Genomic DNA, 56665 nt, shown 5'->3' with positions numbered 1-56665 from the left:
GACGCTGAAGCCGTCACCGGTGTTGCCGGGGCAGCGACGTCCGCCTGCCCGTCGCCTCCCTTGCCGGTGCATGCGGTCAGGGCGAGAGCGGTCAGGGCGAGAGAGGTCAGGGAAAGGGCACTGGTTCGGCGGCGAGAAGTGAGCACGGCAAGGTCCCATCGGATCAGATGCAGTCGGGATACATGAGCTCTACGCTCTGGGCCGCCTCTGGGTTGCACTTCGATGCCGTGAATGCGGCGGCGGCCTCAGTCGGTCTCCCGCAAGGACTCCACCCGGCCCTCGCTGTTGTAGTCGATCGCGAACATCCACCGCGGCCCGGCAGCCAGCCGGCTCACCAACTGGTCCAGCTGCATATCCGCAGGGGACCCGCCGGAGAGTTGCCGGGCTTCCACCAGCGTCCCCTGCGGCAGGGTCAGCGTGTGCACCACACCCGTGGGCACCGTGGTCCCCCGGACGGTACGGAGCTGCTCGACGGTGACCCGCACCATGTCGCCCTCCGCCACCGCGCCGTACACGTAGCCCAGTTCACTGGCGTACTCCTCGCCCGGTGCGGGCGACGGCGGCACGAAGCCTGAAACGGTCGGCGCCGGCGCGATCGCGGCCGGCTCCGACACCCGGCCGACTCGGACCAGCGACAGACCGCCCACCACCACAGCGACGGCCAGCAGCGCCCCGCCGAACGCCACGGCTGCCCGTCGGCGGCGCATGCGCTGCTCACCACGGGCCCGCACCCGGTGCGCGGCAAGCGGCATCACCTGCTGCCGGCCCGACTCTGCGAGTCCGGCCAGGTTCCGCTCCAGTTCTGTCCTGTCAACCATGCCTCACCTCCGGCAGCCGGGTCGTCCGCACATCGAGGTCCGTATCGGCCAGCAGACGTGCCAGCGCGGCCCGTCCGCGGTGCAGGTGCGCCTTGACCGTGCCGACGGGGCAACCGGTCTCAGCAGCCACCTGCTCCACCGTCAGGTCACACAGATGATGCAACACCACCGCCCGCCGCTGCGCCTCGGGGATCCGCCGCAGTGCCTGGACCAGCAGCACGTGGTGCGGTTCCGGCGGCGGTACGGCGGCGGGCGGACCCTGCCGCCGGGCGAAGGCCAGCGCGGTGCGCGCCCGCCGCCACCGACTGACCGCCAGCCGCCAGGCCACCGTGCGCACCCACGCTTCGGGGGCACCGTTCAGGTCCAACTCGGACCAGCGTTCCCAGGCCCGGGCGAATGCCTCCTGCACCACGTCCTGAGACTCAGCCAGGTCACCTGTCATCGCGTACAACTGGCCGACGAGCCGGCCGACGCTCGCGGTGTAGAAGGCGTCAAAATCACGCTCGTCCACACCGCGCCCCGGCACATTCTGTGGTGGTGGTCGCATACCCCTACTCACGCTGAACGGTGGCCGCGCGGCTCCAGTGGAGTCTCCCCCGTGATCCTGGACGACGGCCAGACGGTGGACGTCACCGCGTCACTCTGGTTGGGGGCGTCCCACAGGAGGCCGACTCGGTGAGGTGGAAGGTATATCCAAGTCAGTCTTAGTGGAGTACGCGCGGGTTTCCGTCGGACGATCGACGACCACAAAGCCGCATCTCAGCAGGTAGACCACCACATTCTCCCGCCTCAACCTCCGATGTGAGATCTCCGCAGTAACTCTCGTGCGTCCCGTGCCGGAGTCGGCCGTGCCGGTGAACCCGGCTTCGGTGTCGGTCGAGACCGGACTCGCGGACGTCGTCACGCTCCAGCGGCGCCGCCAAGCCCGCATGTCCGCGGACGACGAGGAGAGCTTCTTCCTCGACACGCTCTCGGAGTACCAGTGGGCGCGCGACGCGGCTGGCCTGGCGCCGACGACGCTCGACGGGCTGATCAAGCCGGTGATCGAAGTCTGTGAGTACTACGGTACGGTCCCCTGGCAGCTGACACCCCGGGAGGTCGACAAGTACTTCGCGGGCCCCGGCAAGCGGGCACAGTCGACACTGCGCGGAAAGATCAACAAGATCGACGCGTACTTCGTCTTCCTCGAGCAACGGTACGCGGGTGAGATCATGCGCCGCTTCGGAGCCACCGTCGAGTCTCCGATCGACCCGTTCAACCGGCCGCGCCACCGAGGGGACTTCGGGCTACGCATCCCGCCGTCCCGGACTGCGATGAAGGACTTCTTCGCCCGCTGGCGCGAGGAGTTGCCGAACGCACGGAAGTACGCGGTCGCCTGCCGCGACTACGTGATGACGAAGATCGCCTACCTGTCGGGAGTGCGGGCGGCAGAACTGTGCGGAGTCTGCCTCGGCGACATCCACTGGGAGCACGGCCGGTGGGGCCGGTTCGTCGTCCTCGGTAAGGGCGCCCACGGCTCCGGCCCTCGCCCGCGGGAGGCGTACCTCTTCCAGGAGGGCCGTGCCCTGCTGTGGTGGTACATCGAGGAGATCCGGGGCGAGTTCGGGGACGACGCCGAGCATCCGCGGGCGCCGCTGTGGCCCTCAGAGCGCAAGCCGAAGGAGATCGCCGACCTGAACGTTCCGATCGCGCCGGCGATCGTGCGCTCCACGTTCCGAAAGGCGTTGCACACTGCGGCCTCGCACTCCCTCACGGGTCCGGTCACCGATCTGTTTCCGCACCTGCTACGGCACGCCTGCGCGACCCACAACTACGAGCGTTGGATGACACTTTGGGAGATCCAGAAGGTTCTCGGGCGCGACTGGGCGACGACGACTCTTCGGTACATGGCGACCGCTCACGCTGACCCAGAGCTCGCGAATCTGGCGGCCAGCTCCCGGGCGGCCCAGCGACTGGTGGTGGACAAGGGGAACCTTCGGTGAAGTGGAATCCGCGGATGGTGGCCGCCCAGCGGGACCTGTGGCGGCCGACCGAGGTGCTGGCAGCCTTTCAGCAGGCCGGGTTCAACCCGTCGCTGAGCAAGGTGGCGGCGCTGTGGAGCGGTACGCCGGTGACGGTGCGCCTCGATGACCTGGACAAGATGTGCGCCGCACTGAATTGCTCGGTCGCCGACCGGCAAGGGCGGGCCGTTCGAGGCGTTCCCGGTCGGCGACGGCCAGGCGCCCGACTACGACGAGCGACGGCCCGCTCTGCACACGAGCCGCGGACAGGAAGCGCTGTTCACCAGCCGGCGCGACTGGGCCCCGGTGTTGGCCCGGCTGCGGAGTATGCCTTCGGGCGAGCCGCCGCTGACCGAGACTGCCCAGTGCCTTCTTGAGGAGTTCACCCGCCATCGACCGGGGCAGCGGACGGACTACCGGAAGAACACCCGCACGCTCACGATCCTCCTGTACTGGCTCGGCGCCGAGACGGCCGTGTTCGAACGCGACGTGCACGACCTCGCCCGGATCGACGTGAACCTCGCTGCCAAGCCCGTCTGCCAGTTCCTGCGCGCCCGGGGTCTGCTGGTGGAGGACCCCGACCTGCGTCGGGACGCGAATCTGGCGTGGATCGAGTCGACCCTCACCGCCCTGCCGGAGACGGTCGCGAGTGAGGTGGGCACCTGGGTGAAAGTCATGCGCGAGCAGGGCCGCCGCGAAGGCGAGCCCCGCGGGTACGACGGCATCCGCCGCTACCTCACCACGCTCCAGCCCACCCTCACCGCGTGGACCACGACGGCCGACGTGAAATCACTGAGGCAGATCACGAAGGACCACGTCGAGAACGCCGTGGACGGCTTGTCCGGCTACGCCCGCCGAGGGCTGGCCACAGCCCTGCGAAGCCTGTTCCGCGCGCTCAAACGCGAACGAGTAATCTTTCGCAACCCCGCCCGGGACCTCCCGGTCGGTGACCCCAAGGGGATCCCGAAGTCCCGGTCCCCCCGACCTCCTGATGGGGCTACTCGACTATGCGTCGACGCCGCTCGGCCGCCTCGTGGTCGCCTTGGCCTCTATCCACGCACTGCCCGGACACGAGATCCGAACCCTGCACACGACGGACCTCAACCTCTCCCGTGGCACCCTCGAAGTACGACGCGGCCTGCTGCGGCACACCCTCTACATGGAGGAGCTCACCCGCCAACTCGCCGCCGACTGGACGGCCTAACGCCACCTGCGGTGGCCCGCCTCGGCCAACCCCCACCTGCTGGTCAGCCAGAAGACCGCTGTCGATCCGGACCACCCGGCCGTCAATATCGGCACGCTACGCGCGGCCCTCCCTAAGGGCCTGACCCTCGGCGGCCTGCGCCAGGACCGGATCCTCAACGAGGCATTCGAGAGCGCTGACCCCCTCAAGCTGATGCGGCTGTTCGGCATCACCGAGCAGACCGCCATGCGCTATGTCGGCGCCGCCCACCCGGAGCGAACAGCCAAGCTACCTCGGTAGGCGTCACATGGAACGGCGGCCCGGCCCCGCGCGTGTGTGCGCGGGGCCGGTTTCTGGCGTCAGTACACGTCACCTTGCCTGCTGGTTGGTCACTTCGCCTGGGCGAGCCAGACCGCGTCGGGACCGGCCGGGAATCGCAGCTGGCCGGTCGTGTCGTGCACGGCTCGCCACACCGCCTCGGCGACATCGGTCTCCTCGGTGAACAGGTCCTGGCCTGTGAAGGAGTCCATGGCCTTCTTCGCCCACGGTGCGTAGGGCGCCGGGACCAGCTCGTCCAGTGAGGCGCCGTTCGTCGCCCTGGTGGCGAAGTTCGTCGTCAGGCAGGCGCCCGGCTCGACCGTCTTCGCCTGCACACCGAACGGCGCGAGTTCGAGCGCGAGGGACGAGGTGAACCCCTCGATGGCCATCTTGCTCGCCTTGTAGACGGCTGAGAGCGGCATGTGGCCCAGCACCACGCTGGAGGTCACGTTGACCACCACGCCGGAGCCGCGCTCGCGGAACTGGGGCAGCACCGCCTGCGTGGTCGCCATCACACCGAAGGTGTTGGTCTCGAACACTTCCCGTACCTGGGCCATGGGGGTGCCCTCGAACACACTGATCGAGGGGACGCCCGCATTGTTGACCAGGACGTCGATGGGCCCCGCCGCCTCGAGCGCGGCCGTGATGCTCGCGGGCTTGGTCACGTCGAGTTCGACGACGCGAAGCCGGTCCGACTCGGGCAGGACGCCCGCACGGGGGGTGCGCATCGTGGCGATGACGTTCCACCCCTGCGCGTGGAAGTGGAGGGCGGTCGCCCGGCCGTATCCGGACGACGTACCCGTGATCAGAACTGTCTTCATGCTGTGCCCCTCGGCGATGTGATGGGATCCGCGGAGCACAGGCACTTTCCTGCTCCGCAGAAGAACTGGCAACCCCATTGAATCGCTCTGACCTGCGGAAATAGCAGAACTATCCTCGCACACCCTTGCATAATCCTCCTCCGCAGTTGCATCCCCGCTCAGGGCAGGACACCGGCGGGGGCGCGCACGGCATCGCGCAGGCGGGCGGCGTCCCGGCTGGGCGGCGCGCCGAACTGGCGGCGGTACTCCCGGCTGAACTGGGAGGGGTTGTCGTAGCCGACGCGATGGCCGACTCCGGTGACATCGCCCGGGTGGGTGGCGAGCAGTAGCCGGGCTTCCTGGAGCCGGATCTGCTTCTGGAACTGGATGGGGCTCATCGCGGTCACGGCCTGGAAGTTGCGGTAGAAGGCGGAGGCGCTCATGCCGGACATCCGGGCCACGTCCTCGACTCGGAAGGGCTGCGCGTAGTTCTCGCGGATCCAGCGCACGGCCCGGGAGACATGACTGAGGCTGCTGTCGGCGAGGCCGAGCTGGCGGACCGTCGCCCCCTGCTCACTGGTGATCAGGCGCCACAGGATCTCGCGTTTGACCAGCGGGGCCAGTACGACCCGGTCGCGGGGCTCGTCGAGCAGCCGCAGCAGCCGGACCACCGCGTCGAGCAGCGCAGGCGGGGCGTCACTGACGGCGATTGCCGAGGGCGTGCCCCCGCCGGCGTGGGGGGCGTCTCCGGGGCCGGCCTGGAGGAGCAACTCGGCGACGGCGGACGGTTCCAGCGTGAGCCCGAAGCCGAGCGCCGGCTGTTCGGGCTCGGCCTGGGTGAACTGTCCGGTGACGGGCAGGTCGACGGATGCGACCAGGTACTGCCCGGGACCGTACTCGTAGACCCGGTCGCCGAGAGCGAGTCGTTTGGCGCCCTGAGCGATGACCGCCAGCACCATGCCGGACATGGACGGGGCCGGGGGGTCCGGGCGGTCGACCTTCGAGACGAGGACGCCGTCGATGGCGGTGGTCCAGTCGGGCCCGGCGTGCCGGGCCAGCAGGATGCGGAGCTCTTCGAGGTGCATGCGTCCATTGCAGCACCGCCTCGGGCCATAGCTCCCGCACTCGCGAGGATCATGCAAGTGCGGGCGAGCATCGTTCTAACGTTTCCGCAGGTCAGGTGGATTGAATGGAATCACCGCACTCCACCACTGACCGAGAGAGCAACCATGATCGCCAACTATGGCTTCAGCGCCACCCTGACCGCCAGGCCCGGCCTGGGCGACCGGCTTGTCGACCTGCTGCTGACCGGCCTGAACCAGGGCAGCCCCGGCGCGAGCGAACACTGCGTCGTCTACCTGGTCTCCCGCTCCGCGTCCGATCCCGACATCGTCCACGTCACCGAGGGATGGACCAGCGAGGACGACCATCACCGGATCTTCGCCGGTGCGGCCGCCCAATCCATCGTGGCGCAGATCGACCCGCTGCTGGCCAAGGAGCCCGAGTACACCGACTACGTCCCGGTCCGCGGCAAGGCCGCCTTCTAAAGCCCCGATCAATCCCCCCGGCCTGCCGCCGCGGCGCCCGCCGAGGCGCCACCCTCATCGCCCGACGGTCCGGCACCACCCACGAAAGGCAACAACCATGACCACGGCACGACCCGCCCTGGACCCCGAACTGCGTGAGCTCCTAGCCGACATGCCCCTCATGTCCCGGCTCAACCCGGAAGTCCTCGCGCAACTGCGCCAACTCCCCTCGCCACCCATCGAACCCCTCCTCGAACACCGACAGGTCGACCGGCGCGAGCTCACCGTGCCCGCCAAAGACGGTGCCCCGATCCCTCTGTCGGTCCTCAGCCCCGCGAGCCCCGCGAACTCCGATCGCACCACCGCCGCACCCTGCATCTACTGGATCCACGGCGGCGGGATGGTCATGGGCGACCGCTTCTCCCAGATCGACATCCCGCTGGAGTGGCTCGACCAGTTCGGCGCGGTCGTAGTCTCCGTTGACTACCGGCTCGCGCCGGAGGCCACCGGCACCGTCCTGGTCGACGACTGCTACCGGGGATTGCTCTGGGTCGCTGAACACGCCGCCGAACTGGGCATCGACCCCGCACGGATCATCGTCGCAGGCACCAGCGCGGGAGGTGGCCTCGCCGCCGGCGTCACCCTGCTGGCCCGCGACCTCGGCAACCCGGCGATCGCCGCGCAGATGCTGATCTGCCCCATGCTCGACCACCGGAACACCACCACCTCCAGCCGCCAGTACTCCGGCGTGCCCGGCGTCTGGACCGGTGAGATGAACGCGTTCGGATGGGCCTCGGTCCTCGGCGACCTCACCGACGCCGAGGTGTGCCCATACGTCTCGCCGGCGTTGGCCGAGGACCTCTCGGGCCTGCCGACCACCTACATCGACACCGGCTCCGCCGAGGTCTTCCGCGATGAGGACACCGACTACGCCACCCGCATCTGGGCGGCGGGCGGCCAGGCCGAACTCCACGTCTGGGCGGGCGGCTTCCACGGCTTCGACGCCCTGTACCCGCAGGCACACATCTCGACCACAGCCCGCCGAACCCGCACGGACTGGCTCGCCCGACTGCTCGAACTGCGCCGCATAGCGCCGCTGACTCCAGCCGATGGTGATCGACCATAGCTTTCACGGATACGCGGTCAGACCCATATGCAAGAATCGCCATCAACATGCAGAACCCGCGCGTCAGGGCTCCCAAATCGGATGACCGGCGCGCGGGTTCTCGCTCGCTCCCCTCCAGGAATCTGCGAACGTGCGCGCTTCGGGTGGTGCCGAGGAGAAGCTCTGCCAGCTCGATCTGGGCCACGGGCAGCATACGGCCCGGGATCCTGGCATCCCTACTACGCGTGGTGATCGATGAACCAACGAAGGTGGACTGCGCACGGCCCTCAACCAAGATCGAGAACGTGGACTGGACCATGCGTCTTCGCTGGCACGCTAGTTGGCGCAATCGCTGTGGGGTGCAACGAAACGCGATGAGACGCGGTGGGGTGCGCCTCGGACCACGGCCCCTGCTTCGTTCTCGGCGAGAACGTCGCAACGGCCGGCCCGCGGAGCGTCGCACGACGCGACGCGGGCCGACCGATGATCGGTGAAACCGCAGGTCAGCCCACCTTGCGGAACAGCCCCTCCTGCACCACGGACACGATCAGTTGCCCCTCGAGGTTGTAGATGCGGCCCCGGGCAAGGCCCCGGCCGCCCACCGCGATCGGCGACTCCTGGTCGTACAGGAACCACTCATCCGCACGGAACGGCCGGTGGAACCACATGGCGTGGTCCAGCGACGCCATGTCGAAGCCGCGCGGCCCCCACAGCGGCTCGACCGGGATGCGCACCGCGTCGAGCAGGGTCATGTCGCTGGCGTAGGTCAGCGCGCAGGTGTGCACGAGCGGGTCGTCACCGAGAGGTCCCACCGCGCGCATCCACACGGCGCTGCGCGGCTCGGCCTCCTTGACGTCCCCGGCGCTCCAGCGCAGCCGGTCCACGTACCGGATGTCGAACGGCTGCCGCCGTGCCATGCGCTCCAACTGCTCCGGCAGTGCGCCCAGATGCTCCCGGATCTCGTCCGCGACCGTCGGCAGGGACTCCGGATCCGGGATCTCGCGCCCCGGCGGCATCTGGTGCTCGAAGCTCCCTTGTTCAGGCTTGTGGAAGGAGGCGGTCAGATTGAAGATCGTCCGGCCCTGCTGTACGGCGGTGACCCGGCGGGTGGTGAAGGACCGCCCGTCCCGTACCCGCTCCACCTGGTACACGATCGGCACACCCGGCCGGCCCGGGCGCAGGAAGTACGCGTGCAGCGAGTGGACCGGCCGCTCCCCGTCCGTCGTGCGTCCGGCGGCGACCAGCGCCTGGCCGGCCACCTGCCCGCCGAAGACCCTCTGGAGGGACTCCTGCGGACTGCGACCACGGAAGATGTTGACTTCTATCTGCTCCAGGTCGAGCAGGTCGACGAGCCTTTCGGCCGGGTTCGTCATGGGCGGGAGACTCCTGGGTTCGGAACGGGTCGACGTCGGCTCACAGCTGACCGACGTCGGTCACACGGACGACCGCGCGGCCCTCGGCGTCGGACGCGGCGAGATCGACTTCGGCGCTGATGCCCCAGTCGTGGTCGCCGGCGGGGTCGTCGAAGATCTGCCGCACCCGCCACAGCCCGTTCTGCGGCTCCTCCTTGATCACCAGCAGCTTGGGGCCGCGGGCGTCGGGACCGGTTCCGAGGTCGTCGTACTCGTCCCAGTACTTGTCCATCGCCTCGCCCCACGCCTCGGCGTCCCACCCGGACTCGCCGTCCATCTCGCCCAGCTCCCCGACCTGGTCGAGGGCGGCGAGCTCGGCACGGCGGAACATGGCGTTGCGGACCAGGACGCGGAACGCGCGCGCGTTGGAGGTGACCGGCTTGACCTGGTCGGCCTTCTCCTGGGCCTCCTCCGCGGTCATCTCCTCCGGGTTGGCCAGCTGCTCCCACTCGTCCAGGAGACTGGAGTCGACCTGGCGCACCATCTCGCCGAGCCAGGCGATCAGGTCCTGGAGGTCCTCGGACTTCAGGTCGTCGGGGACGGTGTGCTCCAGGGCCTTGAACGCGCTGGCCAGGTAGCGCAGCACAATGCCCTCGGTGCGGGCCAGCTCGTAGAACGACACCAACTCCGTGAAGGACATGGCCCGTTCGTACATGTCACGGATCACGGACTTCGGCGACAGCGGGTGGTCGCCCACCCACGGGTGGCTCTTGCGGTACGTGTTGTACGCGTGGAAGAGCAGCTCCTCCAGCGGCTTGGGGTAGGTGACCTCCTGGAGGCGCTCCATGCGCTCCTCGTACTCGACACCGTCCGCCTTCATCGCGGCCACGGCCTCGCCACGCGCCTTGTTCTGCTGGGCGGCGAGGATCTGCCGTGGATCGTCCAGCGTGGACTCCACGACGGACACCATGTCCAGCGCGTAGGACGGCGACTCGGGGTCCAGCAGCTCGAACGCGGCCAGCGCGAAGGTGGACAGCGGCTGGTTGAGCGCGAAGTCCTGCTGGAGGTCGACGGTCAGCCGGACGATACGGCCCTCGGCGTCCGGCCGGTCCAGCTTCTCCACGATGCCGCCGTCCAGCAGCGAGCGGTAGATGGCGATCGCCCGTCGGATGTGCCTCAGCTGCTGCTTGCGCGGCTCGTGGTTGTCCTCCAGCAGGCGCCGCATCGCCTCGAAGGCGTTGCCGGGCCGTGCGATCACCGACAGCAGCATCGTGTGCGTCACGCGGAAGCGGGAGGTCAACGGCTCGGGTTCGGAGGTGATGAGTTTGTCGAAGGTGCTGTCCGTCCAGCCGACGAAGCCCTCGGGTGCCTTCTTGCGGACGACCTTGCGGCGCTTCTTCGGGTCGTCGCCCGCCTTGGCGAGGGCCTTCTCGTTCTCGATGACGTGCTCGGGGGCCTGTGCGCAGACGAAGCCCTCGGTGTCGTAGCCCGCGCGGCCGGCCCGGCCTGCGATCTGGTGGAACTCACGGGCGCGCAGCGTGCGTACCCGGCTGCCGTCGTACTTGGTCAGCGCGGTGAACAACACCGTGCGGATCGGTACATTGACGCCCACGCCGAGCGTGTCCGTGCCGCAGATCACCTTCAGCAGACCGGCCTGCGCCAGCTTCTCCACCAGACGCCGGTACTTGGGCAGCATGCCGGCGTGGTGGACGCCGATGCCGTGCCGGACGTAGCGGGACAGGTTGCGGCCGAACTTGGTGGTGAAGCGGAAGTTGCCGATCAGCTCGGCGATCTGATCCTTCTCCTCGCGCGAGCACATGTTGATGCTCATCAACGCCTGCGCCCGCTCCACGGCCTGCGCCTGGGTGAAGTGGACGATGTACACCGGCGCCTGGCGCGTCTGCAGCAGGTCGGTGAGCGTCTCGGTCAGCGGTGTGCGCTGGTACTCGTAGGACAGGGGAACCGGGCGGGTCGCCGAGCGGACCACGGCGGTGGGGCGGCCGGTGCGGCGGGTGAGGTCCTTCTCGAAGAAGGAGACGTCGCCGAGCGTGGCCGACATGAGGACGAACTGCGCCTGCGGCAGTTCCAGCAGCGGAATCTGCCAGGCCCAGCCCCGGTCGGGCTCGGCGTAGAAGTGGAACTCGTCCATGACGACCTGGCCGACGTCGGCGTCCTTGCCGTCGCGCAACGCGATCGACGCGAGGACCTCCGCCGTGCAGCAGATGACGGGCGCGTCGGCGTTCACGGAGGCGTCGCCGGTGAGCATGCCGACGTTCTCGGTGCCGAACAGCTTGCACAGCTCGAAGAACTTCTCCGACACCAGCGCTTTGATCGGTGCCGTGTAGAAGGTGACCTCGTCCCTGGCCAGCGCGGCGAAGTGGGCGCCGGCGGCGATCATGCTCTTGCCGGACCCGGTGGGCGTCGACACGATCACGTTGGCTCCGGAGACCGCCTCGATCAGCGCCTCCTCCTGGTGGGGGTAGAGCGTGAGACCGCGCTCCTGCGCCCAGGATTCGAAGGCCTCGTACAGGGCGTCGGGGTCGGCGGTCGGCGGGAGCTGATCGATGAGGGTCACGCCCCCATCTTGCCTGGCACTCCGGCCGAGACGGGAATCGGATGCCCGACCGAAGATCATGACCGCTACGCTGTGTCGCCGGCAGTACATCAACACACCGGGTCAACTGGACAGCGGCGCAAGAGGAATGGGGCGGGCACGGCCATGATGGGACCAGCACACTCACTGTCGGGAGCGGCAGCCTGGCTCGGCCTTGGAGCGGCGGTCGCGGCGGCCGGGCACCCGATGCCCTGGCCGGTCCTGCTGGTCGGTGCGCTGATCTGCGCGGGGGCCGCGCTCGCCCCGGACCTGGACCACAAGGCCGCCACCATCTCGCGGGCCTTCGGACCCGTCTCGCACGCGTTGTGCGAGATCGTCGACAAGCTGTCCTACACCGTCTACAAGGCGACGCGGATGAAGGGAGACCCGCGCCGTTCCGGCGGGCACCGGACGCTGACGCACACCTGGCTGTGGGCGGTGCTGATCGGGACGGGGACCTCCGTGCTGGCGATCACCGGGGGCCGCTGGGCGGTGCTGGGCATTCTCTTCGTGCACATGGTGCTGGCCATCGAGGGACTGCTGTGGCGGGCGGCCCGCGGCTCGAGCAGCGCGGTCCTGGTCTGGCTGCTGGCCGCGACCAGTGCCTGGATTCTGGCGGACATCCTCGACCAGCCCGGCAACGGGTCGGACTGGCTGTTCACCGCTTCCGGCCAGGAGTACCTGTGGCTGGGCCTGCCGATCGTGCTGGGAGCGCTGATGCACGACCTCGGGGACGCGCTGACCGTCTCCGGGTGCCCCGTCCTGTGGCCGATACCGATCGGCCGCAAGCGCTGGTACCCCATCGGGCCGCCGAAGGCGATGCGGTTCCGAGCCGGCGACTGGGTCGAGCTCAAGGTGCTGATGCCGGCGTTCATGGTGCTCGGCGGGCTGGGCTGCGTGGTCGCGCTGAACGTCATCTGAGGGACGCGCTCAACGCGGACGAGGCGCGGCAGCGCGCGGTGGCCCCGCCGGAGCCCAGGTCGCGTCCGTCCCGCTCGTCCGGCCCGGCTCCCCGCCGGGGAGGCCGTCCTGCCTCCCCGGCGGGTAGTCAGGCGGCTCCGTCGCCTTCGGGTACCTGACCGCCGCCGTAGCGCCGCTCGAACCGCGCGATCCGGCCCTCCGAGTCCACCGTGCGGGCCTTGCCGGTGTAGAAGGGGTGGCTCTCCGAGGAGATCTCCACGTCCACGACCGGGTAGGTCGCGCCGTCGTCCCACTCGATGGTCTGCTCACTGCTCGCGGTGGACCGGGTGAGGAAGGCGTAGCCGGCGGCGCGGTCCCGGAAGACGACGGGGTGGTAGTCGGGGTGCTTGTCCTGCTGCATGAATGCTCCTCGTGCGGCGGGGGAGAGGGTGACGGCACGCGGGCGGCCGGGTCAGCCCTGAGAGGTTTCCTCGTCCACGACGTGCATCGCGGCCTCCTCGGCGGAGGCGGCCGCGCCGTCGATGCCCACGTCGGTGGCGACCAGGGCGCTCTCGTCGTCCTCGTGCGCTCCCTCGTCGGGGGCGACGAGACGGCCGGAGCGGGCGGCGCCGACCTCGTTGTCCAGGAGTTCCCCGTCGGTGTCCTCGCAGTCGCCCATGTCGTCGCCGTCCCAGGCGGCCGGTTCGGGCATTTCCTCGGAGAGGCGCTGGTCCAGGGTTTCGCCCCGGTGGCGCTCCTCGGCGGTCACGCCGGTGTGCTCCACGGCCCACGGCCGCTCCGGCGGCGACCAGCCACGGTCCAGGGGGTCGTCGACACCGTCGTACATCAGCGTGTCCTCCGGGTCGAGCACTCCCGTGTCCTCCCTGACCTCGGAGTCGTCGGGCTGGTAGACGTCGTCTCCCCATCCGTCGGCGCTGTCCACGGGTACCTCCAGGTGGTGGGGACGGGGCCCGTTCTCTCCGCGGCCGATGTGCGTCCGCCGGTGCGCGCGGGGCACAACCGGCACCCGACACGAACGGTTCCCGGGCGCTCCCCGAGCCGTTTCCGCTTTCCAGCCTTCCACCGCAGTTCGCCACCGCGCAACGGCACCGGCCGCGCCGCCCGGCCGATGCCCCGTCCACCGCCGCTCCCGTCCCACGCCCGCCCCGGCCGCGGGGCCTGGTACCGCACCGGTCGCCGGGGCTCAGCAGGCCCCGGCGACGGCACTCGTCACCACTCCGCTCACTGCATCCGCATCGGCATCGGCATCCGCATCCGCAGACGACGCGGACCGTGCGCCGCACGCCGTGCGGTGGTGCAGCTCGTGGCTCGTGGCGGGCGAGAGCCGGAGGGCCCCAGGGCGTACGGCCTTCGAGCGGTCACCCGTGCCAGGAGCGCCACAGCGCCGCGTAGGCGCCGTTCGCCGAGACGAGTTCGTCGTGGCTGCCCAGCTCGCTGATGCGGCCGTTCTCGACCACGGCGATGATGTCGGCGTCGTGAGCGGTGCGCAGGCGGTGGGCGATGGCGACCACCGTGCGGCCATCGAGGACACGGGCCAGGGACCGCTCCAGGTGCCGGGCCGCACGCGGGTCGAGCAACGAGGTCGCCTCGTCCAGGACCAGCGTGTGCGGATCGGCCAGGACCAGCCGGGCGAGGGCGATCTGCTGGGCCTGTGCCGGGGTGAGGGCAAGACCGCCGGAGCCGACCTCGGTGTCCAGACCGTCGTCGAGGGCACGGGCCCAGCCGTCCGCGTCGACCGCGCCCAGCGCCGCCCACAGCTCGGCGTCGACGGCATCGGTGCGGGCGAGCAGCAGGTTGTCGCGCAGGGAACCCACGAAGACGTGGTGCTCCTGGTTGACGAGGGCGACATGGGAGCGGACGCGTTCGGCGGGCATCCGGGAGAGTTCGGCGCCGCCGAGCGCGATCCGGCCGTCCCGGGGCGCGTAAATCCCGGCGAGCAGGCGGCCCAGCGTGGACTTCCCGGCGCCGGACGGGCCGACCAGGGCCAGCCGCGTGCCCGGGGCGACCTTCAGGGAGACCTCGCGCAGCACGTCGACGCCCTCGCGGTAGCCGAAGTGCACCCGGTCCGCGTCCACGTCCCGGCCGGCGGGGGCCAGGGAGTCGTCCCCGGCGTCCGGCTCGATGTCGCGCACCCCGACCAGCCGGGCCAGCGACACCTGCGCCACCTGCAGCTCGTCGTACCAGCGCAGGATCAGCCCCACCGGGTCGACCAGCATCTGCGCGATGAGGGCGCCCGTCGTCAGCTGGCCGACCCCGATCCAGCCCCGCAGGACGAACACGCCACCGATCATGAGCACCGAGGCGAGCACGGTGACGTGGGTGACGTTGATGACCGGGAAGAGCACCGACCGCAGCCAGAGTGTGTAGCGTTCCCACGCGGTCCACTGGGTGATCCGCAGTTCAGACAGCGCGACGCGGCGCTCGCCGAGGCGGTGCGCCTCCACGGTGCGCCCGGCGTCGACGGTCTCGGTGAGCGCGGCGGCCACGGCGGCGTAGCCCGCGGCCTCCGAGCGGTAGGCGGACGGCGCCCGCCGGAAGTACCAGCGGCAGCCGACCACCAGCAGCGGCACGGCCAGCAGCACGGCCGCGCCGAGCGGTGGCGCGGTCACGATCAGACCGCCCAACAGCAGCGCCACCCATACGACACCGATCGCCAGTTGCGGCACGGCCTCGCGCATCGCGTTGGCGAGCCGGTCGATGTCGGTGGTGATGCGGGAGAGCAGGTCGCCGGTGCCCGCGCGTTCCAGCACGCCCGGTGGCAGGCCCACCGACCGGACGAGGAAGTCCTCGCGCAGGTCGGCGAGCATCCGCTCGCCGAGCATCGCCCCGCGCAGCCGCACTTCCCGTACGAATGCCGCCTGGACGAGCAGTGCGAGGACGAACAGCGCGGCGATCAGGGGCAGATGCAGCTCGCGGGTACGGTCCGACACCCGTTCCACCAGGCCGCCGAGCAGCCAGGGACCGGCCATGGAGGCCACCACGGCGACGGTGTTGGCGGTGATGAGCAGGACGAAGTCGCGCCGGTGCCGGCGGAGCAGTTCGGTCACATAGGACCGTACGGTCGAGGCGGAGCCGACGGGCAGGGTGTCGGCTGTCGTCGGGGCCGCAGGGTCGTAGGCAGGGGGCGCCACGCCGATCACGCCGTCTCCTCCATCTCTTCCATCTGGTCCATCTCTTCCAGGCCCTTGTCAGTGGCGTCCCGCGGTGCGGCCTCGTCGTCGTGCGGCGCGTCGTCCGACGCGCGTTCCGGTGCGGCCCGCAGTCTGCCGCCGCTGTCGAGGCGGCCGTGCGCGGCGCGTTCCTCGTCGGTCTCCCGGGTCACCACCGCGCGGTACCGGGGCTCGGTGTGCAGCAGATCCCGGTGCACACCGACCGCGGCGACCGTTCCCTCGTGGACGAGCACGACGCGATCGGCGCGGTCCAGGAGGAGGGGCGAGGAGGTGAACACCACCGTGGTGCGTCCGGCGCGCAGTTCACGCAGGTCCTGGGCGATCCGGGCCTCGGTGTGGGAGTCGACGGCGGAGGTCGGTTCGTCCAGGACGAGCACCTCCGGGTCGGTGATCAGAGACCGGGCCAGAGCCAGACGCTGGCGCTGGCCGCCGGAGAGGGACCGGCCGCGCTCGGTGATCCGGACGTCCATCGGGTCCTCGGCGGCCGGCGAGGACTGCGCGAGCGCGTCCAGCACGTCGTCGCACTGGGCGGCGCTGAGTGCTTCCCGGGCGGTGACCTTGCCCGAGGCGGGTACGTCGAGCAGCGCGCGCAGCGATCCTGACAGCAGTACCGGGTCCTTGTCCTGGACCAGTACGGCGGTGCGCGCGGAGCCGAGCGGCAACTCGTCCAGCGGTATGCCCCCGAGCCGCGCCGAGGTGTCCGGCTCGGTGGGGTGGCCGCCGAGCCGTTCCGCCAGCCGACCCGCCGCGTCCGGGTCACCGCAGACCACGGCGGTGAGCTGTCCGGCCGGTGCCCGAAGTCCGGTCGCCGGGTCGTGCAGATCACCTGACGGCACGAAGGGTGCCCGTGTCCCGGTTCCGTCGGTGGGCCGTTCCAGGGACAGCACCCGGGCGGCCCGGGTGGCCGAGGGCCGGGAGAAGGAGTACGCCATGGCGATCTCGACGAAGTGGTGGAGCGGATAGGTGAGGACCATGACGGAGCTGTAGACGGTGACGAGTTCGCCCACGCTGATCCGGCCCGCGCGGGCCAGATGGACGCCGTAGCAGACGACCCCGATCAGCAGCAGGCCCGGCAGCAGGACCTGGATGGCGGCGATCAGGGACCACATGCGGGCGCTGCGGACGGCGGCGTGCCGCACCTCCTGGGAGGCACGCCGGTAGCGGTCGAGGAACAGCTCCTCCCCGCCGATGCCGCGCAGCACCCGCAGCCCGGCGACGGTGTCCGAGGCCAGTTCGGTGGCGCGGCCCGCCTTCTCCCGCTGGACATCGGCGCGCCGGGTCGCGCGGGGCAGCAGCGGCAGCACCGCGAGAGCCAGGGCGGGCAGCCCCACGGCGACGACCAGGCCCAGCGCGGGCTGGTAGACGACCAGGGCGACACAGACCAGCACGATGGTGAGGGCGGCCGCGGTGAACCGGGACACGGCCTCCACGAACCAGCCGATCTTCTCGACGTCCGCTGTAGAGACGGCCACCACCTCGCCGGCGGCCACCCGCCGGGTCAGCGCGGAGCCCAGACCGGCGGCCTTGCGGGCGAGCAGTTGCTGGAGGCGGGCGGCGGCGGTGATCCAGTTGGTGACCGCCGCACGGTGCAGACAGGTGTCGCCGAGCGCGTTGCCGGCGCATGCCACCGCCAGCAGTCCGCCGGCGAGGGCCAGCCCGGCACCCGAACGGTCGACGACCGCCTGGACGGCGAGGCCGACGCAGAACGGCAGGGAGGAGACGGAGGCGAAGTGCAGCAGTCCCCACGCCAGTGCCTTCAACTGCCCGCCCAGCTGGTTCCGTCCCAGCCACCACAGGAGTCGGGGACCCGAGCGGGCGTCAGGAACCCCTGGATCGGGATACGGAAGGTCTTGGATCTGCATGACGTCCCAGTGGCTCGTGTCAGTGGCGGAACGCTGCCCCCGGGGCGGCGGGCGAGCCGTGACAGCCTGGCGTCGCGAAGCGGTCGAGAGCAAGCGGTTTTCCGTACGGGGGTTCGGGATTGGCCGTTTTGCCGCCGACTCCTCGGATGCCCGGGCCTGCCGTGCTTCCGCCTTCGCGCCAGGGGCCTCTGACCAGGGGCGAGGAGCGGAATGCCCTATCAGAAAGGAGATAAGGCTGTTTGGACCAATCTCGACTAGATCACGTCGTGTCTCCTGGTCAAGATGAGGACATGCAGACTCGCGGTGCAAGGCGTGCGATGGTCGCTGCGGCGACCTGTGGTTTCTTTCTGACGGCGGTGGCCGCGTGCGGCGGAACGCCCAACGAGGCCCACCATTACGGCGACATACCCAGACCGGGCGGACCGACAGGGACCGCCCGGCCCAGCCCGCCCGTGGTGCAGTCCCGGGTTCCGGGGATCGGGGACCGCATGTGGGAGCGGATACCCGTCGGCACACGGCAGATCGTGGCGGTCTTCGGCGACGACAAGACCTCCCCCGACTCCACGCTCGTGCTCTACGAGAAGCACGGCACCAAGTGGGAGCCGCAGGAGAGTTGGCCGGCCCACAACGGCAAGCGCGGCTGGGTGATCGAGCACCGGGAGAACGACGAGCGCAGCCCGGTCGGAGTGTTCACCCTCTCCGACGCCGGCGGTGTCCTCGAGGACCCGGGCACCCGGCTTCCGTACACGCAGGACGAGGATGCCTTCATCTCCCCCTTCTACTGGGAGGAAGCGCACTGGCATGACTTCGACTACGTCATAGCCATCGACTACAACCGTCTGCGTGGCACCCGCCCGGACGATCCCACCCGTCCGCTGGGCCAGAGCAAGGGTGGCGGCATATGGCTGCACCTGGACCACGGTGACGGCACGCTGGGCTGCGTGAGTGTTCCGGAGTCCGCGATGGAGTACCTGCTCCGCAGGCTCGATCCGAAGGACAAGCCCGTCATCGTCATGGGGGACAAGGCCAACCTGCGGCTGTAGCCGCCGCGTCGGCCGGGCGGCCGGCGAAAGACGGCGTGTGTTCCAGCCCGCGCCGTGCCCATCGTTCCGTGACCGGCGCCGACGTGCCGAAGGTACGGTTCAGCAGCCGCGTCCCTGGGCGGGCACCGTGCCCACCAGCGTATCCAGCAGTCCACCGAGCGTCTCGCGCTGCTCGCCCGTCAGGGGTGCCAGGATCTCCTCCGCGGCGGCCCGGCGGGCGCGGCGCAGCTCCCGCAGGGCCGTGCGCCCGTCGTCGGTGAGCTCGATGCGGATGACCCGGCGATTGGCCGGATCGGGGACCCGGCGCACCTTGCCGTTCGCTTCGAGGCCGTCCACGAGTGTGGTGACCGCGCGGGGTACGACCTCCAGGGACTCGGCGAGATCCGCCATGCGGGGCGGCTCGCCGAAGTGCGCCAGGGTGCGCAGCAGCCGCGACTGGGCCGGCGTGATGCCCAGGGCGCGCTGTTCGAGGTGCCGCTTCTGGATGCGGTGCACCCGGCGGGTGAGCCGCAGCAGTTGCTCGGCGAGAAGACCGTCGGCGTCGGGGGAGGTCATGCGGGGAACAATACCAGGACCTCGTTCATTGTGAGTATAGGTAACAGTGAGCTAGGATCGGGTGTCCACCGTCGGCCGCACCAGCGGTCCGGCACCCACTCACCCCCGTAGGAGCCCATGCATCCCGACCATCAACCCCTCTGGACCCCACCCGCCGACGCCGGGGAGCAGCCGCGGCAGGTCCGCAGGATCCTGCGCCTCTTCCGCCCCTACCGGGGCCGTCTGGCGATCGTGGGCCTGCTCGTGGGAGCGGCGTCGCTGGTTTCCGTCGCCACGCCGTTCCTGCTGAAGGAGATCCTCGACGTCGCGATCCCGCAGGGCCGCACCGGGCTGCTGAGCCTGCTCGCGCTCGGCATGATCCTCAGCGCCGTCCTCACCAGCGTCTTCGGCGTGCTGCAGACGCTGATCTCCACGACCGTCGGCCAGCGCGTCATGCATGATCTGCGCACCGCCGTCTACGGACGGCTCCAGCGCATGTCCCTGGCCTTCTTCACCCGGACCCGCACCGGCGAGGTGCAGTCCCGCATCGCCAACGACATCGGCGGCATGCAGGCCACCGTCACCTCCACCGCCACCTCACTCGTCTCCAACGTCACCAGCGTGGTCGCCACGATCGTCGCGATGGTCGCCCTCGACTGGCGGCTCACGGTCGTCTCACTGCTGCTGCTCCCGGTGTTCGTGTGGATCAGCCGCCGCGTCGGCAACGAGCGCAAGAAGATCACCACCCAGCGGCAGAAGCAGATGGCCGCGATCGCCGCCACGGTCACCGAGTCCCTCTCCGTCAGCGGCATCCTGCTCGGCCGCACGATGGGCCGCTCGGCCTCGCTGACCGATTCCTTCGCCGCGGAGTCGGAAGGCCTGGTCGACCTCGAAGTGCGGTCGAACATGGCCGGGCGCTGGCGCATGGCCGTCATCACGATCGTCATGGCCGCCCTGCCCGCCGTCATCTACTGGACCGCGGGCGTCGCCCTCCAGTTCGGCGGACCGCAGGTGTCCATCGGCACGATCGTCGCCTTCGTCTCGCTCCAGCAGGGCCTGTTCCGGCCGACCGTCAGCCTGCTGTCCACCGGTGTGCAGATACAGACCTCGCTCGCGCTGTTCCAGCGCATCTTCGAGTACCTGGACCTGCCCATCGACATCACCGAGCGCGAGCGGCCGGTCCACCTCCACCAGGTGAAGGGCGAGGTCCGCTTCGAGGACGTCGACTTCCGCTACGACGGCAAGAGCGGCCCGATCCTGGAGGGCATCGACGTCACCGTGCCCGCGGGCAGCAGCCTCGCGATCGTCGGCCCGACCGGCGCGGGCAAGTCCACGCTCGGCTACCTGGTGCCGAGGCTGTACGACGTCACGGGCGGCCGCGTCACCATCGACGGGGTCGACGTGCGCGACCTCGACTTCGACACCCTCGCCCGCGCGGTCGGGGTCGTCTCCCAGGAGACGTACCTCTTCCACGCCTCGGTCGCCGAGAACCTGCGCTTCGCCAAGCCGGACGCCACCGACGAGGAACTGTGCGCGGCGGCGCGGGCGGCGCAGATCCACGACCACATAGCGGCCCTGCCCGACGGCTACGACACGGTCGTCGGCGAGCGCGGCCACCGCTTCTCCGGCGGCGAGAAGCAGCGGCTGGCCATCGCCCGGACCATCCTGCGCGACCCGCCGGTGCTCATCCTCGACGAGGCCACCAGCGCCCTGGACACCCGTACGGAGGCCGCCGTGCAGGAGGCCATCGACGCCCTGTCCGCCAACCGGACGACCCTGACCATCGCGCACCGCCTGTCCACCGTCCGCGGCGCCGACCAGATAGTCGTCCTCGACTCCGGGCGGCCCGCCGAACGCGGGACGCACCAGGAGCTGCTGGAGCTCGACGGACGCTACGCGGCCCTGGTCCGCCGGGACGCGCAACTGGAACCGGCCACGCAACTGGAGCCGACAAGCTGACGATATGCAGGGTTTACGGTCTTTTGAGGGTTACCGTGCCCGCATGCAGAGGAACACTCCGTCACGGAGAACGACCCGACTGACACGCCGGGGCCGTCTGGTCCTGGTCCTGACCGGGGCCGCCCTGGCCGGCACCGCCGTGGCGGTGCCGCTGCTGACGCTCCACCACGACGACACTCCTGCACGACCGCGCACGCTGGTGATCCCCGAGGGCTGGCGGTCCGGCCAGGTCTTCGCCGCCATCGACAAGGCCCTCGGCCTGGCCCCCGGCACCACGAAGCAGTCGATCCCCGGCGCCCACCTGGACCTGCCCAGCTCGGCCGAAGGCAACCCGGAGGGCTATCTCTTCCCGGCGACGTATCCCCTCGACGAGAAGAGCACCCCGCAGTCCCTGCTGTCCTACATGGTCGACACAGCGAACAAGCGGTTCAACGCGGCCCCGGTCGCCGCCGGGCCTCAGCGCAACTCCATGAACCTGTACCAGGCGATCACCATCGCGAGCATCGTGCAGGCCGAGGCCGCCTCGAAGGCCGACATGAACAAGGTGGCCCGCGTCGTCTTCAACCGGCTGGAGCGCGGCATGCCGCTGCAGATGGACTCCACCCTCAACTACGCGCTCAACCGCAGCACGGTCCGGATGACCACCGAGGACACCCGGCTGGACAGCCCCTACAACTCCTACCAGCGCATGGGGCTGCCGCCGACGCCCATCGACAATCCGGGCGAGGAGGCCATGCGCGCCGTGGCCAACCCCGCCCAGGGCGACTGGCTGTACTTCGTCACCGTCAAGCCGGGCGACACGCGCTTCACCGCCGACTACGCCGAGCACCAGCGCAATGTGGCGGAGTTCAACGCCCGGCTGAGGAGCAGCGCTCCGCAGTCCGTGAAGTGAGCCGTGCCCGGCCGCGGCGGACGCCGGTCACGCGACAGCGGCTCGCACTGGTCACGCCGCGGCGGCCGGTTCCTCCTCCAGCAGGCGCCTGATGTCCCGGACGGCGGCGCGGCCGGCCCGGTTGGCGCCGATCGTGCTGGCCGATGGTCCGTAGCCGACCAGGTGGATCCGGGGATCGGCGACCGCCCGGGTGCCGTCCACCCGGATGCCGCCGCCCGGTTCGCGCAGCCCGAGCGGCGTCAGGTGGCGCAGCGAGGCCCGGAACCCGGTCGCCCAGAGGATGACGTCGGCCGTGACCCGCTGTCCGTCCGCCCACCCCACCCCGTCGGGGGTGATCCGGTCGAACATCGGCCGGCGGTCCAGGACGCCGTCTCTCAGTCCCTGCCGAACGGCGTCGTTCAGCGGGAGTCCCGTCACCGAGACGACACTCCTGGGCGGCAGCCCCTGCCGCACCCGTTCCTCGACCAGGGCCACCGCCGCACGCCCCGCGTCCTCGTCGAACGGGCCGTCACGGAAGACCGGCGGACGACGGGTCACCCAGGTGGTGGCGGCCGCGTACGGGGCGATCTCCAGCAGGTGCTGCGTGCCGGAGGCACCGCCGCCCACCACGACCACGCGCTGCCCGGTGAACTCCTCGGGACCGGCGTACTGCGCGGTGTGCAACTGCCGCCCGCGGAAGCTCTCCTGACCCGGGTACCGCGGCCAGAACGGCCGGTCCCAGGTGCCGGTCGCGTTGATCAGCGCCCGGGTCGCCCATGGGCCGTCGGAGGTCTCGACGAGCAGCCGCCCGCCGGAGCCCTCCCTGACCGCGGTGACCTCCACCGGCCGCCGCACCCGCAGGTCGAAGGCGCGTTCGTAGTCGGCGAAGTAGGCGGCGACGACCTTCGACGACGGCCGCGCGGGATCGGCGCCGGTCAGCTCCATCCCCGGCAGCGCGTGCATGCCGTGCACCTTGCCGTACGTCAGCGACGGCCACCGGAACTGCCAGGCACCGCCTGGACCGGCGGGGCGGTCGAGCACGACGAAGTCGCGGTCCGGCTCGAAGCCGGTGCGCCGCAGGTGATAGGCGCTGGACAGACCCGCCTGACCGGCGCCCACGACGACCACGTCGACCTCACGAAGGGTGTTCACGTCCCTCCCAACCGCGCCGGGTGCGCCGATCTTCCCCGGGGATCCAGGAGGATGGGGGACATGTCACCTGCCTTCACCACACGAGTGCTGAACGTGGCCTCCGGCTCCCGGGAGACGGTCGTCGACCTGACCCGCGACTGCGAGGCATTCCTCCAGGAGACCGCGGCCGGCCGGGACGGCCTGCTGAACCTGTTCGTGCCGCACGCCACCGCCGGCATCGCGATCATCGAGACCGGCGCGGGCAGCGACGACGACCTCCTCGCCGCCCTGCACACCCTGCTGCCCGCCGACGACCGCTGGCAGCACCGCCACGGCAGCCCCGGCCACGGCCGCGACCACGTCCTGCCGGCCATCGTGCCGCCCCACGCGACGGTCCCGGTCCTCGGCGGCCGACTCGAACTGGGCACATGGCAGTCGGTCTGCCTGGTGGATACGAACCGGGATAACCCGAACAGGAAGGTCCGCCTGTCGTTTCTCGGGTAGCGGTCACTACGGGGCTGGGAGTGTAGGCGGGATCCGGCCGCACCAAGTGATGGTCCTGCCCGCGTCTCTCGCGCGTGGGCTGGGCGTCCGTCGGCATACGACGGGACGCGGCCCACTCTCTTGCGTGGATCAGAACGGCGAAAATCAGCCAGGTACTTGGTCCCTGCCGGCGCGGGCGGCGTCTGGGGGAGAATGGCCGGTGATGACCGTCACCGCTTCCCCCGCCTCGGCCGTTCCGGATCCCGAGTCGGCGGGCTTCGGCCCCTTCGCTCACCTTTCCGTTCCGAACACCCCGCTCTACCGCCAGGTGATGCGGGTGTTCCTGACGGCCAAGGAACGGTTCGCGGTCCATCTGCGTCCTGAGGACGTGCACGCCGCGCTGCCTGAGGACATCCGCCCCGCAGAGTTGGAGACCGTCGTCGGCGCACTCGACAAGCTCGTCGGCTGGCGCAATCTGCGGGCGGACCCGGACACCGCCCGCGTGACGGCGGTCGAGGACTTCTACCGGAAGCGGTTCATCTACCAGCTCACGCGGGAGGGTGAGGCCGCGGAGGAGGCCCTGTCCGCCTACGACGAGGCGCTCGGGCGCCGCGGAGCGCTCCAGGCCGTCGCGCTGCACGACATCGTCACCCAGTTGCGTGCCCTCCTCGTCCTGGCGGCCGAGGAAGAGCCCGATCCCGCCAAGGCGCACCTGGCGCTGGACGCCCTGGCCAGCCGCTTCGCGGCGCTCGCCGACAACGCCCGGGCCTTCATGGGCTCGCTCCAGCGGACCATCGACCTGCACGACATCGAGGAGGAGGTCTTCCTCGCGTACAAGGACCGACTCATCCAATACCTGGAGCGGTTCATCCAGGACCTGATCACGCTGGGCGGGCGCATCGCCCGGCTGATCCTGGAGCTGGAGGAGGACGGAAGGGCGGAGCCCCTGCTGCGGGCCGCCGCCGGTCGGGAGGCCGCCGACGCCTCGCCGGAAGAGGCCGAGTACGCCGAGAACGAAGCCTTCGAGCGGTGGGCCGCGCGCTGGGCCGGGCTCGGCGCGTGGTTCATCAGCAGGGACGGGCGTGAGTCGCAGGCCCGGCTCCTGCGCGGCCGGGCACTCGGTGCGATTCCGCAGCTCCTGGCCGTTGTACGGGCGTTGAACGAGCGCCGGTCGGGGCGTTCGGACCGGTCCGCGGACTTCCGTACCCTGGCCCGCTGGTTCGCCGAGGCACCGGACGACGACGCCCGGCACCGGCTGTGGCGGGCCGCCTTCGGCCTCTATCCGGCCCGGCACCTCACCGTCGATGCCGACACCCTCCACGCCCGTGCGGCGCGGCCCGTCCCGGCTACCACCTCGTGGGCCGAGGCCGAGCCACTGCGCATCAGCCCTCAACTGCGTCGCACCGGCAGCTACGAGCGGCGCGGCAAGCCCCGCAAGGTGGAGGACCGGGAGGAGCGGCGGCGCGCGCTCGCCGAGATGGCCGCCAAGCAGGCCGCCGAGACCGCCGCCGCCCGCGCCCGGCTCGTCACCGACGGCGTCACGCGCCTGTCCGACCTCGGCGAACTGGACCCGGCATCCTTCGGTCAGTTTCTCCAGCTGCTCGGAGACGCGTTGGCCACGTGGCGGCCCGGCATGCGGCACACCGTGGCCACCAGCAACGACGGCTCCATGGAGATCAGACTCACCGCGGTCACCGACGCCACCACCGCTGAGGTCCGTACGTCCGGCGGAGTCTTCCGGGGCCCGGACCACTTCATCGAGATCGTCGACCTGACGGACGGAGACGCCGGCTGATGACCACACCGCTCGCCGAGGTCCTGGACGGCCAGCACGCCGCCGACCTGCGCAGGGCGGCACGTGCCCTGCTGGGGCAGCCGCTGCTGCTCGCGCGGGGCCGGCATGCCGACGAGTTCCGCCTTGTCCGCCGGCACGCCTCCGAACTGAGGGAGTGGTTCGACCGCAACACGGGCTGGGCCCTTCAGGTGGACGCCGAGGCCGCCCGGCTGCGCAAGGTCCCCGGGGTCCTCACCGACCCCACCCACCCCGCGCGGGACGCGACCCGTGGCGCCACGCCCTTCACCCGCCGCCGCTACGTGCTGCTCTGCCTCGCCCTGGCCGCCCTCGAACGCGGTGAGACGCAGATCGCGCTGGGACGCCTCGCCGACCAGATCGTCCTCGACGCCGCCGACCCCCGGCTCACCGAGGCGGGGATCTCCTTCGCCATGGAGCGCCGCGACGAGCGTCTCGACCTCGCCGCCGTCGTACGGCTTCTGCTCGCCCTCGGTGTGCTGCGGCGTGTCGCGGGCGAGGAGGAGGCGTACGTCAGCGGGGCGGGCGACGCGTTGTACGACGTGGAACGCCGGATCCTGGCCGGCCTCCTCGCCACCCGGCGGGGCCCCTCCACCGTGCGGGCGGACAACCTCGACGACCGGCTCGCCGAACTCGTCGAGGAAACCGCCCTGGACAGCGACGAGCTGCGCTTCCGCGCGATGCGGCGCGCACTGACCCGGCGTCTGCTCGACGACCCGGTGGTGTACTACGACGAGTTGACCGACGCCGAACTGAGCTACCTCACGCGGCAGCGCGGCTTCCTCACCGCCCGGATCAGCCAGCTGACCGGACTCGTCGCCGAGGTGCGTGCCGAGGGGATCGCCATGGTCGACCCGGACGATGACCTGACCGACGTCCGCATGCCCGAACAGGGCACGCACGGCCACGTCACCCTTCTGCTCGCCGCGCACCTCGCAGCCGCCGAGGGCCCGGTCACCCTCGACGCACTGGCCCTTCGTGTCCGCGAACTCGCCGCCGAGCACGGTGGTTTCTGGTCGAAGTCCGCACGGGAGCCGGGCATGGAGACCGAGCTCGTCGAACAGGCCGTCTCCCGGCTCACGGCCCTGGGCCTGGCCTCCCGTACGTCCCAGGGGATCGTGGCCCGCCCCGCCCTCGCCCGGTACGCGGTCGGCGAGACCGTCATACGCGAGCCCGGCTCCGCTCAACCCTCGCAGCGAAAGGCCGCCCCGTGACCCGCCTCCCCGCCCCCCGGCGCTCCCGCTGGCAGCCCCTGCGTGTCGGACTCGTCGACCTGTTCCACTACGACGTCGAGGAGTTCCACTTCCGGGACGGGCGGCTGCTGCTCCGGGGCAACAACGGCACCGGCAAGTCCAAGGTGCTCGCTCTGACGCTGCCGTTCCTGCTCGACGGCGACCTCAGCCCGCGCCGCGTCGAACCCGACGGCGACCCGGGCAAGCGGATGGAGTGGAACCTCCTGCTCGGCGACGAACACCCGCATTCCGAGCGGCTCGGCTACACCTGGATCGAGTTCGGCCGCTGCGACGACACGACCGGCGAGCAGCACTTCCGCACGCTGCTGTGCGGGCTCAAGGCCGTCCGCGGCCGGGGCATCGCCCGCCACTGGTACGCCGTCACCCGCCAGCGCGTCGACCACGGCTCCCCCGTGCGAGCCGAGACGCCCCTCCGGCTGCTCGACGCCACCGGAACGGCCCTGTCCCGGGACCGCCTCGCCGAGGCCGTCGCCGGGCACGGAATGGTGTATGACCAGGCCAAGACGTATCGCAGGGCCGTCGACGAGACACTCTTCGGACTCGGTGAGCAGCGTTACGCGGCCCTGGTCGATCTGCTCATCCAGCTCCGCCAGCCCCAGCTGTCCAAGCGCCCCAACGAGGCGGCTCTCTCCCGGGCCCTCACGGAGGCGCTCCCGCCGATGGACCAGGCCGTCATCGCCGATGTCGCCGAGGCGTTCCGCTCCCTGGACGAGGAGAAGGAGGAACTCGTCGCCGCGTCCGCGGCCGAACGGGCCGCCTCCGCTTTCCTGGAGCACTACCGGCGCTACGCCCGGATCGCCACCCGCCGTCGGGCCCGCGTTCCGCGGGGCGAACACTCCCGCTACGAGCGCGTGCAACGGGACCTCTCCGACGCGCAGGAGCGGCGGAGCCGCGCCGAGGAGACGCGGACGGCGGCCGAGGAGCAGATCACCTCCCTGGCAAAGACCGCGGAACGTCTGCGCGCCCAGGAGAAGGCCCTGCGAGAGGCGCCCGAGATGCGTGATGCCCGGGAGCTGGAACACGCCGCGATGGAGGCGGCCCGTACGGCCCAGACGGCCCACCAGGTCCGAGGCGACCGCCGGCAGGCCCAGGAACTCCACACCAAGGCGCTCGGACGGCTCGGCACCGCCCAGAACAGACTGAACGCCGCCCGGCTGCAGGCCGAGAGCGCCTCCGCCCTGGCGCGGGAGCACGCCGCCGCCGCGCAGGTCACCCTGCTGCCGGACGACGACCGGCCCGAGTCTGAATCGCGGCGCGCGGCTGAGGACGCCATGGGCCGCGCTCAGCGGGCTCTGGGCCACGTCGAGGGTCTGGCCGAGACCGCCGAGCGGGCCGCCGACGCGTACCGCCGGACGGTGGGCCGCCTCGACGAGGCCGAGAACGATCTCGCCCAGGCCGCCGAGACACACGGAGAGGCGGAGGAGGCCGCCGCCCGCGCCGGACAGGCCCTCCTGGACGACGTGCGTGAACGCGCCGCCACCTGGAGCGAGTTGGCCTACGCCGACGAGCCCGGCCTCCTCGACGAACTCCAGAATTGGACCCATCGCCTCGAAGGCCCGTACCCGGCGCGCGCCCACGCCACCCGGGCGCACGCGGTCCGTTCGGCGGCTCTCGCCGACCAGGCCGCCGAGGCCACCCGGAGGTCCTCGGAGCTGGCCGAGCGCACCGAGGAGGTCCGGCGCGAGCTCGCCGAGCTGGAGAACGGCGGCAGCCGCGGACCGCGAACCCCGCACACCCGCACCCCCGGACTGCGCGAACACCTGCCCGGCGCCCCCCTCTGGCGGCTGGTCGACTTCCGCGACGAACTGTCCGAACTCGATCGGGCGGGCCTCGAAGCGGCACTCGAAGCCTCTGGTCTGCTCGACGCCTGGGTGCTGCCCGACGGCTCCGCTCTCGCCGTGGACGGGCATGGGGTCCTGCTGTCCCCCTTGGTCGGACCGGTGAGCGGTCCCTCGCTGGCCCAAGTGCTGCGCCCGGCCGTGGACCCCGGCGACCGGCAGGCCATGGCTGTGGGCGACGAGACGATGACCAGGCTTCTCGCCGCCATCGGCCTCGGCGACGGGGCAGGAGCCGGCACGTGGGCGGCGCACGACGGGCGCTTCCGCGTCGGCGCGCTCATCGGCCGGTGGTCCAAGCCCGCCGCCGTCTACATCGGTGAGGGCGCGCGCGAGGCGGCACGCAGGGCTCGAATCGCCGAGCTCGGAAGCGAACTCATCGTTCTCCGCGAGGAGTCGGAAGCCGTCATGGTCCGTGCTGAGGCGATCACCGTCCGCCGCCACACGCTCGACGCCGAACTCGCCGACGTCCCCGACGAGTCGCCGCTGGCGCGGGCCCACGCGCTCGTGAGCGCCGCCGCCGAGACCGTGCGCAAAGCCCGCACGCGGTGCGCGGAGCGCGCCGCCGGCGTCACCGAGGCCGCGGCGCGCGCCGAGCGGGCAGCCGCCGAACTCGCTGAGACCGCAGCCGACCTGGGACTGCCCGCGGACCGGCCCGGCCTCGCCTCCGTACGCCGCGCCCTCGGGTCCCTCGCAACCGCTCTGGCCGCGTTGTGGCCGGCCCTGCGCGCACGCGGCGAGGCCGCACGCCAGGTGGACGACGAGCGCGCCGAAGCGGCCCAAGCCGAGCAGCGGGCCGGCGACCTGGCCCGGCGCGCGGAGGAAGCCGAGCGCGAGGCGACCGCAGCGGACGCCCGCCACGCCACCTTGCGCTCCACCGTCGGCGCCGCCGTCGCCGAGCTCGAACGGCGACTCGCCGAGACCACCGAGGGACAGCGTGCCTGTGAGGCACAGCAGAACACCGCCCGGCGTCGCCATGCCGAGGCGGACCGGGAGGCGGGCCGGGCCGAGGGACGGATCGAACAGATGGAGAAGGACCTTGCGGAAGCCGCCGAGGCGCGCGCGGACGCCGTCGCGGCGCTCCAGCGCTTCACGACCACCGGTCTCATCACCGTGGCCCTGCCCGACCTCCAGGTTCCCGCCACGGACGACGGCCGCTGGGCGGCCAGCCCCGCCATCGCGCTCGCCCGCGCCATCGAGGCAGGCCTGTCGTCGGTCGACGACACGGAAGCCGCCTGGGAGCGCGTCCAGCGCAGGCTCAGCGAGGAACTCAAGACCCTGCAGGACACCCTGTCCCGGCACGGACACAGCGCGTCCGCCCGCATGGTCGAGGACGGCATGGTCGTCGACATCGTCTACCAGGGCCGCGAGCGCGCCGTGCCCGAACTCGCCGATGCGCTCAGCGCTGAGGTCGGCGAACTCACCCGCATCCTGTCCGCCCACGAAAGGGAGATCCTCGAAACCCACCTGATCACCGAAGTCGCCGGCACCCTCCAGGAACTCATCGGCGCGGCCGAGCGGCAGGTGCGGGACATGAACACCGAGTTGGAGGACCGCCCCACCTCCACCGGCATGAGACTCCGTCTGATGTGGCGGGCCTCCCGCAAGGCCCCGCCCGGACTCGCCCAGGCCCGCGAACGGCTGCGTCAGTCCGCCGACGCCTGGACGCCGGAGGACCGCGCGGCGGTGGGCGAGTTCCTCCAGGCGCAGATCGCCCGTCAGCAGACCGACGACACCTCCGGCAGCTGGCTGGAACACCTCACAGCCGCCCTCGACTACCGGACCTGGCACGAATTCGGCGTTGAACGCCACCAGCACGGGCGCTGGGTCCCGGCCACAGGCCCCGCCTCCGGCGGCGAACGCGTTCTCGCCGTGTCCGTACCACTGTTCGCCGCCGCCTCCTCGCACTACGCGAGCGCCGGCAGTCCGTACGCACCCCGCCTGGTCACCCTCGACGAGGCGTTCGCGGGAGTGGACGACGACTCGCGCGCCAAGTGCCTGGGACTACTGAGCGCCTTCGACCTCGACGTGGTCATGACCAGCGAACGCGAATGGGCCTGCTACCCGCAGGTCCCCGGCATCGCCATTGCCCAGCTGTCGCGCACCGACGAGGTGGCGGCGGTGCTCGTGACCCGCTGGGAATGGGACGGCACGAGGCGGCACCGCCGCGAGGACCCCGTGCGGCATCCGGCACCGGAGGCGGTCGGCCGGCCGGAGCGGGAGCCACAGTGGAGCTGACGCACGACGGGGACGGAGCGCTGGGCGCCGTACCGGAGCGGGGCGCCGGCGCCACGGTCGACGTGCCCCGACTGCGCCGCCTCCTGGGCGCGCCGCAACTCGAGTGGCTAGTCGACCGGGTACGCGGTCGGCTCGCGGCGGACCAACCTCTCACCGGCCCCGTCTCCCTGGCCCGTCCCACACCCGCCCAGAGGACCGCCGCCGAGCGGCTGCTCGCCCGAGCCCCCGGCAGTGGCCGCTCCCTCACCGTACGGCTGGAGGCGGTCGACGCCGTGCTGCGCCGATCGGGCATCAGCCCCGACGGCCTCGCCGCCGCCGTCACGGCGCTCACCGGCCCCGTCACCCCGCTCGCCCAGGCCAGGGCGAAGGAGGACGCTGCTTGGGAACGGGCGTATGCACCCCTCGAGGCGCTCGTCCGGGACCGGCCCGAGCTCGCCGCCTGGGCCGCGAGGGTGCGGGCCGACGGCCTCGCCCGGCGCCTGGGCCGCACCCCCGACGCAGTGCACACCCTGCTCACAGGAGTTTGCGCCGCACTTCGCGCACTTCCGGCCGACCCCGTCGTCTCGCTGGCTGCTTTCGCCGCCCAGGTCCTCGGCTCGGCCCACGCTTTGGACGACGGCACCCCGCAGGCCACTCTCACGCTGTCCGGGATCCGCGCCCTGACCGGGTTCGCCGACGGCAGCGGCGCCGAATGGCGGCGTGACGCGTGGGCGTCGGCGGGGCTGTTGAAGGACGCACTGTCCTCGACGGTCCTTACGTTGAACCTGCGAGGAACCTCCGCCCTCGATTGGATGGCCGACGAGGGCGAACCAGCCGTCCTGACGCTCCGCCAACTCACCCGACGGCCACCCTTCGTCACCTCCCGCGCGGTGTGGGTCTGCGAGAACCCGGCCGTCCTCGCTGCGGCGGCGGACGCCCTTGGGCCTGCCTGCCCGCCCCTGGTCTGTCTCCAAGGCCAGCCATCGGCCGCGGCGCTCGCCCTGCTGCGCCACCTGCACGGGAAAGGAGCGGCCCTGCGCTATCACGGCGACTTCGACTGGGGCGGGCTCCAGATCGCCAGCGCCCTGCTGCGACGCGTCCCGTGGCGTCCCTGGCGGTACACCGCCGCCGATTATCGCGCGGCCCTCGCCGGAAGCGCCTCGGAGTTCCCGCCCAGCCCCCTCACGGGCCCCCCGACCTGGACGCCCTGGGACCCCGGCCTTGCCGCGGCCCTCGCCGAAGCCGGCGTCCGGGTCGAGGAGGAGCGAGAACTGGACCTCCTGCTGTCCGACCTGAGGGGACGGCCCTGAAACCGGGTGTCCGGGATGGCACGTAGGCTGGGGTTGTCCTAACGGAGGTTGGTGGACACGGCCGTCGCGGCGGCCTCGGCGGGATCCGGCTGCTCCCACTCCCTCTCGTCCCGGCTGCACACACCCGGCTACGGCAGCTTGCCGACCAGGCCGGGTCCGTGCGCCGGCTGCCGACCCGTACCTTCGTGATCGGATCACGCAGGTCATCAGTCGATGCCCCCCAGGGCGCGATGTGCACCACGCTTTAATTCGAGGGTGATCCACTCGGCGATGAGGCACACTCAGGCGGCCGATGAGTTCTGGTGCGCCCGCCGGTCTGTATCGGTGCGACTACCGACCATCCAGTCCGGCGACCCTCGGCTACGGGGCGACTGCGACCAGGAACCCCAGTGAGGTGCTGTCATGTCAGCTGCGATTCCGGAACGACCAACCGCTGCGGAGGCGGGCGGCGGCACACCTATTGTGGTGCGGCTGCTGGTACTGGCCACGTTCGTGGTGATCCTCAACGAGACCATCATGATCAACGCGATCCCGCGGCTGATGGATTCATTGCACATCACCGAGCAGTCGGCGCAATGGTTGTCCACCGCGTTCATGCTCACCATGGCTGCGGTGATTCCAGTCACGGGATGGTTCTTGCAGCGGGTCACTACCCGGAGGGCGTACGCGCTTGCGATGGGCACCTTCCTCGTGGGTACCGTCGTGTCGGCCGTCGCCCCGGCCTTCGCGGTGCTGCTGGCGGGCCGCGTCGTTCAGGCCGCAGGCACGGCCGTGATGATGCCGCTGTTGATGACCACGTTGATGACCGTGGTGCCTGCGCAGAACCGCGGCAAGGTGATGGGCAACGTCACCCTGGCGATGTCGGTGGCCCCCGCGCTCGGGCCCGCCGTGTCCGGGGTCATCCTGCAGGCCGGCTCCTGGCGGCTGCTGTTCGTGGTCGTGCTGCCGATCGCGGCCGGGGTGACCCTGTTCGGGCTGCGCAAGCTGGAGAACGTCGGTGAGCAGCAGGCGAGTTCCATCGACTGGTTCAGCGTCTGCGTCGCGGCGCTCGGCTTCGGCGGGCTGGTGTACGGCCTGAGCCTGGTCGGTGAGAGCGACCGCAGGACGCTCGGCATCGGCATCGCCGCCGCCGGTATCGCGGCCATCGCGGTTTTCGCGCTCCGTCAGCTCAGGCTGCAGCGCGACGGTACGCCGCTGATGGACCTGCGCACTCTCCGGTACGGCACCTTCACCCTGTCCCTGGCCCTGATGGCCATCGGCTTCCTGACGATGCTCGGCTCGATGATTCTGCTGCCGCTGTATCTTCAGAACGTGCGCGGCCTCAGCCCGCTCGAAACCGGCCTGCTGGTCATGCCAGGTGGTCTGGCCATGGGCCTGCTGGGACCGGCCGTCGGAAAGGCGTTCGACCGGTTCGGCAGCCGGACGCTGGTGCTGCCCGGCTCGATCGGCATCGCGCTCGCCCTCGCCGGGTATGCGCAGATTGCGATGACGACGCCGTACTGGCAGATTCTGGGGCTGCACGTGCTGCTGATGGTGGGCCTGGCGGCGACGTTCACCCCGGTCTTCGCCCTCGGCATGGGCGCGCTGCCCTCGCACTTGTACTCCCACGGCAGCTCGATTCTGGGAACGCTGCAGCAGGTCGCCGCGGCGTTCGGCACCGCGCTGATGGTGACCGTGATGTCGTCGCGCACCAGCAGCCAGATCGCCGATGGTGTCGCCGCCGTGCCCGCCCAGGTGAGCGGTATGAAACTGGGCTTCGGCGTCGCGGCAGCCCTCGCCGTGGTGACGATCGCGATCGCGGCGAAACTGCCGCAGCGGGTCGCGGGCACCGACACCCCCGCCGATGCCCTCGCCCATGCCGACGCGGGCCCGCCCGCGGACGGGAATCCCGACCTCGATGAGCGGGGCACCGTCAAGGCGTAGAGGTCCTGACTCACCCCCTCCGACTGCGCACCGATCGCGCTGCCGCCCGGCGACAACGTCCGGGCGGGAGCGCGGTCGTATTCAGCGCCGGCTCATGACCGCGAACCGGCCAGGACGTTCACGCAAGGCCAGGCAGCGATGCCCACCCGCCTGGGGCGAGCTGCTTGTTCTTCTCGACCTTGGGGATCGCGAGGGAGCTGCCGCCGTTCTCCGCGCTGTCGATGCCGCCCTTCTTCCACTGCGGCAGTGCGCGACGCGCCGGTCGCCTGCGGCGGACTTGACGCCCGAGGTGCAGCTCGCGGGCATACAGGCGCCCATAGTGAGCGTGTCGATGCTGCCGGGATTGGGATGTGGCCAGTCCTTGATGGCGTTGACAACGAGCCCGCCCCACGAGGTCCTTGTTCGACCTTCATGGCTACGCCTCAGCGCAGCTCGCCAGGTATCGAGACGGTTGCCCTAACGGAGGTTGGCGGACACCAACAAGGACAATCCGAACCGGCAGGTGCGACTGAGCTTCCTGGGCTGATGCGTGTGACGGAACAGTGGCGTCGAATCCCGGCCGCACCGAATGTCGCTTGGCCCGTGCCTTAACAGCCGCCTACCTGGCGCGAAGGGTATCTCTGCAGGTCAGGAGGCTGGTCGCGGTTGGCCTCGGGGGGCGTCGCGGGGGCTCTGGGAGAAGATGTAACCGCGGCCGTGGCCGTCCTCATCCTGGGCGCAAGCGGGGGCCCGTAGGACCTTGTCGAGTCGTTCGTTACGCGAGTCAGAGGATGTCACCGTGCGATCGTCAGTCTTCACGTGCAGTGCGGTGGCGAGAGAAATCCGAGTCTGGTGTCACAACCGCACTGGAATCGATCATCTAGAGAACCTTGAGCAGGCGTTCCGCCAAGACGGATGCCGAGGGCAGGGTTCTGTCCGGTGAACAGGTTGCGATCCACCACCGTGTAGGGCTTCCACATCTCGCCCTTGGTGAAGTCGACGCCCATTTCGACGAGTTCGTTCTCGACCGTCCACCTGGCCCTCTTGGGGAGTCCTACTGCTTCCTCTTCGTCGTTCGTGAATGCGGTGACCTGGTAGCCGGTGAACGGTGACTTGCCGTGAATCCTGGTCGACAGCATCGCTCGGCTGCAGTTGGCAGTGGTCAACGGCCTGGGCCGGGCAGACGTGACAGTGATGTATCGGATGTCCCGTCAGGCGCCGGAAGCGTGACACCGGCGGGCGGCTCGTGCGGTGGCCCGCCGCGAGGAGTCGGCGTGGAAGGAAGAGGCTGATGAGTCGAGAGGGTGTCGCCTCGGCGCGGCGCAGCAGCGAGCAGCTGTCGGAGATCGTACCTCTGGTAGACGACCGCGGGTGGGAGTCTCCGTCGGCCTGCGCGGGCTGGCGCGTCATCGACGTACTCGCTCACCTCGGCGCCCTCGCCCATGAGGCCGTCGACCCTCCCGCCCCGGATCCGTCGTGGCCCAAGAACCGCGAGCGTTACCACGACATGAGGGTCGACGAGCGCCGCGGCCGGAGCCACGCCGAGGTGATCGAGGAGTGGCGTCGCTTCACCCCTCGGCAGCTGGAGATCCTGGAGGCGGGACAGCAGGTGCCGCAGGCGGACGAGCCAGTGCTGGTACCGGGCCTGGGTACCTATCCCCGGCACCTGTTGGCGAACACCATGGCATTCAACGTCCTGTGCCACCTGCGCTACGACATGCTCGAACCCGGCGGTCCGCTTCCCTTCGCGGTCCCTCCGCCCGACGACGAGCTGGTGGCGCCGGCGGTCGAGTTCATGCTCGCCGGCATCCCGCAGATGCAGGGGGCCGAACTCACCGCCACTGTCAGCCGGCCGCTCGTACTCGAGTTCACCGGACCGGGCGCCACGACCGCCACCATCGTTCCCGCCGACGGACCGGACGGCCTGCTGACGGTGGAGCCAGGTGCCGCGGACGGCGCCGCAGCCCGGATCCACAGCACGGCGACCGACTTCATCGCGTGGGGCACGACCCGGACCGCGTGGCGCGACCACTGCCGGATCACCGGCGAGGCAGCCACCGCGGAACCGTTCCTGGACTGCCTCAACATCGTGTGAGGAAGGCTCTGGGCCGCATCCTGTGTATTGATCTTTCAGGTGCTCTCGCGACGCCCGGGTACGTTGGGTTGTCTGATCCCTGCATCTCGCCGTCAGCGACGTGTGTAGGGGACCACGAGCACCGCCGAGGCGAAGGCTCGCCGCTTGATCTCCTGCAGGGTCCGGGCAGGTGGCGTGCTGCGCTGCCGTCCGCCGTTGTTGCCGTCACTGCCGGCGGCGGCGACGTCGTGCGAGCACTGCATAATGCCCGGCCGCCACGTCAGCAGTTCGTGTCGCTTGGGGCGTGCACGCTTCGTGTTCGCTCTCCTCTGCGGAGGCGGTCCGGCCGTATGGATCCCACCCCGTGACCACATGGATGGAGGCCGTGCCGCGGACCAGTGTCGTGGACTTGCCGAGCAACTGGGTGGCCGGTCCCACCTTCGAGCGGTCCTCGCCGCGCAGACGGCGGGAGAGACGTGCCCGGATGCAGGCGTCCGCACTCCTGGTGCGTGAGTAAGGCGACACTCTCCGTGCCCGCTTGGTCGAACTGGGGTGCTGATAGCCTGCTTCGATCTTGGAAATGCGACCCGTCGGTGTGCGCCGGCGGTCAGGCTACCGCGCGGTCGCTGCCCTTCACCGGGCGGTAGCTCATCGCGCGAACGAGAGGAACCCTGGTGCCCCTGGCCTGGCAGGGTTCGGTCCTGGCAGTCCACTTGGAGGGCGTTCAGCGTGCTGTTGGCGGCTCGGTACCAGCTCGAGGAGCTTCTCGGCCGAGGGGGGATGGGCGAGGTCTGGCTCGCGCGAGACGAGGTTCTTGGCCGTCAGGTCGCGGTCAAGCTGCTCCTGGCCGGCGGCATCGACCCGTCGGCCGCGGCCCGCTTCCGGCAGGAGGCCCAGACGACCGCTCGCCTGAGCCACCCCAACATCGTCGCCATTTTCGACTTCGGGCAGGCCGACGACCGTCTGTACCTGGTCATGGAAATGGCCCAGGGGTGCAGCCTGGCCGACCGGTTGGCCTCGGCGGGGGCGCTCGCGCCGCGCGAGGTGGCCTCCATCGGCGGCCAGATCGCCTCAGGCCTGGCCGCCGCACACCGGCAGAACGTCATCCACCGCGACATCAAGCCCGCCAACCTGCTGATCGCCCCCGATGGCACGGTCAAGGTGGTGGACTTCGGTATCGCCCGTCTTGCCGACGACACGGCGGCCGGGCTCACCAGTGCGGGCATGATCGTGGGAAGCGTCTCCTACCTCGCTCCGGAACGAGCCCTTGGAAAGGACGCCGGCCCGGCCTCCGACATGTACGCGCTCGGCTGCGTCCTGTACGAGCTCCTTGTGGGATACCCGCCCTTCCGCGCGGACACCCCGACCGCGCTGCTCTATCAGCACGTCCAGGAGCTGCCCGCGCCGCCGCGCAGTATGGGGGCAGAGCTTCCGGCGGAGCTCGAACAACTCATCCTTGTGCTGCTCGCCAAGGAACCGGAAGCGCGCCCCGACGCCGAACAGGTCGCAGACTGGCTGTCCGCTCCGGGAAGGTGGCGCGCGGCCGCGACGGAACAGCCCACACCACCGCCGTCCTCACGACCGGCCGCCGCGGTGGGGCGCACGGCTGTGCTGCCGACTCCTGCCACACGACGATCCCGAAGGCGTGACTCCCGGTCGCGCACGCGCACGGTCGCCATTTCGGGACTCGCAGCGGCCGCCCTCGCGACCGTGGGATATCTCCTCTTCCAGCCGGACTCCGCACAGGTGGCCGCTGCGGACTCCCCTGCCGCGACCCAGGGAGCAACGCCGTCCACCACCGTCCCTGCTTCTTCGTCGCCTTCTGCTTCGCCTCCGCCGAGCCCGTACGCGGCCTCGGGCGTCGCGGTCGACACGCCCGCAGCGTTGTCGAACGACCCCGGGGTACTGCTTGGCCAGGTGTCCCAGGAACTGAACACTGCCACCCTCGAGGGCCGGCTCGACCCGCACCTCGCCGACGATCTGGAACACAAAGTCTCCCAAGCCCAGGACAAACTGGCTGAGGGCAGACGGAAAGAGAAGGACAAGACCAAGGACGTACGCAAACGGGTCCGCGACATCCGGCACAAGCTCGCCGACGCCGAGAAGCACCAGGAGTTCACCAGTACCCCCGAGCTCGACCGGCTCCTCGATCACCTCGCGTCCCTGGTCGGGGAAACCGACTAGGAGGCAATCCGTGAAAGGGGAACCGAATGCGCATGCGACGAATCCTCGCCGCCGTCATCGCCACGGCAGCCCTCGCCGGACTCGGCCTCACAGGCGCCGCCACGGCCGCCGCACAGGGTGCCCCATCCGACGTCACCCCTTCTGAGTGCGAGCAGGGCGGCGGAACGCCCGTTCTGATGAACAGCACCTGCAAGGGCGGTACGCACGACGGGGAGAGGCTCGACTGAACCCCACAAGGCGCCCCGCAGCCACGCGCCACGAGCCGCTCCCGCGCGAGCGTAGCCGGGAGAGGCGCAGGGACTGTGCCGGCCCATCGGGCAAGCTAGGTCTCCAGGATCGTTCCCGGGGCCGTGCCGCCGATTCTCCACACCATGCGTTGGCGCCGGCGACCTGTTGACCTTCTCCTGCTATTGGAAATCGGCTTTGGCACTCGCAGCCATTACATGTGCTCGCCATGAGCCGGACCGCTCGGCCAGGGTTGCCAGACGCTGAACGCTGTCCTCCCACGCCGCACGGTAGGCATCATCGTGGGCGGTAAGGCGCCGGTATGCCCCGGCCGCCACGAAGCAGGCTCCCGCGGCAGCCGCTGGATCAGGCTCATACGCTCCTGCCGTTTCGACCAGATGTTCCGCGATCGCGCACATCCACTCTGCGAGCGACTCCAACTGATCGACCGTCACACCCTCCAGCTCCAGCGCGAAGGACGCCCAGCGCAGGCACTCTGCGAGGTCCCCTCGTACGTTCAGGTACAGGTCGCACAGCCGGAACACGGCATCAGGGTGGCCGGCCCCCGCGGCACGGGTCCACCACGCGACAGCGGCTTCGACGTCGTGCCGCCCCCAGTGGAGCAGTCCGAGGTGGTACGCGGCGTGGACCTCACCTGACGCCGCGGTCGCTCCGGTTCGGTGGGTGCTCGCCGCATCGGGCCCCGACGTCCGAGTGACCCCCTGTGCCGGCGTGCCCAAACGTTCGGCGGCACGCTCCAACAACTGCTCCCCTTGCCCGACTTGCCCTTCACGCACGAGCAGCAACCCCAGATAGAAGCTTCCATCCGCACTGCCCGCGTCGGCTGCCTTGCGCCACCATCGCTTCGCCCCTGTTTGATCGCCGGCTTCGTGGCAGCGGAAGCCCACGTGCACGGCCGCCTGTACGTCACCCCGCTCGGCCGCCCGTGTGAACAGTTCCTCGGCCTCGAGCAGCCTGCCCTGGCGTTCGTAGAGGACCGCGAGGTTGTAATCCGCGTTCGGAGTGCCGTGCTCGCCGGCGAGCCGCCACAGTTCCTCGGCCTGTGCCTCGTCCCCTCGCTGCGACACCAGGACGCCAAGACCCACAGCCGCCGCCCAGTCACCGACGTCCATCGCCCGGCGGTACCAGCGCTCGGCTGTGTCGGTATCGCCGTGCAGCAGGGCGAGCATGCCGAGGTTGTTGTACGCGGCGGGGACACGGCGGGCTGCGGCCTTCTCGTACCAGAGCACCGCATCATCGTGGTCTCCCCGGTCCTGTGAGAGCTTTCCCAGCAGATAGGCGGCCTGCCCGCTGCCTGCCTCAGCCGCCGCCCGGTAGGCCTCGGCGGCACCGTGAAGGTCTCCGGCACGCGCCAGACCGGCGGCGCGCCGGATGGCCTCTGCGGCGTCGGGCGGCTCCCGGTCCGGGTCAGGCCGCGACGGCATCGACATGAATCCCTCGCCGTCCTGCGAGGTGTGGCCGGTCAGCTCGAAGAACCGCACCTCCGTCGATTCGGCGGCCCGCTGTCTGTCCGGATCCCCTGGGTCGTAGTGGTCGGGGTAGAGCTGGTGCACGGGCTGGGGCACCGGTGCGGCGTGAGGGCTGAAGAGTGAGAAGCCCGTAGAGGCGGTGACCGTGAGTTCCCACCAGGGCCGCCAGAGGCGCCCCGCACAATCGATCTCCGCCGTCAGCCGCCACCGCACCCACCGCCCGTCCTCCGTCACCGGTGCGCAGGTGAGGGTGGCACTCCCACCTGGGGCGACAGTCAGCGGCAGAACGGGATCCGCACCAAGTTCCGCCGGCTCGGTGACGGGTGAGCGGTCCAGGAAGATCGCGACATCGGGACTGCGCAGGGGCCGGTATGCCCGGACCGCGCGTTGGACGGACTCCAGCAGATCGGAGCTCAGGACGATATCGGGCATCCGTGACCGGGCGAGCGAGGAGCCGTCTGCCAGCAGGGGCAGACGGTCCGTCACCTCGGCCCGCAGTGAGCGCAGAACGATCTCGTCCTCCCCTGTGGCGGTCAGGGAGACAAGCAGGTTGTGCCCGGTCAGAGGTATGTTGATCGCCTCGGAGTTACCCAGCAGCCCCGGCGAGGCGATGTGCATGAGCTGACTGTGCACGGCGGCCCGCACCACGAACGGGGGCCCGTCCGGCAGCCCTTGTACGGGTACGGGGCGGATGGGGCGTGTCATGTCGTAGAGGGCCCGTGCCGGGCTGGGATCCCGTTCGGGTGCGCCCTCCGTTTCCGGGAGTTCCTTCGCCGTGCGCACGGGGTCCGTCGCCGGGCCGGGTCGCCGCCGCCGGTGTCGCACCATCGCCACGAGCGCGGAAAGCGCTGATACGGCGGTCACCGCGAGGTAGGGCGCCCATGCGTGCACTCCCGTCGCGGCGAGGACGGCGCCGCCGACCATGGCGGGGAGTGCCGCGCCCAGGATGACAGTGCCGACACGGCGCCAGGCCTTGGCCATCAGACACCGCCCAGTTGACGTCCGGCAGTACGGAACGCGTGACCCTGGAGGTCGACGCGGGTACTGCCCCGGCGGCCCGCGGACGTCCAGTCCAACCACAGCACCCACTGCACGAGGGCGTGCTCGGTGCTGACGAGGAGGTCGAAGATCTCGGACTCGTCCGCGGCGATTCGGTAAGGGAAGTCACTCTCGCCCAAGGCGCGCACCTCCGGTGGGTCGGCGTCGAGGGAAGCCTCGAAATGCCGCACCGGAACTTCGGCCGCGTGTCTGGTGAGATTCCCCGGGAACTCTTCGCGGGACAAGACCTCCGCGCGCACCCCCATCAGCACCACGGCCGAAGGCCCCATCGAGGTCACGACGATCCGGACTGTATGCCCGGCGGCCGGGACGTCGACGACGCGGTCGCCGAGGTCGAGTGTGACGTAGTCGTGGTTCCTGATCTCGGCGGTGACGGCAAGTGGGGGACTTTCCGCCACCTCCCTCCTGGCCCTGCGCCGGGCCAGGGTGCCCTGGAGATGTCTGGGTGCTTCCTGACCGAGGTACGCGGCCGCGGCGGCCGCCAACACACCGGCTCCCCAGCCCAGCGTCTGCCCCGGTTGCCACAGCAGTGCGAGGCCTGCGACCGCGGCCACCCCTCCGCCGCCTCCGCCCCACACAAGGACGCGACGTCGCCTGTCGGCTACCGGCATATGTCCCCCGTTCCGCCCACCGGACCCGCCGGCCTCCGGCTCGCACCGTTCCGGGCTCCATGTCCTGAATCGACCATATAGTCAACTACCCTGCCCGTAAGCCCGGTTACCGCATGCGCGCCAACCGCTCTCCCGTCTCAATGACAGCACCGCAGATCTGCCGTGAATCGTCCTTTCCGTACTTGGGGCAGGACAGCTCCGGCGCCTCGTCCCGGCTGCCGGCACCGCGGTCGGCCGCTCGATGTCAGTGGGCCCTGTCAGGGTGGCGTGTATTCCACAGAACGGGGGAGTGGCGCATGATCGAGCAGGTGGCCCGCCGCATGGCCGAACAGGTCGACCTCGCGGACCTTCGCTATCTCGCCCTCGGCCGGCAGCAGTGGGCCACGCTGCTCGACCACGGCACGGTTCCGCCCGCACTGGCCGCCATCAGCATCGTGGGAGACGACGTCACCTACGACGACGCCCTCGCCCTGGCCTCCCGTGCCGGCCTGGACACCGGCGACGCTCTCCGCGTCGCCGGCAGCCTCTGAGGAGTACAGGAGGCGGCGCGGCTCAAGCAGGCTTGCGCCAGACGGAGATGTGCTTCGCGGAGTCGTCGGTGAACGGCGTCCCGTCCCAGTCGCCGACGCGCCGATCCAGTTCGAGGCCCGCGATCCGCGCCATCAGGTCGAGTTCCGCCGGCCACGCGTACCGGTGCCGTGAGTCGGTGCGGCGGTAGCGGCCGTCGTCCTCGCCGTCACGGCTGAAGTGGTGCGAGACGAGGATCTGCTCGACGAGGTCGAAGGTGTCGAAGCCGAGATGCCGGTCGGAGACGTCGAACGGCACCGCGACCTGCCCCGGCGGCAGGAAGCGCAGCGGCGGCACGCCCAGCTCGATGACGAACCGACCGCCGGGCGCCAGATGGCGCGCGGCGTTGCGGAAGCACTCGACCTGCTCGTCCTGGGTGAGCAGGTTCGTGATCGTGTTGTAGACGAGGTAGACCAGGGTGAACTCGCCGGGGACGCTGGTCGTGGCCATGTCCCCGAGGGCGACCGGGAGCCTGTCCTCGTCGATCTTGCGCCGCAGCACCGCCGCCATGTGCTCGGACAGCTCGATGCCCACCACGGGCACTCCGCGTTCCCGGAGCGGGACGCCGACGCGTCCGGTCCCGATGGCGAACTCCAACGCCCGCCCGTCCCCGGCGAGTTCGGCGAGGAAGTCGAGAGTCGGTCCGAGGAAGGAGGCCGAGGACCTCTCGGCCTCCCCGGCGTCGTAGCGTTCGGCGGTTTCGCGGCTCCACAGTTCGCTGCTCGTCACGGGCGGTCACTCTGCCCGGCGGGGCGGGACGCTGTCCACGCGTTTTCCCGCCCCGGCCCCGTCGGCAGGCCAGTGGCCCGGGTGTTACTCCGTGTCCTGCTCGGCGCGTTCGGCGTCGCGCTGCTTCAGGCGTGCCGTCTCCTTGCGCACCTCGGCCTGCGTGGCGCGCTCCTTCGCCAGCCACTCGGGCTGCTCCTGCTTCAGCGCCTCGATCTGCTCGGTGGTCAGCGCCTCGCTGACCCCGCCGCGCGCGAGACCGGAGATGGAGACGCCCAGCTTGGCCGCGACCACGGGGCGGGGGTGGGGACCGTCGCGTCGCAGTTCCCGCAGCCACTCGGGCGGATCGGCCTGGAGCTCGTTGAGCTCGGCACGCGAGACGACGCCCTCCTGGAACTCGGCGGGCGTGGCGGGGAGGTACACACCCAGCTTCTTCGCCGCGGTGGCGGGCTTCATCGTCTGGGCGGTCTGGTGCGACTTCATGGTGTCCAGACTATCGACCGCGGACGAGGGGGCCGACCACGCCGGGTAACCTGGCGGCGTGACCGGCTCGGATGCATCTCCCTCGTTCCGGCTCGCGTACGTCCCCGGGGCGACGCCCGCCAAGTGGGCGCGCATCTGGAACGAGCGCCTGCCCGACGTCCCCCTCGACCTCGTCCAGGTTCCGGCCGCCGAGGCGGCCGACGCGCTGCGCGGGGGCGCGGCGGACGCGGGGCTCGTACGCCTGCCGGTGGACCGTACGTACTTCAGCGCGATCCCCCTGTACACCGAGACCACGGTGGTGATCGTCCCCAAGGACCATCTGGTGACGGCCGTGGACGAGGTGTCCGTGGCGGACCTGGCCGACGAGGTCGTCCTCCACCCGCTCGACGACGTCCTCGGCTGGGAGCGGCCGCCCGGCGAGGAGGCCTTCGAGCGGCCCGCCACCACGGCCGACGCCGTCGAGCTGGTGGCGGCCGGAGTGGGGCTGCTCGTCGTCCCCCAGTCGCTGGCCCGCCTCCACCACCGCAGGGACCTCACCTACCGGCCGGTCGCCGACGCCCCCCAGTCGGGCATCGCGCTGTGCTGGCCGGAGGAGGCGCACACCGACCTGGTGGAGCACTTCATCGGGATCGTGCGCGGCCGGACCGTCAACAGCACCCGGGGTCGAGCCCAGGCCTCGTCCGAGGAGCAGTCGGGGCGCAAGGACCGGCGTACCGAGACGGCGGATCCCCGCCGCAAGCCCGCCACCGGCGGAAAGACCGGAGGAAAGACCGGGGGAGCGGCCGGCGGCAAGGCGGGCGGCCGTACGGGCCAGGCGGCAGGCCGCTCCGGCCGGACGACCGGCCGTGCAGGCGGCCCTGCGGCCCGCAACCGGCGCGGTGGCTCGGGTGGCTCGGGCGGCGGCAGGAGCGGCGGGCGGGGCAGGCCGGGCCGCGGGGCGTAGCCGCCTCCGCGCCAGCGCCCCCGCGTCGCTGCTCCCGTCACCCCCGGTCAGTCACCTCGCGGCGCGTCCCCCCGGGTCAGTCGCCCCGCGGGGTCAGTCACACCCCGAACCACGCAAGCGCCCCGCTCCGCAGCCCCGAACCACGCCCCGGCTTCACACTCCCGAGTCATGCCCGCACACCGCGGCCGATCGACTCCACCAGCGGCAGCAGCCGGAACGGGACCCGCTCGCGCAGCGCCACCTCGGTGCGGGTGCGCACCACGCCCGGCAGGCTGATGAGCTTCTGGATGACGTCCTCCAGATGGGCGTTGTCGCGCGCCACGACACGGGTGAGCAGGTCGCCTCCGCCGGTGATGGAGAACGCCTCGACGATCTCCGGTACGGCGGCCAGCGCGTCCCCGACGTCGTCCAGATGGCCCTGGGTGACCTCGATGTGCACGAACGCCAGGACCGGGTGGCCGAGCGCGACGGGGGAGAGGGCCGGACCGGTGCCGGTGATCACGCCGTCCCGTTCGAGGCGGTCGAGGCGGGCCTGAAGCGTGCCCCGTGCGACCCCGAGGATGCGGGCGCACTCACGCACGCTGGTGCGCGGCTGCTCCAGAAGCAGCCGCAGAATGCGGGTGTCGAGTTCGTCCACGGCCATGACGACGGGGGTCTCCTCCCAGATCGGTGATCGACCGCCGACTGTACCAATGGCTCACCAGAACCTCGTCTGACTGGGCCAGCGCTCGTGGTCCATTGGCCCGCTGTCAGCGTGTTGATCATGTGTCCGAATGTGCCAACGGCTCAGTGATGCCCGGTTCGCTTGAGCCAGGGGTGCAGGGGATGCTCTCATGGACACGTCGACGGCGCTGCGGATCCCCGCGGCGCCTTTCTCATGCCGGTGTCGCACCGGCGTTCCTGTCTTCCAGGGGGCGGTAAGCAGTGCTGCTGAAGAGGGTGTTCGTGGCTCCGGACCCGGGGCGGACGCGGCTGCGTTTCGCCGCCAGGGCCGTCCTCGGTATCGGCCTGGCGGTCGCCGTCTGCGGGCTGGCCGGACACTCGCTGCCGGGTGCCGTCACCGGCGGGCTCGCCGCGCTGCTCGCCCTGTTCACCGTCACCGACCCCACGGTGCGCGGACAGCTCGTCACCACCCTGCTGCTGCCGGTCGCCGGCCTGCCCGTGCTCGCCGTCGCGGCCGCGCTCCACGACCACCCGACGGCACGCGACCTCGCCTTCCTCGCAGTGGTCGGCGCGGGCGTGTACGCGCGCCGCCGGGGTCCGCGCGGCCACAGCCTCGGCGTATTCGCGTTCATGACCTTCTTCGTGGCCCAGTTCCTGCACACCAGGACCGGGCAACTGCCCGAGGTGTCCACCGCCGTCCTGCTGTCCGTGCTCACGGCGGCGGTGGTGCGCTTCGGCGTCTGGTGCTACGAGCGCCGGCTGCCCGCCGCGGCGGCTCCCGCCGGACTGGGCGGACGCGGACTGGACCGGGTGACGACCCGGCAGGCCGTGCAGGCGACCGCGGGCGCCTGCTTCGCGCTCGTCGTGGGCCAGCTGGTGTCCGGCGACCGCTGGTACTGGGCCGTCGGCGCCACCTGGTGGGTGTTCGTGAACACCGCCTCGCGCGGCGAGACCCTGGTCCGCGGCTTCCGCAGGGTCCTCGGCACGATGCTCGGCATCGGCCTGGCCGCCCTGGTCGTCGTCCCGCTGCACGGGGCCGCGCTCCCCACCGCCGTCCTGGTCGCCGTCTGCGTCTTCGGCATCTTCTACACGGCCGCCGTGTCCTACACCTGGATGATGCTCTGCGTGACCGTGCTCGCCACGTCGCTCTACGGCCTGCTCGGCGTCCTCGTGCCCGGGATGCTCGCCCTGCGGCTCGGCGAGACGGCCGTCGGCGCGCTCGGTGCCTGGCTGGCCGTGCTGTTCGTACTGCCCGTCACCACGCACGCCGTCACAGACGCCTGGATCCAGCGGGCCCTGCGCTGTGTCCACGCGTGCACGGCCGAGGCCGCGGCCCGGCTGGCCGGCACCGTCGGCGCCGACCCGGCCCCTCGCGTGACCGAACTGGAGCAGCTGCTCGGCCGGGTGCGGCTCTCCGTCGCCCCGCTCGTGCACCCGCTGAACCCGATGCGCGGCCGCAGGCGGCGCGCCCGGCAGGTGCTCGCCCTGCTCGACGACTGCGCCCGAGAGATCCGCGGCCTCGTCGCCGTCGCCGCCGATCCGGAAGCCTCCCACGACGAACGGCTGGCCGCCGCGTGCCGCCGCGTGGAGACCGCGGTGGAGGCCCTCATCGACGACGGCGCCCACACCGTTCCGCGGGCCGCCCCCGCCCACCCCCGGCCGACGGCCGCGGAAGCCGCCCTCACCCACCTCCACGCCCTGGAACACGCCCTGGCGGAACTGGCCACGCCACTGCGCGCGCCGTCGGGCTCGCCACTGGTGGGTGCGTGACGCCGACGGGCACCGTGATGCCGGCTGACACCGTGACACCGATGGCACCGGCGGCACGCCGCGGGCCACGCCGCGACTTGGTCTAGACCGAACGGGGCCGACTGCTACCGTCGCTCGGACGGGACGACCGAGAGGGGACCAGTGGTGGCACACGGCGGTAGGCGGCGGGCGTTCATCGGGTCGTTCACGGCGGCGGGAGGCCCCGGGGTCGTCACCGCGGCGGTGTCCGAGGAGGACGGGGCACTGACCGTGCTCAGCGGCGTCGACGGCGTCCTCGACCCCTCGTACCTGGCCCTGTCCCGCGACGGCGGCACGCTCTACGCGGTGAGCGAGACGGCCGAGGGCGCCGTGGCGGCCTACCGCGTGAAGGGCGAGACGGTCGAGCTGACCGGGCCGCCGGTGAGCGTCGGAGGCAGCGGCCCCACCCACCTGAGTCTGATGGACGGGCACGTCCTGACGGCCAACTACGGTTCCGGCAGCGTCAGCGCCGTTCCCGTCCGCGCCGACGGGCGCCTCGCCCCGGCCGCGTCGGACGTGCTGCGGCACACGGGCTCGGGCCCGCACGAGCGCCGCCAGCGCGGTCCGCACGCCCATCAGGTGCAGCCGGACCCGAGCGGCGGCTGGGCCGTCAGTGTGGACCTCGGCACCGACTCGGTCCGGGTGTGCACGCTGACGGACGGGCGGCTCGCCGTGCACCGGGAGATCGCGCTGCGGCCCGGCTCAGGACCCCGCCACCTGGCGTTCCATCCGGACGGCGGATACGCCTACGTCGTCAACGAACTGAGACCCACCGTCACGGTCTGCCGCTGGGACGCCGCCGAGGGCTCGCTCAAGCCCCTGACCGAGAATCCGGTCCTGCCGGACGCCCCGGCCGGCGACGCGTACCCCTCGGGCATCGTGGTGGCGCCGGACGGCCGGTTCCTGTGGACCGCGACGCGCGGCGAGGACGTCCTGTCCGTGTTCGCGGTCGAGGCGGACGGGGAGCGGCTGCGGCTGGTCGGGTGTGTACCGTGCGGAGGCCACTGGCCCCGGGCGCTGACCTTCTCCGACGGCTTCCTGTACGTCGCCAACGAGCGCTCCGGGAACGTGACCTGGTTCGCCGTGGACGAGGTGACGGGACTGCCCGCGAGGGCCGGCAAGGTCGCGGTCGCTGCGGCGTCCTGCGTGGTCTTCGACTGAACGCACGCCCGCCAGGACGACACGAACGACACGGGCGGCACGGGCGACACCGGCGACACCGGCGGTCCACCCGGTGGCACGGTCGGCACGGTCCGTAGGGCGAAGGGCCCGCTCCTCGCATGGCGAGGAGCGGGCCCTTGGTCGTACGGGTGAAGGCTGTGAGTGTCAGTGGGCCGGTGCGCTCTGCGGCTGCTGCGGGGCGATGCCCAGGGCCGTCGTGTAGTTGGCCAGGGCGAGCTTGCCGATCGCCGGGTACGGGCCGAGCGCCTCGGCGGCGGCACAGCCCGCCTCCTCGGCGGCGGCCTGGACCAGCTCGGCGTCGATCTCCGGGCCGATCAGGTACGGCGCCAGGGCGAGCTGCTGGGAGCCCGCGTCCCGCAGCTGCTCGGCGACGGAGGCGATCGAGCCGTCCTGGTCGAGAGCGGCCGCCATCACCGGCACGGCGAGGCGGGCGGCGAGCAGCATGCCGGTGATCCCGGCCGCCTGCACGGCTTCCTCGCCGCCGACCGAGGCCAGGATGATCCCGTCCGCCGCGGTCGCCACGGTGAACAGGCGGGCGCGGTCGGCGCGGGCCAGGCCCGCCTCCGACAGCCGGACGTGCAGGGCCTCGGCGAGCAGCGGGTGCGGGCCGAGCACGTCGGTCAGCTCGGCGGCGACCCGGCTGTCCATGACGGCCTGGCGGATCCGGCGCAGCAGCGCGTTGTCCGGACCGGCCAGCAGCGGCACCACGACCGCGACGGGACCGTCGGGTTCCTTGACGTCGGAGCCGGCGGCGACCGCCAGCTCGTAGCGGGCGGTCCGCTCCTCGGCCGCACGGGTGAGCACGGTCTGCACGGTCGGGTGGTCCGCGTCGTCACCGTCGAGGTATCCGATCCGGGCGTCGAGGCCGGGCAGCTCGGAGCGCGCGATGCTCACGACCTCCTCGGCGAGGCCCCGCGTGGCGTCGCCAGGGGTCCCCGGCACCGCGAGGACGAGAGCGGGTGCGCCCTCGGGCGCCGCCAGCGGTTCCGGGCGGCGATGCCGTCCTGGCTGGCGGGGGCGCGGCATTCGTACTGGTAGGCCGGGCGCGGGCCCAGTGGGGGAGCTCATGGCGCCGCATGTTACTGGCTTCGGAGGTCCCCCTGTTCGGGGAGGGTGCAGGTGAGCGGTATCCGTCCGGTTTTGTCTGATGGGTTACGTACCGATGTGCGCCGTGGTCCGCCTTCCTCGGGCCGGCTACAGCAACTCGCGCCGTCCATCGGTGCATTTGTCCGGCAGATGCCGACGTGGGGAATCAATCCGCTTGTGAGGGAGGCACGTACAGCAACTCCTCATCGGGCGGAAGGGCGAGGACGTCCCTGGCCAGGTCGGTCGCGATGCGCACGCTGCCGTCCAGCGGATCGCCCTCGGCGCGCACCCGCCGTGCGTGCGGCAGCCGCTCGGAGAGTTCCCTCTCCAGCGGGACGAGGAGCGGGTCGCCCAGCTTGAACAGGCCGCCGGTCAGGGCGAGCAGCGGCTCTCCCGAGCCCGGGCAGACGGCCGCGGCGGACTCGGCCATGTGCCGGGCCGCCGCACGCAGCACACCGGCCGCGACGGGGTCGTCGGCCGCGCAGGCCGCCACCTCGGGTGCGAAGGAGGCCAGGACGGCGGCCCGGTCGGAGCGCGGGTAGAGCCTGCCGGGCAGGTCCGTCATCGGCCCGAACGCCTCCTCGGCGCGGGCCAGCAGCCGCGCCGAGCCGCCGTCCCGACCGTCGTGGGCGCGCAGCGCGGCCTCCAGGCCCGCGCGTCCGATCCACGCTCCGCTGCCGCAGTCGCCGAGCAGATGCCCCCAGCCGTCCGCGCGCCGCCAGCCCTTGAGATCGGTGCCGATCGCGATCAGACCAGTACCGGCGGCGACGACCGCGCCGGGGCGGGGGCCCAGGGCGCCGGTGTAGGCGGTGACCGCGTCGGCGGCCAGCGCGACCCTGCGTACGCCGAGTTGCCGTGCCAGCGCTCCGGGCAGTTCGGCGCGCAGCGCGTCGCCCAGGGTGGCGAGCCCGGCCGCCCCCAGTACCGCCGTCTCCAGCCGCCCCACCCCGGCCTCGGCGATCAACGCCCTTGCCATGGGAACCAGTTGCTCCATGAGATGCCCGGGGTCGATGCCCCGCGCGCCGGTGCGCACCGGCTCACCGGACTCCCCTCGGGCCAGCGGTCCGCGTCCGGGCACCCCGACGACGATCCGAAGTCCGGAGCCGCCCGAGTCCACGGCGAGGAATCCGGCCGCGCCGGCCGGCGAGTTCCCCGTCACGACAGCACCCTGTCCTCGGCGCGGGGCGCCGACGCGGGGGACAGGTGCGGGGAGACGACGCGCCCGTGAGGGAGCGGCTTGGGCACTGGAGGCACCGGGCTCCTTCCCCCTCGCGGCCGGCCGCGCGATCCGCCGGGCCGGCTCGATGGACTTGGTGGGGAGGAACACTAGCGCCCGCGGACGCCCGCAGGGCAAGGTCCGCGGGCAGGCGTTGTCGGTGTGGGCCGCTAGAGTGACACGGCGTGGCACCACGACCGTTGCATGAACTAGTAGAGGCCGGCTGGGCGAAGGCCCTGGAACCGGTGGCCGGACGTATCGCGGGCATGGGTGACTTCCTGCGCGCCGAAGTCGCGGCCGGCCGGACATATCTCCCGGCGGGAGCGAACGTCCTGCGGGCGTTCCAGCAACCCTTCGACGACGTAAGGGTCCTGATCGTCGGTCAGGATCCCTATCCCACGCCGGGAATGGCGATCGGCCTGAGCTTCGCGGTCTCGCCGGAGGTGCGGTCGCTGCCGGGCAGTCTGGAGAACATCTACCGGGAGCTGAACTCGGACCTCGGCCTGCCCAGGCCCTCCAACGGTGATCTGACCCCGTGGACCCGGCAGGGCGTACTGCTGCTCAACAGGGCGCTCACCACCGCCCCGCGCAAGCCGGGCGCGCACCGGGGCAAGGGCTGGGAGGAGGTCACCGAGCAGGCCATCCGCGCCCTCGTCGCGCGGGAGCGGCCGCTGGTGTCGATCCTGTGGGGGCGGGACGCGCGCAATCTGCGTCCGCTGCTCGGCGAGTATCCGGCGATCGAGTCGGCGCACCCCTCGCCGATGTCCGCGGACCGGGGCTTCTTCGGCTCACGCCCGTTCAGCCGGGCCAACGACCTCCTTCAGCGGCAGGGGGCCGAGCCCGTGGACTGGCGGTTGCCCTAGGCACAACGACGGCCGCCGGCAAGGAATTTGATCCTGCCGACGGCCCCGTCGTGCGTCGCTCGGCCCTGGACTTCGACCACACGCGACGGCACCGACACCAGAGGCAGGCTCACGGGCACCCCCTCAACCGATGACCGCCGCCCGCACGCAGAGCACGTCGGGCAGATGCGAGGTCAGTTGCCGCCAGCTGTCGCCGTCGTCCGCCGACGCGTACACCTCGCCGTTGCGATTGCCGAAGTAGACGCCGGCCGGATCCGCGTCGTCGGTGCACAGCGCGTCGCGCAGCACCGTGCCGTAATGGTCCTCGGACGGCAGGCCCGCCGAGAGCGGCTCCCAGCTCCGGCCCGCGTCCGCGGTGCGGAACACACGGCAGCGGCGGCCGGCGGGCACCCGGTCCGCGTCCGCGTTGATGGGGAAGACGTACGCGGTGCCGCCGCGGTGCGGGTGGGCGGCCGCGGTGAAGCCGAACGTCGACGGCAGGCCCTCGCCGATGTCCGTCCAGTGCGCGCCCTTGTCGTCGCTGCGGTACACGCCCCAGTGGTTCTGCAGGTAGAGCCGGTCGAGGTTCTCCGCGTCCTGCGTGACCTTGTGCACGCACTGGCCGAACTCCGGGTTCGGATCCGGCAGGAACACGGCGGACACCCCGGAGTTGGACGGCGCCCAGCTCGCTCCGCCGTCGGCCGTGCGGAACACCCCGGCGGTCGACACGGCGACCGTGACCGCCCGCGGATCGCGCCGGTCGGTCAGCACGGTGTGCAGGCCCTCACCTCCGCCGCCCGGTACCCACTTCGACCGAGTGGGGTGCTCCCACAGCGGCCGGACCAGCTCGAAGCTCTCGCCGCGGTCCTCGGAGCGGTACAGCGCCGCCGGTTCCGTGCCCGCGTAGACCACGTCGGGCTCGGCGGCGGCCGGGTGCAGCTGCCACACCCGCTCCAGGGAGGCACCGGTGTCCTTGGGGAACCGCACGGCGGGGCGGGCCGGCTCGGTCCAGGTGCGGCCGAGGTCGTCGGAGTGGAACACCGACGGCCCCCAGTGGGCGCTGTCCCCGCCGGCCAGCAGCCGCGGGACGGGGCCGCGGACGTCGATGGCGACCGAGTAGACCGCCTGCGCGTTGAAGTGGGGACTCTCGTCGAACTCCCAGACGCCGTCCCGCCGCCGCCCGATGAACAGGCCCTTGCGCGTGCCCACGGCGAGCAGTACCTCGGTCATGCCGATCACCTCCGCGAGGTCGTCGTCCGGACCTCTTTGTCCTGGACACCGGCCAGTCTGCACCCGACCACTGACAGTCCTCTCCGCATCCGCGTCGTCGCAGGTCACAGCGGCATGGCTGGGATACGGGGACCGGCCCCGCCCACCGCGGCAGCCGGGGACGGCCGGGCCGCGGCACCCATGGGAGGGCCGGGTCGGGGAACTCGGCGTGAGCATCGGACCGCCCTCCGCCGTATGGGAGGGCGGTCCGGCAGGTCCGTGTGCTCGTGAGGAGGATGCCGTCGATGGCGTTCCGTGGTCCGAAGGTGCGGCTGTGGCGGTGGCGCAGCAATCCGCTCAAACGCCGAGCCGACACGGTGGAGGCCTGGGTCGTGCTCGGCACCTGGGTGCTCGGCCTTCTGGCCGGGGTGCTCGCCGGATGGACGGCGGCCCGGGGCGCGGAGCAGGCCACGGCCCTGGAACCCCTCGCGCGGACGTCCACGGTCGCGCGGGTCACCGAGCGGGCGCCCGGCACGTCCCCCGGGACCGGCGAGAGTACCGGCACGAAACTGAACGTGTGGGGAAAGGTGCGCTGGACCGCCCCGGACGGCACCGAGCGCACCGGCTGGGCCCGGGTGAGGCCCGGCAGCGCCGTCGGCACGCCGGTCACCGTGTGGACCGACGCCCGGGGCCGGCTGGTGACCGAGCCGGCCACGCCCGCCCAGGCCCGCGCGCGGGCCGTGATGGCAGGCATCCTGGTGGGACTGGGCGCCGCGTCCGTCCCCCTCGTCGCCGGCCACGTCGTGCGCGCCGGACTGGAACGCCGCCGCCTGGCCCAGTGGGACACCGAGTGGGCCCGCTTCGGCCCCCTGTGGAGCCGCAACGTCGGGTGACCGCCCTCGCCGGATGGTGCCGCGGGGCCAGAAGGAGCAGGGCCCGGTACCCGGGACACCGCGACCGGAGCCCGCACGCCGCCATTGCCACCTACCCCGGAAGCGCCCGTTCCAGAATGGCGTCGACGTCCGCGCTGTCCGGCAGGGTGCCGAAGGAGTGGCCCCAGTCGCCGCCCAGGCGGGTCGCGCAGAAGGCGTCGGCGACGGCGGGCGGGGCGTGCCGGACGAGCAGGGACGCCTGCAAGGTCAGGGCCATCAGCTCGACCAGGCGGCGGGCGCCGGCCGGGGACGCCTCGCCCAGACCGGCCCTGAGCCGGACCACGGCCGCGTCCAGGCGGGCGTCGGCGCCCCGGGCCAGGCCGAGTTCGGCGAACAGCGCCTCCGCGGTGCCGGGCTCCCGGCCGAGCGCCCGCAGGACGTCCAGGGCGTTGACGTTGCCCGAGCCCTCCCAGATCGACAGCAGCGGCGCCTCCCGGTAGTGCCGGGGCATCCCGGACTCCTCGACGTAGCCGTTGCCGCCCAGGCACTCCAGGGCCTCCGCGGTGAAGGCGGGCCCGCGCTTGGTGACCCAATACTTGCCGACCGCGGTCGCGATCCTCCGGAACGCGGCCTCGCCGCCCCCGCCGCCCGCGCCCACCGTCCGGTCGGCGGCACCGGCCAGCCGCAGCGTGAGCGTCGTCGCCGCCTCCGACTCCAGCGCCAGGTCGGCCAGCACGTTCCGCATGAGCGGCTGGTCGATGAGCAGCGCGCCGAAGGCGCCGCGGTGCCGGACATGGTGGCCCGCCTCGACCAGGGTCTTGCGCATGAGCGCCGCCGACATCATCACGCAGTCCAGACGCGTGCAGTTGACCATCTCGATGATGGTCTTGACGCCCCGGCCCTCCGGCCCGACCAGCCAGGCCACCGTGCCGTCGAACTCCGGCTCGGAGGAGGCGTTGGACCGGTTGCCCAGCTTGTCCTTGAGCCGCTGGATGCGGAAGGTGTTGCGGCTGCCGTCGGGCAGCACGCGCGGCACCAGGAAGCAGGACAGTCCGCCGGGAGCCTGGGCGAGCACCAGGAAGACGTCGCACATGGGCGCCGACGTGAACCACTTGTGCCCGCGCAGGGTGTACACCCCGGGCTCGGCGGTCGGCGTGGCCGCCGTGGTGTTCGTCCGTACGTCCGAGCCGCCCTGCTTCTCGGTCATCCCCATGCCCGCCAGCAGGCCCTGCTTCCCGGTCGGCACCCGCAGCCCGGGCTCGTACACCCGCGCGGTCAGCAGCGGCTCGTACACGGCTGCCAGCTCCGGCTGGGCGCGCAGGGCGGGGACGGCGGCGTACGTCATCGACGTCGGACAGCCATGACCGGCGTCCGTGTGCCCCCACACCAGGCCACCGGCGCTGCGGGCCACATGCGCGCCGGGCCGGTCGTCCGCCCAGGGCGCGCCGGCCAGGCCCTCGGCGACCGCCGTCCGCATCAGGTGGTGCCAGGCGGGGTGGAAGTCGACCTCGTCGACCCGGTTGCCGTAACGGTCGTGGGTGCGCAGTACGGGCTCGTGCCGGTTGGCCCGCTCGGCCCAGTCCTGCGCCTCGTCGCTCCCGGCCAGGGTCCCGAGCCGTCGCAGGTCCGCCTCGGCCCACCCCGCGCCCTCCCGGCGCAGGCCCTCCAGCAGTGCCACGTCGTCGGACGCGTCGTAGGGCGCCAGGGGAGGCGCCTGGTTGGTGACGGCGTGCGTGGCGCCCTGCCCGAGCGGCAGGGGCAGAGGTTCGGACGGCGTCCCTCCGTCCGGCCGCGCCTGCCGTTCCTGTACAGGCCGCCGTGCCTGCCGTTCCTGCTCCTGCTGCTCCTGCGCGACTGTCGAGGCCATGTCTTCATGTTGCACTCTGACTGCGGCCGCAGCAAGAGTGCAATATGCCGGGGGTCCGTACAGTACGTGACCATGAACGCCTCCCAGGAGCCCGCCGGGGCCGGGCTGCGCCCGCTGTCCGCGCGGTCGGTCGTCCTGAGCCTGCTCCTCGGCACGCACCCGCCCGAACTGCCGGTGAAGGACCTCGTGCGGGCGGTCGAACCCTTCGGGATCGGCGGATCCACCCTGCGCGCCGCCCTGAGCCGGATGGTCGCCGCCGGAGACCTGCGACGCTCCGACACCGTCCACGGCCTCAGCGAACGGCTGCTGGAACGCCAGCGGCGCCAGGACGCGGCCGTGCACCCCGAGACGCGCCCCTGGGACGGGGAGTGGGAGATGGTCGTCGTGACGGCGACCGGCCGCGAGCCCGCGGAACGCGCCGAACTGCGCGCCCGGTTGACCGCTCTCCGGCTCGCCGAACTCCGCGAGGGCGTCTGGCTGCGGCCCACCAACCTGCTCCGCCCCTGGCCAGGCGAACTGTCCACGGCCGTAAGGCGTTTCACCGCCCGGCCCGAGGAGTCACCCGCCGAACTGGCCGCGCGCCTGTGGCCGGTCGACGACTGGGCGGCGACGGCTCGCGCGCTGCTCGCCCTCGTCGCGCGCACGGACCGGCCCGCCGAACGCTTCACCGCCCTCGCGGCCGTCGTACGGCACCTGCTGGCCGACCCCGTGCTGCCCGCGCCCCTGCTGCCCGCGCGCTGGCCGGGCCCGGAGCTGCGCACCGTCTACACCGACTGCCGACGGGAGTTGACCGAGGAGATGCTCGGACACGCGGGGCGGTGAAAGCGCGGCGGTGAACGCGAGGCGGCGGTCGTGCGCGGCGGCGGTCGTGCGCGGGGCCCCGGGCCCACCGCGCACAACCGCCCCTCACCGCGTCGGGATCACTTGTAAGTGATGTCGGACGCCGTGTACTTGCAGTACGTGCCGTCGGCGTCCGTGCCGCCCTTGGTCGGCTCGGCGCCCGTGTTGTTCCCCGTGTACTTCTGGCAGGGGATGATCTTCTTGCTGGAGTCCCCGACGATGGTGATCTTCTTCAGGGAGACGCTGTCCCCGTAGTTGGTGTTGATGCCGGCGATCCGGCCGCCCTTGTAGGCGGCCTCGATCGTGTTGAGGTTGATGGTCCGCTTGTACTGCGTCTTGCAGTTGCCGCAACTGCGCACGAAGGTGCCGAAGTTCTGCACCGCGAAGTTCGACACGTTCAGCGTGCCGGCGCCGTTGAACTGGAAGACCTTGTCGGTGGCCTCCTTCGCGCCGCCGCCGGAGACGGTGTAGACGTTGGAGGACGAGGAGCCGAGGAACGTCGCGGCGTCCTCGCCGACGTCCTCCCACCAGACGTTCTGCAGCGTGCAACTGCCCAGGCAGTGGATGCCGTCGGCGGCGGGGGCGCCGATGATGACGTTCTTCAGGACGGCGCCGGCGGCCAGTTCCAGGATCGGCTTCTGGCTCTCCGACTGGTCGCTGGTGCCCAGCGCGCCGCTGCCGTACAGGCGCGTCATGCCGTAGTCCTTGGTGCCGGACACCGAGATGGTGGAGGTCACCGCCT

At 71.4% G+C, this 56665-nt stretch carries 51 protein-coding genes (2 of these 51 running past the window's edge); 26 read left to right on the top strand and 25 right to left on the bottom strand.

All coding sequences use genetic code 11. The features are described from left to right. The 3 genes from ACIP4X_RS13105 to ACIP4X_RS13095 all read right to left on the bottom strand — a co-directional run. Nucleotides 1-146, bottom strand: the 5' end (the start) of a protein-coding gene (locus tag ACIP4X_RS13105) for a hypothetical protein (protein ID WP_401348212.1). The gene continues 478 nt to the left of window position 1, outside the view; only the first 146 of its 624 coding nucleotides appear in the window; its start codon is at nt 144-146; its stop codon lies off the left edge, out of view. Nucleotides 147-245: 99 nt separating this feature from the next. Next, the gene (locus tag ACIP4X_RS13100) at nt 246-818 is read right to left on the bottom strand and encodes a hypothetical protein (RefSeq protein ID WP_358731392.1); all 573 of its coding nucleotides are present in this window, start codon (nt 816-818) and stop codon (nt 246-248) included. Continuing rightward, a complete protein-coding gene (locus tag ACIP4X_RS13095; protein ID WP_358731391.1) occupies nt 811-1365 on the bottom strand; it encodes a SigE family RNA polymerase sigma factor in 555 nt (184 codons plus the stop codon). Before ACIP4X_RS13095 ends, ACIP4X_RS13100 begins: the two co-directional genes overlap by 8 nt. A 307-nt stretch (nt 1366-1672) precedes the next feature. On the opposite strand from ACIP4X_RS13095, the gene ACIP4X_RS13090 reads away from it, so the two are divergent. The 3 genes from ACIP4X_RS13090 (at nt 1673) to ACIP4X_RS13080 (ending at nt 4022) form a co-directional block, all read left to right on the top strand. Continuing rightward, a complete protein-coding gene (locus tag ACIP4X_RS13090) occupies nt 1673-2800 on the top strand; it encodes a tyrosine-type recombinase/integrase (protein ID WP_391454915.1) in 1128 nt (375 codons plus the stop codon). 14 nt (nt 2801-2814) lie between these two features. Beyond that, complete coding sequence (locus tag ACIP4X_RS13085) at nt 2815-3195, top strand: helix-turn-helix domain-containing protein (protein ID WP_401348521.1); 381 nt, start codon at nt 2815-2817, stop codon at nt 3193-3195. Nucleotides 3196-3809: 614 nt separating this feature from the next. After that, nucleotides 3810-4022, top strand: coding sequence for a hypothetical protein (locus ACIP4X_RS13080; RefSeq protein ID WP_401348208.1), 213 nt, complete (start codon nt 3810-3812; stop codon nt 4020-4022). Between the two features lie 368 nt (nt 4023-4390). Here ACIP4X_RS13080 and ACIP4X_RS13075 read toward each other — a convergent pair whose 3' ends face one another. Next, nucleotides 4391-5140 (bottom strand): SDR family NAD(P)-dependent oxidoreductase, encoded by a 750-nt coding sequence (locus ACIP4X_RS13075; protein ID WP_391454816.1) that lies wholly within the window; start codon nt 5138-5140, stop codon nt 4391-4393. A gap of 158 nt (nt 5141-5298) precedes the next feature. After that, complete coding sequence (locus tag ACIP4X_RS13070) at nt 5299-6204, bottom strand: AraC family transcriptional regulator N-terminal domain-containing protein (protein ID WP_391454815.1); 906 nt, start codon at nt 6202-6204, stop codon at nt 5299-5301. 144 nt (nt 6205-6348) lie between these two features. Here ACIP4X_RS13070 and ACIP4X_RS13065 point away from each other — a divergent pair, with 144 nt between their 5' ends. Continuing rightward, nucleotides 6349-6666 (top strand): antibiotic biosynthesis monooxygenase, encoded by a 318-nt coding sequence (locus ACIP4X_RS13065; protein ID WP_358731382.1) that lies wholly within the window; start codon nt 6349-6351, stop codon nt 6664-6666. Nucleotides 6667-6763: 97 nt separating this feature from the next. Further along, nucleotides 6764-7771: an alpha/beta hydrolase fold domain-containing protein gene (locus ACIP4X_RS13060; protein ID WP_391454814.1), complete on the top strand. Its 1008-nt coding sequence runs from the start codon at nt 6764-6766 to the stop codon at nt 7769-7771. 482 nt (nt 7772-8253) lie between these two features. On the opposite strand, the gene ACIP4X_RS13055 is transcribed toward ACIP4X_RS13060, so the two are convergent. Continuing rightward, the gene (locus tag ACIP4X_RS13055) at nt 8254-9123 is read right to left on the bottom strand and encodes an acyl-CoA thioesterase domain-containing protein (protein ID WP_391454813.1); all 870 of its coding nucleotides are present in this window, start codon (nt 9121-9123) and stop codon (nt 8254-8256) included. 40 nt (nt 9124-9163) lie between these two features. Then, complete coding sequence (locus ACIP4X_RS13050; RefSeq protein ID WP_358731376.1) at nt 9164-11677, bottom strand: DUF3516 domain-containing protein; 2514 nt, start codon at nt 11675-11677, stop codon at nt 9164-9166. Between the two features lie 144 nt (nt 11678-11821). Here ACIP4X_RS13050 and ACIP4X_RS13045 point away from each other — a divergent pair, with 144 nt between their 5' ends. Then, a complete protein-coding gene (locus tag ACIP4X_RS13045; RefSeq protein WP_358731374.1) occupies nt 11822-12616 on the top strand; it encodes a metal-dependent hydrolase in 795 nt (264 codons plus the stop codon). A gap of 127 nt (nt 12617-12743) precedes the next feature. Here ACIP4X_RS13045 and ACIP4X_RS13040 read toward each other — a convergent pair whose 3' ends face one another. From ACIP4X_RS13040 to ACIP4X_RS13025, 4 genes are all read right to left on the bottom strand, one after another. After that, the gene (locus ACIP4X_RS13040; RefSeq protein WP_391454812.1) at nt 12744-13016 is read right to left on the bottom strand and encodes a type B 50S ribosomal protein L31; all 273 of its coding nucleotides are present in this window, start codon (nt 13014-13016) and stop codon (nt 12744-12746) included. A gap of 51 nt (nt 13017-13067) precedes the next feature. Next, a complete protein-coding gene (locus ACIP4X_RS13035) occupies nt 13068-13538 on the bottom strand; it encodes a DUF5709 domain-containing protein (RefSeq protein WP_391454811.1) in 471 nt (156 codons plus the stop codon). A gap of 436 nt (nt 13539-13974) precedes the next feature. After that, on the bottom strand, nt 13975-15756 hold the full coding sequence (locus ACIP4X_RS13030) for an ABC transporter ATP-binding protein (RefSeq protein ID WP_401348201.1): 1782 nt from the start codon (nt 15754-15756) through the stop codon (nt 13975-13977). Continuing rightward, nucleotides 15753-17648, bottom strand: coding sequence for an ABC transporter transmembrane domain-containing protein (locus tag ACIP4X_RS13025; protein ID WP_401348198.1), 1896 nt, complete (start codon nt 17646-17648; stop codon nt 15753-15755). The genes ACIP4X_RS13030 and ACIP4X_RS13025 overlap by 4 nt, the downstream gene beginning before the upstream one ends. A 488-nt stretch (nt 17649-18136) precedes the next feature. On the opposite strand from ACIP4X_RS13025, the gene ACIP4X_RS13020 reads away from it, so the two are divergent. Then, nucleotides 18137-18691 carry a L,D-transpeptidase family protein gene (locus ACIP4X_RS13020; RefSeq protein WP_358731366.1) on the top strand — a complete coding sequence of 185 codons (555 nt, stop codon included), beginning with the start codon at nt 18137-18139 and terminating at the stop codon, nt 18689-18691. A gap of 99 nt (nt 18692-18790) precedes the next feature. On the opposite strand, the gene ACIP4X_RS13015 is transcribed toward ACIP4X_RS13020, so the two are convergent. Next, on the bottom strand, nt 18791-19246 hold the full coding sequence (locus ACIP4X_RS13015; protein ID WP_358731364.1) for a MarR family transcriptional regulator: 456 nt from the start codon (nt 19244-19246) through the stop codon (nt 18791-18793). A 117-nt stretch (nt 19247-19363) separates the two neighbouring features. On the opposite strand from ACIP4X_RS13015, the gene ACIP4X_RS13010 reads away from it, so the two are divergent. Both ACIP4X_RS13010 and mltG read left to right on the top strand, forming a co-directional pair. Then, a complete protein-coding gene (locus ACIP4X_RS13010; protein WP_401348194.1) occupies nt 19364-21184 on the top strand; it encodes an ABC transporter ATP-binding protein in 1821 nt (606 codons plus the stop codon). Nucleotides 21185-21227: 43 nt separating this feature from the next. Further along, nucleotides 21228-22076: an endolytic transglycosylase MltG gene (gene mltG / locus ACIP4X_RS13005; RefSeq protein WP_358731362.1), complete on the top strand. Its 849-nt coding sequence runs from the start codon at nt 21228-21230 to the stop codon at nt 22074-22076. A 51-nt stretch (nt 22077-22127) separates the two neighbouring features. On the opposite strand, the gene ACIP4X_RS13000 is transcribed toward mltG, so the two are convergent. Continuing rightward, nucleotides 22128-23207, bottom strand: a complete 1080-nt coding sequence (locus tag ACIP4X_RS13000; RefSeq protein WP_358731360.1) for an NAD(P)-binding domain-containing protein — start codon at nt 23205-23207, stop codon at nt 22128-22130. A 60-nt stretch (nt 23208-23267) separates the two neighbouring features. Between ACIP4X_RS13000 and ACIP4X_RS12995 the strand changes: the two genes are divergently transcribed. The 6 genes from ACIP4X_RS12995 to ACIP4X_RS12970 all read left to right on the top strand — a co-directional run bounded on the left by ACIP4X_RS12995 (nt 23268) and on the right by ACIP4X_RS12970 (nt 34017). Beyond that, nucleotides 23268-23690 (top strand): secondary thiamine-phosphate synthase enzyme YjbQ, encoded by a 423-nt coding sequence (locus ACIP4X_RS12995; RefSeq protein WP_391454806.1) that lies wholly within the window; start codon nt 23268-23270, stop codon nt 23688-23690. Nucleotides 23691-23892: 202 nt separating this feature from the next. Further along, nucleotides 23893-25464, top strand: a complete 1572-nt coding sequence (locus ACIP4X_RS12990; RefSeq protein WP_358738274.1) for a TIGR02677 family protein — start codon at nt 23893-23895, stop codon at nt 25462-25464. After that, nucleotides 25464-26693 carry a TIGR02678 family protein gene (locus tag ACIP4X_RS12985; RefSeq protein WP_358738276.1) on the top strand — a complete coding sequence of 410 codons (1230 nt, stop codon included), beginning with the start codon at nt 25464-25466 and terminating at the stop codon, nt 26691-26693. The genes ACIP4X_RS12990 and ACIP4X_RS12985 overlap by 1 nt, the downstream gene beginning before the upstream one ends. Next, a complete protein-coding gene (locus tag ACIP4X_RS12980) occupies nt 26690-30805 on the top strand; it encodes a TIGR02680 family protein (protein ID WP_358738277.1) in 4116 nt (1371 codons plus the stop codon). Before ACIP4X_RS12985 ends, ACIP4X_RS12980 begins: the two co-directional genes overlap by 4 nt. Then, nucleotides 30796-32094, top strand: a complete 1299-nt coding sequence (locus ACIP4X_RS12975) for a TIGR02679 family protein (RefSeq protein WP_358738279.1) — start codon at nt 30796-30798, stop codon at nt 32092-32094. The genes ACIP4X_RS12980 and ACIP4X_RS12975 overlap by 10 nt, the downstream gene beginning before the upstream one ends. Nucleotides 32095-32496: 402 nt before the next feature. Beyond that, nucleotides 32497-34017, top strand: a complete 1521-nt coding sequence (locus tag ACIP4X_RS12970) for an MDR family MFS transporter (protein WP_358738280.1) — start codon at nt 32497-32499, stop codon at nt 34015-34017. A gap of 794 nt (nt 34018-34811) precedes the next feature. On the opposite strand, the gene ACIP4X_RS12965 is transcribed toward ACIP4X_RS12970, so the two are convergent. Beyond that, on the bottom strand, nt 34812-35135 hold the full coding sequence (locus ACIP4X_RS12965; RefSeq protein WP_401348188.1) for a hypothetical protein: 324 nt from the start codon (nt 35133-35135) through the stop codon (nt 34812-34814). Between the two features lie 152 nt (nt 35136-35287). Here ACIP4X_RS12965 and ACIP4X_RS12960 point away from each other — a divergent pair, with 152 nt between their 5' ends. Next, a complete protein-coding gene (locus tag ACIP4X_RS12960) occupies nt 35288-36091 on the top strand; it encodes a maleylpyruvate isomerase family mycothiol-dependent enzyme (protein WP_391454802.1) in 804 nt (267 codons plus the stop codon). 92 nt (nt 36092-36183) lie between these two features. On the opposite strand, the gene ACIP4X_RS12955 is transcribed toward ACIP4X_RS12960, so the two are convergent. Further along, nucleotides 36184-36333: a hypothetical protein gene (locus tag ACIP4X_RS12955; protein WP_358732768.1), complete on the bottom strand. Its 150-nt coding sequence runs from the start codon at nt 36331-36333 to the stop codon at nt 36184-36186. Nucleotides 36334-36434: 101 nt separating this feature from the next. On the opposite strand from ACIP4X_RS12955, the gene ACIP4X_RS12950 reads away from it, so the two are divergent. Genes ACIP4X_RS12950 through ACIP4X_RS12940 form a run of 3 tightly spaced genes read left to right on the top strand, consistent with a single transcriptional unit; the run spans nt 36435 to nt 38481 of the window. Continuing rightward, nucleotides 36435-36587 carry a hypothetical protein gene (locus tag ACIP4X_RS12950; RefSeq protein ID WP_358732770.1) on the top strand — a complete coding sequence of 51 codons (153 nt, stop codon included), beginning with the start codon at nt 36435-36437 and terminating at the stop codon, nt 36585-36587. A 35-nt stretch (nt 36588-36622) separates the two neighbouring features. Further along, nucleotides 36623-38254, top strand: coding sequence for a protein kinase domain-containing protein (locus ACIP4X_RS12945; protein ID WP_391454801.1), 1632 nt, complete (start codon nt 36623-36625; stop codon nt 38252-38254). A 26-nt stretch (nt 38255-38280) separates the two neighbouring features. Continuing rightward, nucleotides 38281-38481, top strand: coding sequence for a hypothetical protein (locus ACIP4X_RS12940; RefSeq protein WP_358732773.1), 201 nt, complete (start codon nt 38281-38283; stop codon nt 38479-38481). A gap of 180 nt (nt 38482-38661) precedes the next feature. Here the strand turns inward: ACIP4X_RS12940 and ACIP4X_RS12935 are convergent, their stop codons facing one another. Both ACIP4X_RS12935 and ACIP4X_RS12930 read right to left on the bottom strand, forming a co-directional pair. Beyond that, entirely contained in the window at nt 38662-40587 is a 1926-nt protein-coding gene (locus ACIP4X_RS12935) for a tetratricopeptide repeat protein (RefSeq protein WP_391454800.1), read from the bottom strand. Nucleotides 40588-40949: 362 nt separating this feature from the next. Next, complete coding sequence (locus ACIP4X_RS12930) at nt 40950-41582, bottom strand: hypothetical protein (RefSeq protein ID WP_391454799.1); 633 nt, start codon at nt 41580-41582, stop codon at nt 40950-40952. A gap of 353 nt (nt 41583-41935) precedes the next feature. On the opposite strand from ACIP4X_RS12930, the gene ACIP4X_RS12925 reads away from it, so the two are divergent. Then, the gene (locus ACIP4X_RS12925; protein ID WP_391454798.1) at nt 41936-42169 is read left to right on the top strand and encodes a hypothetical protein; all 234 of its coding nucleotides are present in this window, start codon (nt 41936-41938) and stop codon (nt 42167-42169) included. 22 nt (nt 42170-42191) lie between these two features. Here the strand turns inward: ACIP4X_RS12925 and ACIP4X_RS12920 are convergent, their stop codons facing one another. After that, a complete protein-coding gene (locus ACIP4X_RS12920; protein WP_358732780.1) occupies nt 42192-42935 on the bottom strand; it encodes a class I SAM-dependent methyltransferase in 744 nt (247 codons plus the stop codon). An 84-nt stretch (nt 42936-43019) separates the two neighbouring features. Next, nucleotides 43020-43415: a DUF5997 family protein gene (locus ACIP4X_RS12915; protein WP_358732782.1), complete on the bottom strand. Its 396-nt coding sequence runs from the start codon at nt 43413-43415 to the stop codon at nt 43020-43022. Nucleotides 43416-43473: 58 nt separating this feature from the next. Between ACIP4X_RS12915 and ACIP4X_RS12910 the strand changes: the two genes are divergently transcribed. Further along, entirely contained in the window at nt 43474-44358 is an 885-nt protein-coding gene (locus tag ACIP4X_RS12910) for a LysR family substrate-binding domain-containing protein (RefSeq protein ID WP_358732784.1), read from the top strand. 166 nt (nt 44359-44524) lie between these two features. Here the strand turns inward: ACIP4X_RS12910 and ACIP4X_RS12905 are convergent, their stop codons facing one another. After that, complete coding sequence (locus ACIP4X_RS12905) at nt 44525-45001, bottom strand: Lrp/AsnC family transcriptional regulator (protein ID WP_358732786.1); 477 nt, start codon at nt 44999-45001, stop codon at nt 44525-44527. 284 nt (nt 45002-45285) lie between these two features. Between ACIP4X_RS12905 and ACIP4X_RS12900 the strand changes: the two genes are divergently transcribed. Beyond that, on the top strand, nt 45286-46791 hold the full coding sequence (locus ACIP4X_RS12900) for an FUSC family protein (RefSeq protein ID WP_358733036.1): 1506 nt from the start codon (nt 45286-45288) through the stop codon (nt 46789-46791). A 144-nt stretch (nt 46792-46935) separates the two neighbouring features. After that, entirely contained in the window at nt 46936-47970 is a 1035-nt protein-coding gene (locus ACIP4X_RS12895) for a lactonase family protein (protein WP_358732788.1), read from the top strand. Between the two features lie 165 nt (nt 47971-48135). On the opposite strand, the gene ACIP4X_RS12890 is transcribed toward ACIP4X_RS12895, so the two are convergent. Both ACIP4X_RS12890 and ACIP4X_RS12885 read right to left on the bottom strand, forming a co-directional pair. Then, nucleotides 48136-49059, bottom strand: coding sequence for a hypothetical protein (locus ACIP4X_RS12890; RefSeq protein WP_358732790.1), 924 nt, complete (start codon nt 49057-49059; stop codon nt 48136-48138). Between the two features lie 184 nt (nt 49060-49243). Then, nucleotides 49244-50236, bottom strand: a complete 993-nt coding sequence (locus ACIP4X_RS12885) for a BadF/BadG/BcrA/BcrD ATPase family protein (RefSeq protein ID WP_358732792.1) — start codon at nt 50234-50236, stop codon at nt 49244-49246. Between the two features lie 242 nt (nt 50237-50478). Between ACIP4X_RS12885 and ACIP4X_RS12880 the strand changes: the two genes are divergently transcribed. Beyond that, on the top strand, nt 50479-51156 hold the full coding sequence (locus ACIP4X_RS12880) for a uracil-DNA glycosylase (RefSeq protein WP_358732794.1): 678 nt from the start codon (nt 50479-50481) through the stop codon (nt 51154-51156). A 123-nt stretch (nt 51157-51279) separates the two neighbouring features. Here ACIP4X_RS12880 and ACIP4X_RS12875 read toward each other — a convergent pair whose 3' ends face one another. Further along, nucleotides 51280-52365 carry a WD40/YVTN/BNR-like repeat-containing protein gene (locus ACIP4X_RS12875; protein ID WP_391454797.1) on the bottom strand — a complete coding sequence of 362 codons (1086 nt, stop codon included), beginning with the start codon at nt 52363-52365 and terminating at the stop codon, nt 51280-51282. 284 nt (nt 52366-52649) lie between these two features. Here ACIP4X_RS12875 and ACIP4X_RS12870 point away from each other — a divergent pair, with 284 nt between their 5' ends. Further along, the gene (locus ACIP4X_RS12870; protein ID WP_358732798.1) at nt 52650-53237 is read left to right on the top strand and encodes a hypothetical protein; all 588 of its coding nucleotides are present in this window, start codon (nt 52650-52652) and stop codon (nt 53235-53237) included. 91 nt (nt 53238-53328) lie between these two features. Here the strand turns inward: ACIP4X_RS12870 and ACIP4X_RS12865 are convergent, their stop codons facing one another. Beyond that, nucleotides 53329-55083, bottom strand: a complete 1755-nt coding sequence (locus ACIP4X_RS12865; RefSeq protein ID WP_358732800.1) for an acyl-CoA dehydrogenase family protein — start codon at nt 55081-55083, stop codon at nt 53329-53331. 72 nt (nt 55084-55155) lie between these two features. On the opposite strand from ACIP4X_RS12865, the gene ACIP4X_RS12860 reads away from it, so the two are divergent. Then, nucleotides 55156-55905, top strand: a complete 750-nt coding sequence (locus ACIP4X_RS12860) for a PaaX family transcriptional regulator C-terminal domain-containing protein (RefSeq protein ID WP_358732802.1) — start codon at nt 55156-55158, stop codon at nt 55903-55905. A gap of 98 nt (nt 55906-56003) precedes the next feature. Here ACIP4X_RS12860 and ACIP4X_RS12855 read toward each other — a convergent pair whose 3' ends face one another. Continuing rightward, a protein-coding gene (locus ACIP4X_RS12855) for a pectate lyase (RefSeq protein ID WP_358732803.1) crosses the window boundary here: on the bottom strand, nt 56004-56665 show its 3' portion. Its footprint extends 142 nt past the window's final position; only the last 662 of its 804 coding nucleotides appear in the window; the start codon falls outside the window, past its right edge; the stop codon is at nt 56004-56006.

Source organism: Streptomyces sp. NPDC088817 (assembly GCF_044750345.1).
Classification (GTDB): Bacteria; Actinomycetota; Actinomycetes; order Streptomycetales; family Streptomycetaceae; genus Streptomyces.
The sequence above is the reverse complement of the archived record's forward strand: the minus strand, read 5'-3'. Positions and strand labels throughout refer to the sequence as shown.

Coding starts and splice junctions, on each gene's coding strand:
- ACIP4X_RS13100 (WP_358731392.1), bottom strand. CDS start 818: ATGGTTGACAGGACAGAACTGGAGCGGAACCTGGCCGGACTCGCAGAG.
- ACIP4X_RS13095 (WP_358731391.1), bottom strand. CDS start 1,365: ATGCGACCACCACCACAGAATGTGCCGGGGCGCGGTGTGGACGAGCGT.
- ACIP4X_RS13085 (WP_401348521.1), top strand. CDS start 2,815: ATGGTGGCCGCCCAGCGGGACCTGTGGCGGCCGACCGAGGTGCTGGCA.
- ACIP4X_RS13080 (WP_401348208.1), top strand. CDS start 3,810: ATGGGGCTACTCGACTATGCGTCGACGCCGCTCGGCCGCCTCGTGGTC.
- ACIP4X_RS13075 (WP_391454816.1), bottom strand. CDS start 5,140: ATGAAGACAGTTCTGATCACGGGTACGTCGTCCGGATACGGCCGGGCG.
- ACIP4X_RS13070 (WP_391454815.1), bottom strand. CDS start 6,204: ATGCACCTCGAAGAGCTCCGCATCCTGCTGGCCCGGCACGCCGGGCCC.
- ACIP4X_RS13065 (WP_358731382.1), top strand. CDS start 6,349: ATGATCGCCAACTATGGCTTCAGCGCCACCCTGACCGCCAGGCCCGGC.
- ACIP4X_RS13060 (WP_391454814.1), top strand. CDS start 6,764: ATGACCACGGCACGACCCGCCCTGGACCCCGAACTGCGTGAGCTCCTA.
- ACIP4X_RS13055 (WP_391454813.1), bottom strand. CDS start 9,123: ATGACGAACCCGGCCGAAAGGCTCGTCGACCTGCTCGACCTGGAGCAG.
- ACIP4X_RS13045 (WP_358731374.1), top strand. CDS start 11,822: ATGATGGGACCAGCACACTCACTGTCGGGAGCGGCAGCCTGGCTCGGC.
- ACIP4X_RS13040 (WP_391454812.1), bottom strand. CDS start 13,016: ATGCAGCAGGACAAGCACCCCGACTACCACCCCGTCGTCTTCCGGGAC.
- ACIP4X_RS13025 (WP_401348198.1), bottom strand. CDS start 17,648: ATGCAGATCCAAGACCTTCCGTATCCCGATCCAGGGGTTCCTGACGCC.
- ACIP4X_RS13020 (WP_358731366.1), top strand. CDS start 18,137: ATGTGGGAGCGGATACCCGTCGGCACACGGCAGATCGTGGCGGTCTTC.
- ACIP4X_RS13015 (WP_358731364.1), bottom strand. CDS start 19,246: ATGACCTCCCCCGACGCCGACGGTCTTCTCGCCGAGCAACTGCTGCGG.
- ACIP4X_RS13010 (WP_401348194.1), top strand. CDS start 19,364: ATGCATCCCGACCATCAACCCCTCTGGACCCCACCCGCCGACGCCGGG.
- mltG (WP_358731362.1), top strand. CDS start 21,228: ATGCAGAGGAACACTCCGTCACGGAGAACGACCCGACTGACACGCCGG.
- ACIP4X_RS12995 (WP_391454806.1), top strand. CDS start 23,268: ATGTCACCTGCCTTCACCACACGAGTGCTGAACGTGGCCTCCGGCTCC.
- ACIP4X_RS12990 (WP_358738274.1), top strand. CDS start 23,893: ATGACCGTCACCGCTTCCCCCGCCTCGGCCGTTCCGGATCCCGAGTCG.
- ACIP4X_RS12985 (WP_358738276.1), top strand. CDS start 25,464: ATGACCACACCGCTCGCCGAGGTCCTGGACGGCCAGCACGCCGCCGAC.
- ACIP4X_RS12970 (WP_358738280.1), top strand. CDS start 32,497: ATGTCAGCTGCGATTCCGGAACGACCAACCGCTGCGGAGGCGGGCGGC.
- ACIP4X_RS12965 (WP_401348188.1), bottom strand. CDS start 35,135: ATGCTGTCGACCAGGATTCACGGCAAGTCACCGTTCACCGGCTACCAG.
- ACIP4X_RS12960 (WP_391454802.1), top strand. CDS start 35,288: ATGAGTCGAGAGGGTGTCGCCTCGGCGCGGCGCAGCAGCGAGCAGCTG.
- ACIP4X_RS12955 (WP_358732768.1), bottom strand. CDS start 36,333: ATGCAGTGCTCGCACGACGTCGCCGCCGCCGGCAGTGACGGCAACAAC.
- ACIP4X_RS12940 (WP_358732773.1), top strand. CDS start 38,281: ATGCGCATGCGACGAATCCTCGCCGCCGTCATCGCCACGGCAGCCCTC.
- ACIP4X_RS12935 (WP_391454800.1), bottom strand. CDS start 40,587: ATGCACATCGCCTCGCCGGGGCTGCTGGGTAACTCCGAGGCGATCAAC.
- ACIP4X_RS12925 (WP_391454798.1), top strand. CDS start 41,936: ATGATCGAGCAGGTGGCCCGCCGCATGGCCGAACAGGTCGACCTCGCG.
- ACIP4X_RS12915 (WP_358732782.1), bottom strand. CDS start 43,415: ATGAAGTCGCACCAGACCGCCCAGACGATGAAGCCCGCCACCGCGGCG.
- ACIP4X_RS12905 (WP_358732786.1), bottom strand. CDS start 45,001: ATGGCCGTGGACGAACTCGACACCCGCATTCTGCGGCTGCTTCTGGAG.
- ACIP4X_RS12890 (WP_358732790.1), bottom strand. CDS start 49,059: ATGAGCTCCCCCACTGGGCCCGCGCCCGGCCTACCAGTACGAATGCCG.
- ACIP4X_RS12875 (WP_391454797.1), bottom strand. CDS start 52,365: ATGACCGAGGTACTGCTCGCCGTGGGCACGCGCAAGGGCCTGTTCATC.
- ACIP4X_RS12870 (WP_358732798.1), top strand. CDS start 52,650: ATGGCGTTCCGTGGTCCGAAGGTGCGGCTGTGGCGGTGGCGCAGCAAT.
- ACIP4X_RS12865 (WP_358732800.1), bottom strand. CDS start 55,083: ATGGCCTCGACAGTCGCGCAGGAGCAGCAGGAGCAGGAACGGCAGGCA.
- ACIP4X_RS12860 (WP_358732802.1), top strand. CDS start 55,156: ATGAACGCCTCCCAGGAGCCCGCCGGGGCCGGGCTGCGCCCGCTGTCC.